This is a genomic window from Corynebacterium sp. HMSC066C02 (assembly GCF_001814945.1).
Lineage (GTDB): Bacteria > Actinomycetota > Actinomycetes > Mycobacteriales > Mycobacteriaceae > Corynebacterium > Corynebacterium aurimucosum.
Genome location: NZ_KV818440.1, coordinates 1 through 41938, shown reverse-complemented (window position 1 = coordinate 41938; position 41938 = coordinate 1). Strand labels below are relative to the sequence as shown.

Below are 41938 nucleotides of genomic sequence, written 5' to 3'. Positions count from 1 at the left end.
CCGACACCAAACAAAACAAACAACTCAATACAACCCTTCAGGGCCCTAGACAACACCATGTCTAGGGCCCTAAAGGCGTTTTCCAACCCTCATGAAACCAAGCCGCACCATCTGTGGGTTAACGGCCAGAGGATTCTAAAAGTACAGACCCGAAAGTACAGACCCACTGGTCGCAGCCAAGTACGGGCCCGGGTCTCCTGATCAGTCACGCTGCAGGTCTGTACTTCCACGTCTGCACTTTTGTGTTGCGGACCTTTATCACGCTCACGAACTAGAATGATGTCCGTGTACACACTTCGTCCTGAGGGGTCGTTGAGGAGCTAGCGATGAGGTTTCCACAATCGCCGAGTCTTTTTAGGCATTCTTATAACCCAGTCTTCCTCAGCGATCTGAAGTCCGTACCCTATTGCAGAGAGAACGATAGTCCCTCCCCCTATAACCTTTGTCCCGTTTTCGAGTCCGAGGCACGAGTTCCTCAGATGCGCGCTATTCGCGATGGGCTGGTCTTTTTCGGGGCGATAGCCTTGATAGCAAGTTTTATCTTGTTCTTTGGCTTGCTCTTGAATAGCATGCAGGTTCCAGGGCTATTGGCGCTTCTCCTTGGCGGGTTGTTGCTTTACCTCTTTTTCCTCGTGGCCCGGCATATGCTGTTGGCCTTTAGGATTAATAAGGCTTGGAAGAAAGGCTGGATCGACTTTTATCCAGTCCTCCTCGGCAGCTTTTTCTACGACAGCAAGAGCGGAAATACTGGAAAGAAGGGTCATTTTTATACCGCAAAAGCTGTTGTCGTGGCGCCGAGCGGCGAATCCCGGATGCTCAAGGTGTTGGTGGAAGGTCTGAGCCCAGACCGAATGATTGAGGAAGGCGCAGTCTTGGCGCGGGACCGGAAGGGTCTTCGGCTTGACGCGATTCACAATAATGGCTGGACATTCTGGGCTGTCGTCCGCAGCAAGCCATTGGAGCACGGAAGCGTGGAACATGGACTCTCCGCTGCCCAGGTGGCTGCTGGCTTGGACCGCGTGCGGCATGATTGGTCACTGGAGAGGCTGGATGCTTTTTGGTTTTCCTGAGTCTTAGACGTCAAACGGTGGTTGCGGCCCGTTTCGCCTACCAGCCAGTGTATTGCCGGTTTTGCGAAGCTGACCTGTAGACTGGTTCGGTACATACGGACGCGTCTACCGCAGAAAGTGCATGGATTTAATGTCTGAATCTAACTCCCGCGACCACGGGCGTGGCCGCGAAGGTTTCTCGGAAAGCAACCGGGGAAACAGCCGCTCTGGTGGCCGGAAGTTTGAAAAGCGTGGCGGCGCATCGGGGCGTCGTCAAGAGCGTCGCGGTGATCGTCGAGGCGGCCGCGATGGTGCTAACCCTCGCCGCAATAATCCTAAGAGGCACGGTCGTGATAAGAACAAGGCCTCTCATCCGCAACGTTCGGGCTACCGTGAGGAGCGTATCAACCGCCGCATGACGGATCCGGACCTGCCTTCTGATATCGATATCACTGATCTCGATCCTTCGGTTCTGCAGGACCTCTCCTCGCTATCGAAGGAGAACTCTGAAGCTGTGGCTAAGCACCTCATCATGGCGGCAACCTGGCTTGATGATGATCCACAGCTGTCGCTTCGCCATGCGCGCGCAGCGAAGGATCGTGCCGGTCGTGTCTCGGTTGCTCGAGAGATGAACGGTATCGCCGCTTATCGTGCAGGTGAGTGGAAGGAAGCTCTCGCAGAGCTGCGCGCTGCACGCCGTATTTCTGGTGGTCCAGGTCTGATGGCGGTGATGGCTGACTGCGAGCGCGGACTTGGGCGCCCAGAGAAGGCTGTCGAGCTGTGGCGTAGCGAGGAGGCTAAGGAACTCGCCCCGGAGGACGCTATCGAATTGGCCATTGTCGCTGCAGGCGCGCGGCTGGACATGGACCAAGCAGACTCCGCTGTGGTCACGATTCAACGTGCGCAGCCCACGAAGGACGCCAAGGGTGTCTCCGCGTGCCGTCTTGCTTATGCCTATGCGAATGCGTTGCTGGAGGCCGGCCGTAAGGATGAGGCACGGGAATGGTTCCAGCACGCGATCGACATTGATGAAGGAGACTGGACCGACGCCGCAGAGCGTCTGGCCGAGTGTAAACAATGAGTATTCTCAAAACCCACGATTCACTGTTGCTGGATCTTGACGGAACTGTGTGGGAAGGCGGACAGGCCCTTCAATGCGTCGTTGACGTTATTAACTCCTGTGGCATTCCCGCGGTGTATGTGACGAACAATGCGTCGCGTAGCCCCCAGACCGTGGCAGACATGCTCGGTGAGATCGGGCTGGACGCTGATGCCAATCGCGTTGTCACCTCAGCCCAAGCTGTAATAAAAATCGCGCGCGAAGATCTGCCCGCGGGCGCGAAGGTCCTTGTTATTGGCGCAGACTCCTTCCGCGCGCTCGCGCGGGACGCAGGTTTCATCGTCGTCGACAGCGCCGATGATCGGCCTGCCGCCGTGCTGCAGGGCATGGATAAGTCTGTGGGGTGGGAGCAGCTCTCTGAAGGTGCGCTCGCCATCAATCAAGGTGCCAAATACTATGCCTCGAACCTGGATACGTCGCTGCCGACGGAGCGCGGAATGGCTGTGGGTAATGGCTCGCTCGTCGCGGCCGTTGTTTCGACCACCGGTGTTGAACCTATTTCTGCAGGCAAACCGGAGCCCGCTATGTTTACGCAGGCGGCCAAGCTGGTGGGGTCGACCAAACCCCTGGCTGTCGGTGACCGTCTAGACACCGATATCGTCGGCGGCAACAATGCGGCCATGGATACCTTCCACGTGCTGACAGGCGTGTCTCGTGAGCTGGCGCTCATTGAAGCAACACCGGAGGAGCGTCCGAATTTCATTGGTGCCGGATTCCACGAGCTTTCCTTGTCGGAAGCGCAAGCGCGTCCGGGCGCCCAGGGCGGGTTTAGAGCACGTTTTGACGGCTATGACATTGTCCTCCAAGGTGGCGATGAGAAGTCAACTTCGGTCGAGGCACTGCGTACCGTTTTGGAAGTAGCCTGGGCAGGCTCTGAGCCTCCGCGCTACATTCAGCCGCGGAGTGAAGCCGCGGAGAGGGTAGTATCCACATGGCAGTAAAACCCCATGACCCGCGCGCAGTGTTGGCTCCAGAGACCCTCAATGCGTCCATCACCGAGATTCTCACCGAGCCGGCAGAGACTCTTAAGGAAGAGCTAGCCCAGCTGGACCGCGCTCATACCGTGTTGCGCGATGCGCTCCAAGATAATTAGTGCGAATCGCCGAGGAATCTAGGGGAAAGAGGACCTAATCATGCCACCGCAACGTCGCCGTCTCGACGCAGAGTTGGTACGCCGCAAGATCGCGCGCTCACGAGAACAAGCCGTTGAGATGATCAAGGCTGGTCGGGTGACGGTTGGGGGCTTCAAGGCTACGAAACCCGCGACAGTGGTCGAGCCTGAGGTGTCGATTAAGGTCGAAGCCAGCGAGGGTGATGATTGGGCGTCGCGTGGTGCGCACAAGCTCCTCGGTGCGCTCGCGGCTTTCGACGTGGACCTCAAGGGCAAGCGTGTCTTGGACGCGGGGGCGTCCACCGGCGGTTTTACTGATGTCTGTTTGCACCACGGTGCCGCAGAAGTGCTTTCTGTTGACGTGGGCTATGGACAGCTATTGTGGCGCTTGCAGAATGATGAGCGCGTTACTGTGCTTGACCGCACCAATATTCGCAACCTGACTCTTGAACAGACGAATGGGCCTTGCGACGCTATGGTGGGTGACCTTTCGTTCATCTCCCTAAAGCTGGTACTTCCGGCAATCGCAGAATGCATGGCTGATGGCGCATGGTTATTACCCATGGTCAAGCCTCAGTTTGAAGTAGGAAAGGACCGGATTGGGGCGGGCGGAGTAGTGCGCTCGCCTGAGCTTCGCGCGGAAGTGACTAAGGACGTGGCTGTCTTCGCCCAAGAGCTCGGGTTGAGCGTCAAAGGCGTGGCGGCATCCCCACTACCTGGACCAAGCGGCAATGTTGAATACTTCCTGTGGTTGGTCAAGGATGGCTTGTCCACCCCGCAAGATAAGCTGGATGTACTCATCGACACGGCAATCAAGGAAGGACCCCAGTGAGCAGGACTAGTGCCGCGGAGGGCGCCACTCGCCGCGAAATTCTTCTTGTCCCGCACGCTAGCCGCGAGGACAACCTCGCTGCCACACACCGTGCAGCAGAGCTGCTGCAGGAGGCTGGCATCAAGGTACGCGTTTGCGGAGCGGACACCGTTCTCCCTGGGCTGCAGCACGTGCGGCATACCCCGGCGGCAGCCGAAGGCTGTGAGTTAGTCCTCGTGCTCGGTGGTGATGGCACGTTCTTGCGCGCTGCCGACATGGCACGCGCAGTAGACGTCCCCGTCCTAGGCATCAATCTGGGGCACGTGGGCTTCCTCGCAGAATGGGAAGCGGAGTCCCTAGACCGTGCGCTTGTGCGCGTCATCGAGCAGTCCTATGACGTCGAAGACCGCTTGACCATCGACGTGAGCGTCTTTGATTCGGAAGGCGAGCTGCGGGAGCGTAGTTGGGCGCTCAATGAGGCCTCCATTGAGAACCTCAACCGCTCGGGGGTCCTCGATGCCATCCTCGAGGTAGATGGGCGCCCAGTCTCAGCTTTTGGGTGTGATGGTGTTCTTATCTCCACTCCGACGGGGTCTACGGCCTATGCCTTTTCAGCGGGTGGTCCCGTCTTGTGGCCCTCTCTCGATGCCATCCTGGTGGTTCCGAACAATGCGCATGCACTGTTTACTAAACCACTCGTAGTTTCTCCGGATTCGCAGGTGGCGGTCGAATCGGCCTCGGCTACGACTCCGGCCGTGGTAATCCTCGATGGTTTCCGTGAGATTTCTATGCCGCCGGGTTCGCGCGTGGAAATCGTGCGTGGTGAAAGGCCCGTGCGCTGGGTTCGCTTGGACCAGCAGCCCTTCACCGACCGCCTCGTGTCCAAGCTCCGCCTTCCCGTGGAAGGCTGGCGCGGACCGCGGCATTAACTGCCTTAGCGCGTTTTCAGGAAGGAAGATACCGCACTGTGCTCGTAGATATCAGCATCTCTGACCTCGGCGTTATCGAAAGCTCCGCTGCGGAGCTTTCGCAGGGTCTTACCGTGCTTACCGGTGAAACTGGCGCCGGTAAGACCATGGTTGTGACTGGACTACGCCTGCTGGCTGGCGGTCGCGCTGATGCCTCACGCGTGCGCGATGGGGCCGCGAAGGCGGCTGTGGAAGGTCATTTTTCCTCCGATTCACTGGCTGTGGCGGCGTTGGTCGAGGACGCAGGGGGAGAGCCGGATGAAAACGGTGAGTATATCGCCTCCCGCACGGTGTCTGCGGCGGGACGTTCACGCGCGTACCTGGGTGGGCGTTCGGTACCGGCGGCGACATTGGGGGAATTCGCTTCCCACCTCATCACTGTGCATGGACAAAATGACCAGCTGCGCTTGCTGTCGGCTGATCAACAGTTGGCCGCCATCGATCGCTTCGAGCCTTCCATCGAGAAGTTCCGTACTGCGTATACCGAGGCTTTTAGGAAGTGGCGCGCATTGGCCAAGGACTACCAGCACCGGATGGAGTCCCGTCGTGAGATGGCCCAAGAGGTGGACCGCTTGCAGTTTGCCATCAAGGAGATTTCTGATCTCGAGCCGGAGCCTGGTGAGGATGCTGAGCTCGTGACCCTGATTAAGCGTTTGCAGGACGTCGATGCTTTGCGTGAAGGCGCAGCTACTGCTCTGAGCGCTGTGGACGGTGGAGAAGGTTTTGGTGATGAGGACACTGCTGTCAATCTTGTCGGCGCAGCTGAATCGGCACTAAATGGGGCGAGCGATGCCGAGCTGACCCGGCTGGGAGAGCGGTTGGGTGAAGTCACCGCGCAGCTGACCGATATCGCTGCCGAGCTCACCACGTATTTAAGCGATCTGCCCGCGGATCCCAACCTCCTTGAGGAATCTCTGCAACGTCAGCAGGAGCTTAAGCTCCTCACGCGCAAGTATGCCGCTGACATCGATGGAGTTTTGGCCTGGCGGGACGCCGCTGAAGCGAAACTTGCGACCTTAGATACCTCCACCGAGGCCCTCGAAGCCTTGAAGAAGGACGTAATGGAGGCCGAAAAGACGATGGTGGCCAAGGCAGAAGCACTCACTGCTGCCCGTACTAAGGCAGCGAAGAAACTGGGCACCCAGGTCTCCGAAGAGATCCACGGCTTGGCCATGCCCAACTCCACCTTGACGGTCGCCGTAAAGAAGGCCAAATATTCCAAAACTGGCGCGGATGAGGTTGAGTTCCAACTCAACGGCAAGCCGCTAGCTTCCGCGGCCTCGGGAGGTGAGCTTTCCCGCGTCATGCTGGCTATGGAGGTGGTCCTGGCCAGTGGCGACGGCACCACGCTGGTCTTCGATGAGGTGGATGCCGGCGTCGGAGGGCGTGCGGCGGTGGAAATTGGGCGTCGCCTAGCACGGCTTTCGACTACCAACCAGGTCATCTGCGTTACCCACCTGCCCCAGGTAGCTGCCTATGCAGATTCGCACCTGCATGTGTCCAAAGAGAAGTTCACGTCAGGCGTGGCGGATTTGACCCCTGAGGAGCGCGTCGAGGAGCTCGCTCGTATGCTCGCTGGTCTCGATGACACCGAGACCGGTCGCGCGCACGCTCAGGAGCTTTTCGATAGAGCTCAAGCAGAAGTGGAGACTTTCCGCGCGCCTTCCACACATTGAGCGCCTAACAGGGGAAACTGTCAGGCATGAGTCTGTTTTCCCGTAACACCGATCTGCCTGGAGAACACGGCGCGCTGCGTGATTGCACCCCGGGTGGCAAGGGCATGAAGAAGTTTAGCGCCGGTGACTTCGCCGTCATCAACGCCGCCAATATTTCCCGCCAAGAGGCCCAGACCCTCGTGGACATGAAGCCGGCCGCCGTTATCAACGTCGCCGAGTTTTCCACTGGTTCTATCCCGAACTATGGCCCGCATATGCTTCTCGACGCCGATGTCACCCTCGTTGAAGGCGTCGGTCAAGACTTCGTGAGTAACTTCAAGGATGGAAAGAAGGCTCGACTTACTGAGGACGGAGCGATTTATTCTGGCGATACCCAGTTGTCCTCCGGAACGGTAGTTACTCGTGACCGGGCGGAGAAGAATTTCGCTTCTGCTCAACAGGAACTCATCGATCACATGGAGGCATATTTCGGCAACTCCATCGAGTTCATTCACTCCGAGGGGCCGCTGCTCATCGACGGCCTAGGCGTACCCGATGCGGGTTCCGACATGGCTGGCCGTAAAGTACTCGTGGTCTCGCCCTCCGAGGAACACCGTAAGAAGCTAACACTTCTGCGTAATTTCATCCGCGAGTATGAACCCATCATCATCGGCGTGGATTCTGCAGCCGATACGTTGGTAGAGCTGGGATATCAACCCCACTTCATCGTAGGAAACCCCTCCGAAGTTAGCTCGGAAACCCTGCGCAGCGGTGCCCAGGTTATTCTCCCCGCCGAGCCAGACGGGACGGCTGAAGGACTCGAGCGCATTCAAGATTTGGGGATTGGCGCGATGACCTTCCCGGCAGCTACGGACTCAGCCACCGATCTTGCTCTCCTGCTCGCGGACTACCACGAAGCGCAGATGATTGTGCAGGTAGGGGGAGCTCTCGACCTCGATGACATCTTCGCCAATGAGCCGAATGCTACGCCGGCAGCCTTGCTGTGCCACATGAAGGCAGGAACGCGCCTCGTGGACGCGGACGCTGTTATTAACCTCTATACTGCGCCGAATTCCGGCGCTATGGGGTGGCTGTGGGCGCTGCTCGGCATTCTCGTGGCGCTTGCTGTGGTTATTCTGATCGTCGGCTTGGGTGGCGATGAATCCTTCCTCCAGAACTTGATCGATACCTGGAATAACTTCGCACTGAGCGTGCAGGGGTGGTTCAAGTGATGATGTCTCCTAAATCCCTCGTCGTTGCCGGGCTCGGTTTCGGCGCAGCACTAGGCATTGCACTTGGCACATTGGTGATTGCCCCCAACATGGATTCTGCCCCTGGCCCCGGCGGTGAATCCACAGATGAGGTGCGGGAAAAGTACAGCGAGCTGGTACTGGACAATAAAATTGCAGAGGCTCAGCTGGACTCTGCGGATTCCGTCATGGGCGAACTCGGCCGTTTCGTAGTCGATGGAACCCTAGTCCAGCGCCCAGTCATGGTGCTGAGCATGCCCGATGCTGATGATGCCGATGTTAAGGCCGTGAAGGATCTGCTGGGCTCGGCGGATTCCACCGATGCCGGAAGCATCAAGCTGACCGATAAATTCCTTGCCCAAGATTCGGCAGACAAGCTCCTGTCCCTCGTCACCTCTACCTTGCCGGCCGGCGCGAAGCTCGACAAAAAGAAAGTCGACGCCGGTACTCATTCCGGCCAAGCTCTCGCCGCGGGCCTGCTGATGGATGCTAAAACAACCCAGCCTCTTGCCAGCGTTGAGGACCGGGCCACCTTGCTTCGTGCCTTGCGCGATGCCGGCTATATCGACTACAAAGACGGGACTATTCTTCCAGCCCAAGCAGTCGTTGTCGTGGGCGGCGGCTTGGTCCCAGGGGATGATGAGGACAGCCCTGCCAAGAAGTACGCTATCGATACCACCGTCAAATTCCTCGAAGGTTTTGATTCCGTAGACACCGCTATGGTCTATGCCGGTCGCGTGCAATCTGCCGGCGATGATGGAGTATTGGATAAGCTGCGTGCCGCCAAGACAGGAATCAGCACTGTGGATTCTATTGATCACCCAGTGTCCCAGATGGCGACAGTCCTGGCGGTGAAGGAACAGCTGGATGGCGGTAAGGGCGTCTACGGTTCTGCGGCGAATGCTGAAGGCGCAGCTCCGGCACTGCCGAAGGACCTCTAGATGTCCCACGATTTTCGCACGGTAGGTAGCGAGATGCTTGTCGACGCCCCCATCATCGCCGTACGTCGCGATGACGTCATCATGCCAGGGGAGGTCGTAGCGCAACGCGAGATTGTAGAGCACCTCGGCGCTGTCGCCGTTGTGGCCTTGGATGAGAACAACCGGGTCGCCATGGTGCAGCAGTACCGCCATAGCGTCGCCAAGCGCCTGTGGGAGCTACCAGCCGGATTGCTCGACGTCAAGGATGAAGATGAGCTCAGCGGCGCGCAACGCGAACTCCAGGAGGAGGCCGGGTTGGCCGCCGAGGAATGGGCAGTGTTGACCGATCTGGTGACCTCCCCGGGCTTCTGTGAGGAAGCCGTGCGCGTCTTCTTAGCGCGTGGCCTGTCCCCCGTGGAGAAGCTCGCAGCCGAAGGCGATGAAGAAGCCGACATGGATTTCGCCTGGGTGCCCCTCGCAGAGGCCGTCGAGCGAATCCTCGCGGGGGAGATCGTGAACTCGATTGCGGTGGCGGGAATTCTCGCAGCTTATGCCTGCGTGCAAGAGGGACGCACAGCACGCTCGGTCGAAGCGCCCTTCGAGCTGCGCCCGCAATCCCTAGCGCAACGGCGCCCCGGACCGGATCTGAAGAAGCTGTGACGCAGTCAAGCCCCGCCGCAGCTGCTGGACAAGCGTGGTTGATGCACCTCATGGTGGAAAAAGGTGCCTCAAAGAATACGGTGAGCAACTACCGCCGAGATATCAATCGCTACGTTGATTGGCTCGCGGAATCCGGCATCACGGATCTGCGCCGGGTGACCCGCGCGCACGTGGAAAACTACCTTGTTTTTCTCCGAGAATCTTTGGCGCAGTCCTCTGCTAGCCGCGCACTGATTGTGGCGCGCGGCTTGCACAAGTTTGCGCTAGCGGAGGGGATGATTGAGGAGAATGTGGCTGCGGAAGTGACCCCGCCCAAGCGGGCGCAAGCGTTGCCAGAGACACTCAGCGTGCACGACGTCGAGGCTCTCCTCAACGCTATCCCCACCAATGAATCCGCAACACCCATTGATATTCGGGATCGCGCCCTTTTGGAAATGCTGTATGGAACGGGCGCCCGTATTTCCGAAGTGATTTCGCTGAGTGTGGATGATGTGACGGGTGAGGGACCGACGTCGGTGCGCGATATTCTCCTGCTGAGCGGCAAGGGCGATAAGCAGCGCCTGGTTCCGCTGGGCTCGCATGCGGTGAAAGCGGTAGAGAACTACCTGGTGCGTGCCCGACCGGTTTTGGCAACGGGGGCCTCCCACGCCTTATTCCTCAACACTCGGGGAAGGGCTTTGTCACGGCAAAGCGCCTGGGCCGCGATCAAGACCGCAGCGCAGCGCGCACACTTGAGCACTAAAATTTCTCCGCACACTTTGCGGCATTCCTTTGCTACCCACCTGCTAGAAGGCGGGGCGGATGTACGTACCGTGCAGGAGCTCTTGGGACATTCTTCCGTGACGACAACACAGATTTACACGCACGTGACCGCGGATTCGCTCCGCGAAGTATGGCGCACTGCGCACCCACGTGCCTAAAGGCACCTAGAATCATCACGACGTCTACCAATGAAAAGGATTCTTATGGCTTCAACCGCATCTTTCTCCCGAGCTTATCGCGGGATGGCTCTGGCCTTCGCGATCACCGTAGCCCCGCTGTCCGGTATCGTCGCCGGCCCCGTGAGCGGGAAGGGTGGAATAGCTGGGATTGGGTCAGAGGTTGCGCACGCGCAAGATGCCACCGTCCCGGTGCCGGCTGGTCAGACGACAACCGTCTCCTTGCCTGTGCCTGTCGATGTCAACGTGGCCTCCGATGGATGGAATGTGAGCGCTTCTGGTGGTACGGCAACGGTGACCGCGCCGGCAGCTGGAGGACAAATCAGTGTTCCGGTTACCTACCAGGGCGTGACCATGACTATCGTGCTCGTGGCAGATGCTGAGGTAACTGCCGAGGAACTCAATGACGCGGCTGAAAGTGGTGATCCGGACAGCCTCGGAGGGGGACAGCAGAACCCAGGTGGTGCGGATAGTCTTGGGGATAACGGAGATCCACAGGGTGTCACAGGCGGAGATGAAAAAGAAGGCGGAAATGATCCTGCCACCGGCGGCTCGGCACCTGCCACGGATGGCGGTGGAAAAGGCCAAGCGCGTCCTCCGCGCATGGGCCGCGGCTGGGAGGGTGTCGATGATTCCCACGCGGCTTATGTCAACCTGGAATCCACGATCGGCGGACAGACAATTACCGCCAAGCTTGGCTTCAAGCAGGCTCTAGATCTGTACAACCGCTTCAAGCATCTCGAGGATGACGGGGTCACGCTGCGCTACCTCAATGCGGAGGGCGAGTTTGTGGAAGGTGTGAAGCGCGAGATTGATAAAGGCTCGCGCACAATGACGTTGACCTATCCAGAAGGTACGGAGCCTGACAATCCTTTCATCATGCAGTTCTTTAATAAGGACACTCAATCCGCGGAGCTGGTAGTGACGCTTACGGATCCGACTCGTGAGAACGCTGGTGAGGTACCGCCGGAGCAGCAGCTCGATTCTGATGGCGCTAACGAGTCTGACAGCGAGGATCAGAATAGCTCGAAAGTGGGAGCTGGCGCTCTCGCAGCGGGCATTGTGGGCATCGGGATCATCGCTCTCATCGTCGGGTTTATCGTGAAGAGGCGCCGTTCGACATCGAAGGAAGAGCTTTCTTAATCTAGGCTGCAGGGTTTATTCTGTGGTTTGTGCTAGCTATAATCGCGGCGCGGGCACCCAAGGGGTACCCTATAATCACAAGGATGTAAGAATGTAGCGCCGGTCGGGGCTGCAGTGTCGAAGCGGAAAGGCCGCAGAGAGGCCGTAAGGTCAAGGAAGCAGGTGTGACTGTGAGCGACGAGGGACTGTTTGAGGCCTCAGAAGCACAGGTCGGGTTGACCGGCCGCCCACTGCGGGAGCTTCCGGAACCAGAGCCGTTGGAAAAGCATGGTCCCGCGACGATTATCTCCATGTGCAACCAGAAGGGTGGCGTGGGAAAGACCACGTCCACCATTAACATGGGCGCATGTTTGGCGGAGCTCGGGCGTAAAGTCCTCCTCGTTGACTTGGATCCTCAGGGTGCTCTTTCGGCTGGTCTGGGCCTGACTCACGACCAGATCCAGGACACCATCTATGACGTCATGCTTGACAGCGAGGTCTCGGTGCACTCGGCGATTGTGCATACCGGTGTGGCTGGGCTCGACCTTGTTCCAGCCAACATCGACTTGTCCGCCGCGGAGATCCAGATGGTCAACGAGGTAGGCCGCGAGCACACTCTGGCCCGCGCGCTGCGCCCTGTGCGCAAGGACTATGACTTCATCATCATTGACTGTCAGCCCTCCCTGGGCCTGCTGACCGTCAACGCCTTGGCCTGTTCGCAGGGCGTCATCATTCCTATGGAATGTGAGTTCTTCTCCCTGCGTGGTCTCGCCTTGTTGACCGATACTGTGGAGAAGGTGGCTGACCGAATCAATTTTGACCTCGAGATCATGGGCATTCTGGTCACCATGTTTGATCGCCGCACCCGTCACGCGCGCGAGGTCATGGACCGTGTGGTGGAGTACTTCGGTGACAAGGTTTTCGATACGGTGATTACCCGCACCGTGCGTTTCCCTGAAACATCTGTCGCCGGCGAGCCCATTACTACGTGGGCCCCGAGCTCCCAGGCGGCCAAGCAGTACCGCGACCTAGCTAAAGAGGTCATTGAGCGGGCTAACGGCTAGCCGCCTACTATGACCCAACCGGAGATCACCGGCTTTCGCATCGCGCTGGGCAACTTCGAGGGCCCTTTTGATCTGCTGCTCCAGCTGATTCAGGCAAAGAAGCTGGACGTTACGGAAGTGGCGCTGTCTGAAGTTACTGACGAGTTCGTGGCTTATACACGTGCACTGGGAGAAACTGCGGACTTGGATGAGACTACGGAGTTCCTCCTTATCGCCGCCACACTCCTGGACCTGAAGGCGGCGCGTTTGTTACCGCGCGGCGAGGTTGATGACGTGGAGGACCTAGAGCTTTTGGAGACCCGCGATCTTCTTTTCGCGCGTCTGCTTCAGTATAAGGCCTATAAACAAGTCGCCGACCAGTTCGCGCAGTGGCAACGTGCTGCCCGGCGGCGCTATCCGCGGGCGGTGGCCATGGAGGAACGCTTTAGTGATCTCCTCCCGCCGGTGAAGCTTGGGCACACTCCAGCGAGCTTCGCAGAGCTGGCCGCAGGTGTTTTCCGGCCTAAACCGCCGGAGGAGGTCGCGACGGGGCACATCCACCAAGTTGCCGTTTCCGTGCCGGAGCAGGCCGGAAAGATCCTCACTACGCTCAAGCTGCTGGGTACGGGGCAGTGGATGAGCTTCGATGCCTTAACGAGGGACTGTACTGTCTCTATGGAAATCGTCGGCCGCTTCCTGGCGTTGCTGGAGCTATATAAAGCCAAGGCGGTGGATGCTTCCCAGCCGGAATCTTTGGGGCCGCTCGAACTATCGTGGACTGGACTCGACGTAGATCCGGCCGTAGTCGCAGCAGCGAACTGGGATTAAGGTACGCTACCGAGACATGGACGACACGTCATCTCCGGCACCTAGCGAAGCGGCCACCTCCAGCGGACAGGGAGCTTTGCCCCTCATCCCGCAGCTGCGCTCACGCCTCGAGTCGATACTCCTCGTCGTCGACTCGCCTGCAAGCGTGGAAGAGCTGGCCCGCGTGTTGGACGCGGAGCCCACTGTTGTCAGCGATACCTTGCGGGCTGTGGAACGAGAACTGGCCGAGCGTGGTTCCGGAATCGACCTGCGTGAGACACCTGAGGGGTGGCGCTTCTATACGCGTAAAGAGAACGCAGATGCCGTCGAGCAGTTTGTTCTCGATGGCACCCAAACCAAACTCTCCCGCGCCGCCCTGGAAACCTTGGCGGTCATTGCATACCGCCAGCCGGTAACCCGAGCTCAAGTCGCAGGTGTTCGCGGCGTTAACGTTGATGGAGTTGTCCGGACGCTCTTGTTGCGTGGACTTATTCGGGAGATAGAAAGCCCTGAGCCCTCTGTGGGACATGCGCACCAGTATGAAACCACTGAGCTTTTCCTCGAGCTACTCGGCATTGATTCTCTTGAGCGCCTTCCGGATCTTGCTCCGCTGTTGCCAGACATCGAGCAGATCGAGGAGGACTACTCATAAGGGCATACTCTGCGGTAAGATTGCGGCCGGACAGAGGCGTGTTTTCGCGCCCAGCAAATTGAAGAACTATTGAGAGGACACACTCCCGTGACTCCACCCGCTCGCCGCGACGGCACACCGGAAAAGAAAAAGCGTGACAGCGACATGATCGTCTCGAACGCTAAGCCGGCTCGCCACCAGCATGTAAAGAAGAAGGCCACCGCAGATTCCGTCGCGCGAGACCTAGGCGCGGATTGGCTGGTAGGCGCCAACAGCAAGAAGAATTCCCAGAATCAGGGCGAACGCCTCCAAAAGGTGTTGGCCAAGGCCGGCGTTGCTTCGCGCCGCCACGCTGAGATCCTGATCGATGAGGGCCGAGTCGAAGTTAACGGCCAGGTCATCATCAAGCAGGGCACCCGTGTGAACCCCAACAAGGACGTCATCCGAGTTGATGGCACCCGCATCAACGTCAACGAAGAGACACAGTACTTCGTGCTCAACAAGCCCCGCGGGATGCAGTCCACCATGTCGGATGACATGGGCCGGCCTTGTGTGGGTGATGTCGTGGCTGACCGCGTCGTGGCAGGTCAACGCCTATTCCACGTCGGGCGTCTCGATGCTGACACCGAGGGCCTACTTTTACTGACTAATGATGGCGAGCTTGCTAACCGCCTCATGCACCCTAAGTACGAGGTTTCTAAGACTTACCTGGCTACCGTGCTGGGGGAGGCCGATAAGAAGTTGGTTCGCCAACTGCGTGAGGGCATCGAATTGGAAGATGGCCTGGCACAGGCTGACTATGTGCAAATCGTGGACAAGAACCAGGGCTATTCGCTGGTGCGTGTCGAATTGCACGAGGGGCGCAAGCACATCGTTCGCCGCATGCTGAAGGAAGCCGGCTACCCAGTTCAGCGCCTCGTGCGCACCAAGCTTCACACAGTACAGCTGGGCGATATGAAGCCTGGCTCCCTGCGTGCTCTTAACTCCAATGAATTGACCAGCCTGTACAAGGCGGTGGGGATGTAATGATTTCAAATATGCCCGATCAAGGCCTCATCTTGGCTGTTGACGGCCCCTCTGGGACCGGTAAGTCCACGACGTGCCGTGCGCTGGCCAAGCGGCTTGAGGCGAAGTATGTCGACACTGGGGCCATGTACCGCGTAGCTACTCTGGCTGTACTGCGCGCAGGGGTGGACCCGGCAGATACTGAAGCGGTGATTGCCGCGACTGCAGACCTTCCCCTTGAGGTCTCCGATGACCCTGATTCCACCCAGGTTATCTTCGATGGTGAAGACGTTTCCCGCGTTATCCGTGAGGATGAGGTCACCCGCAATGTCTCGGCGGTATCGGCAATCCCGGAAGTACGTCAGAACCTTGTTGAACTGCAACGGAAGCTGTCGGCACAGGCCCACCGCGCGATTGTGGAAGGACGTGACATCGGCACTGTCGTTCTCGCGGATGCCCCCGCGAAGGCGTATATGACGGCCAGTGCCGAGGTCCGCGCGCAGCGCCGCCACGACCAGAACCTCGCCGCCGGCATTGAATCGGATTTTGACACCGTGCTTGCCGACGTCGAACGGCGCGACGCCGCAGATTCCTCCCGCGCCACCTCGCCGTTGCGCCCGGCTGAGGACGCGGTGCTCGTCGATACGTCCGAGATGACCCGTGAGGAAGTCCTCGACGCACTCATCGCCGTCGTGAAAGAATCTGCTGCAAAGGAGGCCTCGAATGACTAATGAACCGCAGAATCCGGACCTGAATCCCGAGCAGCAGCCGGAAGAATTCGAGACGGAGTTTCATTACCCGGTAGGCAAGCTCGAGGAAGAGGTCGTGCACGATCCGCACGGCGGCTGGGCGCAAAAAGATTTCGATTCCGAGGACTTCGATTATGAGTTTGACGAGTCAGAATTCGATGATTCGGAATTCGGCGAGGCTGATTTCGGTGAGCAAGACGAACCGACCGAAGGTGATGCCCCACTGAGCGAGGAGGAATGGGCAGCACTATCGCATGCCTTCGGAGTAGGCGAGGAGCACACTGAGGAAAACCTCTGCACTGTGGCCGTGGTCGGCCGCCCGAACGTGGGCAAGTCTTCCCTGGTGAACCGATTCCTTGGCCGCCGTGAAGCAGTGGTGGAGGACCATCCTGGTGTGACCCGTGACCGTGTGTCCTACGTGGCGGACTGGAATGGCCAGCGCTTCTTCGTTCAGGACACCGGTGGTTGGGATCCGAATGTCAAGGGCATCCACGCTGCCATCGCCCGCCAAGCAGAGCAGGCTATGGAGACCGCCGATGTCATCGTGTTCGTGGTGGACACCAAGGTGGGCATCACGGAAACCGATGCTGTGATGGCTCGAAAGCTGCAGCGCTCCGAAGTTCCGGTCATTCTCGTCTCGAACAAGTTTGATTCGGAGACGATGTACGCAGATATGGCCGAGTTCTACGCGCTGGGCTTGGGAGATCCGTGGCCGGTATCCGCCCAGCACGGCCGGGGTGGCGCCGACGTCTTGGATGAGATTCTGCGTTTGTTCCCCGAGGAACCGCGCCATTCTTCGATTACTTCTGGGCCCCGCCGCGTAGCGCTGGTGGGCAAGCCAAATGTGGGTAAGTCCTCGCTTCTGAATAAGCTGACGGCGGAGGAGCGCTCCGTCGTGGACAATGCTGCCGGCACGACTGTCGACCCGGTCGACTCCTTGGTGCAGCTGGATCAGCGGCTATGGAAGTTCATCGACACTGCGGGCCTGCGCAAGAAGGTCAAGAATGCGCAGGGGCACGAGTATTACGCTTCGCTGCGCACGCGCGGCGTGATCGACGCGGCCGAGGTGTGCATCATGCTTATCGATGCCTCCCAGGAAGTCTCCGAGCAAGACCAACGCGTTCTCAATATGATTTTGGAAGCCGGTAAGGCTCTGGTTATTGCCTTCAATAAGTGGGACCTTGTGGATGAGGATCGCCGCTACTACTTGGAGCGCGAGATCGATGAGAACCTGCGGCACCTGCCGTGGGTGACCCGCGTGAATATCTCGGCGGAGACCGGCCGCGCCCTGCAGAAGCTGGAACCCGCCATGATCGAGGCTCTCGAGAGCTGGGATCAGCGCGTGTCGACTGGTCAGCTCAACAACTGGATGCGCGAGGCAATCGCCGCCAACCCGCCGCCGATGAACAATAACCGCCTCCCGCGCGTGCTGTTCGCTACCCAGGCATCCACGCAGCCGCCGACCATCGTGTTGTTTACCACCGGCTTCCTGGATGCGGGCTACCGCCGTTACTTGGAGCGCAAGTTCCGCGAGCGCTTCGGATTCCATGGCTCGCCTGTGCGCATCGCGGTGCGCGTGCGCGAGCGCCGTCAACGCCGATGAGATGTCTGGTTAGTTGACTTTCTGATTGCTGTTGGGGCGGTGCGGCCCTCTTAACAGTACGGCGGTTACGCTGGCATTATACCCAATGAACCTGGTCATCCAGATGATTATGCTGGTGGCCGGCGCCATCATTTTGCTGAGCTGCAAGGTGGAACCGGCGAAGATCGCCTCAACTCCTGTCTTTAAAGCTGGTATGACCGCAGTGTTCTCAGTCTTCGGCGTGGCCTGGATGGCAGACACCTTCTTCCAAGCCCACATCGATGCCCTGGAATCCAACCTTGGCAGCGTCGTCGAAGCCGCTCCATGGGCCTACGCTGTCGTCTTGGTTATCGTGTCTAAGCTGGTCAATTCCCAGGCTGCGGCACTCGTAGCTATTGCTCCCATCGGGCTCCAGCTAGGCATTGACCCAGCGGTCATCGTGGGCTTCTACGGTGCTGCTTACGGCTACTTCATTCTGCCGACGTACCCCTCCGATTTGGCCTGCATTGGCTTCGACCGAACCGGTACGACACACATCGGCAAATTCGTTATCAACCACTCGTTCATCATCCCCGGCGCCATCTCTGTCGTTACCTCCTGCGTAGTCGGTTCTGTGCTCGCGCAGATCCTGCTCTAAGTCCCTCCTAAATCCAGCCATTAGCTTCGGCTCGCCGTGCAGCTTCGAAGCGATTTGCTGCCCGCGTCTTCGCCATAATTGCGGAGACGTGGTTGCGCACGGTCCCGCCGCTGAGGTGAAGCTGTGAAGCGATGTCGGCGGAGCCGAGCCCACGCAGCAGCAGGCGACAGACCTCTACTTCTCTTTCGCTCAAAGGATTGTCGGGGGAGAAGAGAATATCTTGAGCAAGCTGCGAATCGATGACTCGCATACCGGAATGGACTCGGCGGATGGCATCAGCGAGTTCGTCGGGCGGGGTGTCTTTGACCAGAAAGCCATCGACACCTGCCTGGAGCGCACGCTTGACGTAACCAGAGCGCCCGAATGTGGTGACGATAAGGCTGCGGCAGCCAGTATCTGCGATAGTTTGTGCCGCATCGATGCCGTTCATACCGGGCATTTCAATATCCAGTAGAGCCACGTCAACGCTGTGCTTAGCGACGAGTGCAGCGACCTCTGTCCCGGAAGCGCAGTCCGCTACGACTTCTATGTCCGGTTCGGTGTTGAGCAGTGCAGTGAGCGCTCCGCGGACCAGTGACTGGTCTTCGGCGATAAGAACTCGGATCGAAACTGTCATGGCTGCTGAAACTCCTTTACCTCGGTGGTGTTTTCAAGAGTCAAGAGGACAGAGGTTAAGCCGTCGCTACGCCGGATTATGAGGTCGCCGCCCGCGTCGTCAGCACGGCGGCGAAGGCCAGCAAGGCCTGTGAGGCCGGCGGCAAGCGCCTGCTTAGCGTCCTCCGTGAAGCCGCCGCCGTTATCCGTTACTTGCAAGGAGTTTTCGTCTAGGGTTACCCAGCACTCCGTGGCACCAGAATGCCGCACCACATTGGTGGTGAGTTCCCGCAGTGCCCAGGAGAAAAGATCCTCATGTGACTGGGGCTGCGTAAATGTATCGGGAAGGTGGGTTGTGATTCCGGCAGTGTCCAAGATGCGGCGGGCCGCCTGGATCTCACCGGCAAAAGTGGGGTTCTTCATCCGTGTAACTGTCGAGCGGACCTCTGCAAGGGACAGCCTTGAAAGAGCGCTAATTTCCTCGAGCTCGGCGGCTGCTGTCGACGGATCATGGTCGATCAGGCGGCGGGCTACTTCTGACTTGAGATTAATAGCCGTGAGGGTATGACCGAGGAGATCGTGAATATCTGCGGCGATGTCTTCACGTTGTTGAGCTAAATCCAAGTCGTGGCGCAAGGCGGTTTCAGTGTCATCGCGCTGGGACAAAGTGCCCAGCGTCAAGATGAGCAGCGGCCACCCGAAGAGGATGAGTGCGAAATCGATAAAGCGCTGCTCCGCGTAAAACCAAAGAGGGATACCAACTACGGCACCGGTCAGGGCAATGATGGTGGACGCTGTTTTGAGCGGTTGTGTGAAGGACACTAAGGCCCCAAGGTAGGGCGCGAAGACCACAGCCCAGACACCGTGAGATGGAATAGCTAAAAGCGCTAGCAGTGCGAGGATGAGCCACCACGTAGCTACGCGACGCTGGTAGGACCACTCCTGTGGGTAGGAGTGCAACGTTCCGAAAGCAAGAGAATAGGCCACGCAGAAGACGACGGTGATTGCCACTGCCCAGAAACGCCGTCCTGCAGAAGTAGTGGGTTGGAAGAGGATTTGCAGCAGTACAGGAAGGAGAAATATCAGCCAGACTGCGGCGAAGGCGGCATCGCGGGCCTTGAAGCTGTGCATCATGCTCGGTCTTTGTCGCGGCTGCGAAGAAGTAAGCACGTCCCGACGAAAACCACTGTCCATACCGCGATACTAACCCATGCGTACCAGAGAGGATCTTTGATAAAAAGCTGATGGCCATTGATCATTTGAGCTCCTTCAGACAGCGGCCAACGAGCAAGAGCTTGTGCGCCGTACATGGGGGAGAAGCGTCCTACGTCAAGAAGGTTTTCCTTGAGCGGCATGAAGACGTTTCCGGCAAAGGCGAGGATGACGATGCTCGAGGAAGCAATGGACACACTGTTTTCCGATGGAATGAGCATGGCCCAAGCCATGCCGTAGAAGCCGAAGGGGATGGCGCAGGCTACGGTAGCAAGAAAAGCCAGCACCCACTGTTCCAGCTGCAAGTTGGCTTTGGTCAGCGCCCCAGTGCTGAAAACGGCGACGATAGGCAAGATAGCTCGAACCGCAATGTTGAGGAAGTGAGCGATTCCCAGCTGGACAGGCTGCAGGGGAGTAAGAGCCAATTGCCGGCCCCACCCCGCGCGGTTCTCTGCGATCATTGAGCCAGCAGCGCCTACAGCACCTGTGGCACCGGCATAGAGCGCCATGCCGATCATGACCATGGCAGCAACGTTTCCGCCGTTGAACTCAACGTCGCCATATTCTTGCATCGCGCCGAAGAGAATGTAGAAGATGATCGGTAGCCCAATACTAAAGAAGAGCGTTGGTAGGTCGCGGCGCAATCGCTTGAGGTCGTGACCGGCGTACCGTAGCGTGGCGGCAAGGTTGGGTGATGCCATGCGTGTGCTCATGGTGGTTGTCTCCTTAAAGATTGGCGGTAGTCGGGGATGCGTTGGAAAGCTCCAAGAAGGAATCCTCCAAGCTATGGCCAGCGATGGTGATATCGCGAGCTGCAGTTTTAGTGAGCAGGAAGCGGGCCACAGCGTCAGAGTCCCGTGTAGTGATGGTGAGGCCAGTTTTGGTGCGTTCTAGGCGGACAACTCCCGGAAGATCAGCACTCAAGAGGGAATCAGGCAGCCCATCGGGAAAGGTGGCGCGAATAATCCGGGTGGAGTTAGATTTGCGGATCTCCTCCGTGGAGCCGTCGGCTTGAACCTCGCCCTTGTTGAGCATGACGATGCGCTGGGCAAAAGAATCTGCTTCCTCAAGGTAATGAGTAGTAAGGACGATGGTCCGGCCGGATTCAGCCTCGTGGTGCATGGCCTCCCAGAAGTGACGCCGAGCCGCGGCATCCATGCCGGCCGTGGGTTCGTCGAGAAGCAACAGCTCCGGATCCCCCAACAGCGCTAAGCCGAACCTCACACGCTGTTGCTCGCCGCCGGAGCATTTCCCCACCCGGCGCGAGAGAATATCGCCTAAGTTCGCGCGCTCAATAATGTCCTTTAATGGGCGGTGGGATGGGAAAGCCGCGCCAAGGAGCTCGAGGGTTTCCTTCACCGTGATATCTGGGAGTAAGCCGCCGGATTGCATGACCGCGCCGATGCGTCCAGTCTTCGCTGCTTCCTTTGGCGAGGTGCCGAGCACGTTAATTGTCCCTGAAGTTGGACTCGTGAGCCCAAGGATGAGGTCAATGAGCGTGGTCTTGCCAGCGCCATTCGTACCCAGCAAACCGACGACTTCACCCCGTTGAATGGTGAGGGAGACATCGTGAAGCGCTGGAACAGGTTCTCGGGAGGATGCGTTGAAGACTTTGCCGACGCCCCTGACATCTACGGCCGGCGGGAGTGTAGGTGTTGTGCTCATATCTTCACGCTATGGCTGTGAAGTATTTGCAGCGTAGAAGATGTGTCACCAATCAGTGATGACAGTTGTCATGGCTGCCGAAGGCCCGCTCCTGGCCATGGCGGAACTACTCGCCATGGCGGCCCAACAAGAATGCATCCGTACGGTACGGGATGCTCAGCGCTTGTCCGGGGCTAAACCCCATGTGCTCGTAGAGGTACCAGTTGAGGTTGTGCGTCATGCGTTCATGGATTTTCGCTCCATTGCGAAGCCAGTATGAGCGAGTATGCATGAGTGCATGCAGTTCTTCGGGGCACAGCTCGTGTTCCCACGTTAAGCGAAGCTCTTCACGGAGCGTCCACGGATCGCTCAAAGCGGGATAGAAACCGGGACGGTGGATATCACCTGAATGCATGATGCGGGAGAGCCGGAGGATCCATGGGTCAGCGTGAACGTCTAGTGTATTCCACACCAAAAGCACTTTTCCCCCTGGGCGGAGCACTCGGTCAAATTCCGCACAAGCTCGATCGACATCGACCCAGTGCCAGGTTTGAGCACAGGTGATGGCGTCGAGGGAGGCGGTATCCGCAGCTGTGTTCTCAGCGGTGGCGCGCCAGCAGGGAATCCCCAGGCGTGCCAATACTCGTGCCATATCAGGGGAAGGATCGCTGGCGTAGACGACAGGATTGTGCAGTGACTCGGTCAGTTTGCCGGTTCCTGCCCCAACGTCGAGGACGGTGTGTGCAGAGGAAATAAGTTGCGATACTTCCGGCGGATATCCAGGACGAGCATCGTGGTAGACGTCGGCTCCTTGTTGGAAAGCTCGGCCAGAATGCACCCGCTGTTGAGCAGTGCCGAAGTTAGGAGATTCTTTTCCGGATGCGTGCCGGTAGCTGGGGTAATGCTCGGGTAGCGGGTGCGGAGAGGGTACGCCCAAGGAATCGGATGGGTCGGAAGGCAAAGAGCTCATGATGCTCTCAAACTTACCGTGGTGCTGCAGGTTCGTGGATGTTGGTGGGATGTTTTAAGGTGGACGAGGATATTTTCCGATAATGAATGTGGCGAGGGGAATGATGGGCGAAGATTCCGCAACGCGGCTGCGCCGGTTGCGTGCGCTCGCTGGGTCTGTCGCCGTCGCGGCAACTGTCATGGCGTTGGCGTCGTGCAGCTCGCCTGAAGAGGAAGCACCTACGTCAACCTCCCCAGCAGAGTGGACAAATGATCTCGGTATCCCACTAGCTCCTATGCTGGTCGGCCCGGAGCCTGGACACACGAAGAAAGTTCGGTTGGCCTCTGGTCGGAGCTTCCTTCTCCATGTGCCTGAAAACTACACGCCTGAGCGTTCCTGGCCGGTGCTGCTGTCTTTCCACGGGTATACAGATTCTCCGGAGAATATGGAGCAGTACACCCAATTCAATGCCGCTCACGCCATTGTTGCCTACCCAGCGGGGGAGAAGGCCGCGTGGGCACCAGCCCCCTACGCTGCTACTAGCGCTGAAGAAGACCTAGAATTCGTTCGCTCTCTCGTGGATAGTCTGCGTTCTACTTATGAGGTGGACGATAACGCCATCTATGCCGCAGGTCTGTCCAACGGCGGGGGGTTCGCAGCCTTCCTGGCCTGCCGGATGCCGGGCACCTTTCGATCTGTAGCGACAGTTTCGGCGGCATATTACGAAGGAATCCATACGAATTGTTTGGATAAACCTGTCGGCCGTTTGGATATCCACGGTACAAAAGATCCCGTAGTTAATTACGAAGGCGGAGTGCGCCACGATACTGCCTATTCTTCAGTAGCAGAGGTGCTTGGGCAGGATCAGCGGCGCAATGACTGTCGAGGGGACGTCGATTCCGTGCGCCTGACAAACGGTGCCACCAGAGAGACCTGGACTGCCTGTGAAGCACCGCTACAGCACATCCGCATCGAAGGCGGATCTCACGTATGGCCGGGCGGAAACAATGACACGAAAATCGAAGTCGGACAAGGATTCGCCACCGATGCAGTACTGGATTTCTTTGGCATCCCCGGGCGCCCAGAAGGCACCGAAGAGCACGGCGTGGCCTAGGGGCGTTACTGCGCGGTTTTGCTAGTCCAGGATGAAGTGGTCAAAGGGCACATCGAGTGAGCGAACTCGTGCGAGACAGATATCTGCAACCGTGTCGAAGCCTGCTTGGCGCGCCGCACTGGAGGCCTCTGTGGGGGCGGGAATCTGCACCAAATGGAAAGAGCGATGGCCACCGTCCTCGCGGTTGAGCTCGACGACGGCTTGAGCGGTTGTCCCCGAGCCAGCGAAAAAATCAAGGACTACCGCGTCTGGCCCACCGGCGATGGCAATGAGGTGCTTGAGAAGCCGTACGGGTTTAGGGAAGTCGAAGACACCTGTGATGCCGAGAGCTTCTTCGGCATCGCGACGGCCTGTGCGTGTGACTCCGAATCGCTGCCCATCCAGGATGGAACGAGGTCGTGCACCCTTCTTTTCATAGTTTTTGGTGTAGACAAAACCACGCCTGAACACCAATTCTTCGTAGTGTTCAGCAACCTTGTCCTTGCCCCATCGCCAGCGAGCTACCTTTGATTTTCCTTCTGGTTGATGGGGCCAGTACTCGCGGCCGTCGGGGGCGACGATGGGGAAGTCCAGACTGGGTAGGTAGCCCAAAGTTTTAGAGTCCAATCGGACTAAGGAGTAGTTGCCCTTCTCGTCACTGTGGTTGTAGCGGGTCGAGGTCTGCGCCTCTACATCCACATTGAACCCAGGATTTGCTGGGGACTTGGCGTAACACAAGATGTATTCATGTTCTAGTACGGCATACTTCGAGTCATTCTTGCCAGTCCCGCCCTTCTTCCAAATGAGTTGGCCAGCAAAGCAATCTTCACCAAAAACTTCATTCAGAAGGAGGCGTAGATGGGCCGATTCTGATTCGCCGATTGACACGAGGATGAAGCCTGCGTCAGCAAGCACCTCACGCGCCAGGATTAAGCGCGGCAGCATCATGGAAAGCCATTCTGCATGCCACTGCCCAAAATGCTCTGAGCGCATATCGCGGCGCTGTCGGAAGTTGTCACGATAGACAAAGTCTTTACCAGTGTTGTACGGCGGATCGATGTAGATGATGTCCGCGCGCATACCCCGCTCAATAAAGTCATTCAGTGCAGCTAGATTATCTGCCACGCTAACACTGTTAGGGGAAGAACCCCGGCCGCTGATGAGCTTTCGCTTGCTCACAGAGTCTTCTTTGGCCAGCGCAGCAGCTTGTTCCTTGCCCGGCCATACAAGCCCAAAAACCGACCCCACATCGGTGGAAGCGCGCTCTACGGGGGATGGTGCGGTGACGCGAGGGCGCGTGGGAGGAAGGCAATCAGGGGAGGAATGAGACGAAGACATCGTGGCGATTAGTGTGTTGGTTATAGAGATTAAGGACCAAGGGGGGCGTTGAACATCGGGCCCTTTACTCGTTTCCCGCGGCAAAGAGTGAAAAGAGCACAAAAGGATTGTGTCTTAGAGTACAGGCGTTCACAAATGAGAGGGTGATGGCACGTGCCAAGTTGTTGAACGAAAAGGGGTAGATGGTGGGGGTGGGGCATTATAGAGATACTTAAAACTCTTAGAATCTAGTTTTCCAAAACTGCCATGCGCTGTTGACAGCGTTAATTTATAAACGCTGTGGCGAAGAACTCAGGGCGTCGGTACGGTGGGGGTGTGTTGGCGCGCACGCCGAAGGCAGCGACCGTAGAACATCTGTTCGTTGCGTGGGGAGTCTAAGGAGGCTTCACGCAATAGTGAACACGGCTCTGGTGTAGGTGCCTTCGGGTGTTGGAAGCCAGCACTGTTAGAAACAGTAAAGCAAAGGAAGGACTGTAGAAATGGGTATTTTTGACAAGGCAAAGGATGCGCTGAACACCGATAAGGGTGAGCAGATTTCGGATAGCGCACTGGACAAGGGTGCAGACTTGGCTAAGGGAAAGCTGGGCGAGGACAAGGCAGATAAGATTGACTCTGTGCGTGACCAGCTTGATGAGCGTATCGGCAACCAGGGTGCTGAGGCTCCCGAGGGCGATGAGCAGAAGTAAAGACTAGCCGCCTCTCCGGCATGGTAGCCTTGGGTGACTAGGGCATGCCCAGTAGTCTAAAAAGTCCTGTCCACAAAGTGGGCAGGACTGTATAAGTTTTACACTAATGTATAGTTCAACCTTTTTGGTTCAGTTGCGGACTGATGCGGCCAGGAAGAAAACTGAGAATATTCTATAAAGTTTCCTATCTTGCGTTTATGGAATTAAAATTGACCTATTCCTGGGTAGGCTAATGACCGTGACTACTTCAGTAGATGTGGAACACGGTAACCGCCCCTCTCGGCAGCTACTTATTGAGCAAGCCGGCCGGGTCATTGCCAAGGCGGGTATTGATGAAGTCCGCCTGCGGGAGGTTGCAGATCAAGTCGATGTGCCTTTTGGGGAAGCACGGGCACTGTTTGCATCTGAGGCTGAGCTTGTTGAAGCTACTAAGCATTCGCTCAATGAAGCATTGACCTCAGTAGTTGATTTACATCTAGAACGCTTACCTGAAAACGCAACTGCAGTGGACAAGCTCCGGGCCACAGCTCTGTCGTATTTCTCTTTTGCGGTTGAGGATCCTTCCGCCTTCGCAGCATTTACTGCGGTCCACGCAACGCCGCAGGTGGGGCTGAAGGCGGAAGATTTTGTTGACCGAGGCGGGCGCGCCGAGACGTGCCCTATAATGCGGATGCTTTTTGAGCTGACTGAAGACGCTATAAGGGAATCTGGCGGCCGAGAGGTCGATGCAAAGGGGACTCTGCTTTCAGCGTTGTCTATCTTCTCGCATTTGCACGGCGTAACGCAGCTCGCTGCTGAAGGAATCTTGCGTTACCTTTCGCCAGCAGCCAAGAAGCAGACGTTTAGTGCTGTTATGGATACTCTCAGCGTTGGTCTTTACCCATTTTTTAGGGGTGAGCGAATTGAACGCACCATTCCTTATGGATTGGTGGGGGAGCAGCCGGAAGCGCTTTTGACAAAGGCTAAGGATCTTCCACGCACGACAGAAGAAGAGCAGCGTTCAGCGCTGCTTCGGGGTGCTGTCGAGGAGATTCTTGATCGTGGTGTAACCGGACTGTACATCGGCGGAGCTGCGAATCGAGCAGGCCTCAGCGTTCAAGAGGCTGAACACCTGTTTGAAAGTGATAAGGAACTAGCTAACTATCTTGAGCGCTATCTGGACAAGATCAACTATGAGTTCATTTACCGTCAGGTGGCTGCATTGCCTGAAGATGCTAGTGCCGTATCCAAGATTAAGGCCACAGGTTATGGGTATGTCTCACATGCCCTGTATGACCCACAAGGTTTCGATACGCTGATCAAGATTGCATCTGGGCCAATCGTCCCCATGTCATTCGAAGATAATTTCCTCCCGAATGCAAACAAAGCGGTCGAGCTCGAGCGCGACTTTAGCGAGTTTGGACGAGCTTTTGGCTTCATTATGTCTCTTGTGCGCGAGGTTATCGATGAGGTTGATGGACCACGCACCCCGTGGGTGCTTTTCACCCTAGTTATTTCGGTATGGGCGGGTGCTCATGGTCTTTCCATGTTGAGCACAAAGGGTCCATTGCGTGGTTATGACTCGGACTTCATTTTTGAAGTCCTCACGCAGTATATGGATATCGAATTTGGCGGTATCATGCGAAGCCTTAGCGGTATGGCAAACTAGTTTCACTCTCGTGACGGTGCAGCGTTCCTAGTTGGCCGCAACGCTTATCACGGCTAATCTCCACTTCCTTAAGGGGAAGCGGAGATTTTTCTTCTTAGTTCTTCCGTGTGAAGTTACTTTGTGGCGGGTGAGATATGCGTAGTTTCTAGGTGCATTTGTGTGGCCGGAGGAGGAGAAAGCCCGCCGGGGTGGGAAGACGCCGCTCCGATGCCGTCGTAGACCTAGAGCTCACCAGCCAGGCGCAGGCGCCGCATCTGGTTTTCGGTGAAGGTCCGTTCGGCCAGTGATTCGCCTGCACCGTCCTGCAGATGCACCACGACGTTAAGCCCGAGTTCCTCGAGGTCTTCTACGTCCTCGCGGTACATTGCCACCGAGCTAATGGTGCATTCCTCGGGGTTGATATCGGAGGCGAAGATCTCCTTGACTGCGTCGACGTTCGCGTGCTGGGCGGGCATAGCAAGCATGATCATGTCAATGTGGTGACTGTCCTTGACACGCTCCCAGAAGTCGACATCGGTGGCATCGCCTTCCACGACATTGAAGCCGCGCTCTTGGAGGTGGCGCACCCGGGCTGGATCATGCTCCACGCCTAAGACTTTCGCGCCATAGACCTCTGTGAGCTCCTTGTAACAGGAAAGTCCTAGGCGGCCGACCCCAAGGACCAAAGCATGGGCATCCCCCAGCTCGATCGGACGATCTTCCGGGTGAATCTTGTGCGGTGGGCGCGTAGGTAAGCGTTTGGCCACGTGCGTGGCCCGCGAGACGCTCTGTGGGTTGAAAATGGCGGAGATGACGAAGCTCAAGGACACTGCGAGAACCAATGAAAGTAGCCAGCGCTGATTCAGCCAGCCGTCTTCCACCCCGAGGGCAGCAATGATTAACGCGAATTCGGAATAATTGGCCAGGAGCAAAGACGCGAGGACGGAAGTACGGTTGCGCAGCCCTAGAGTCCACAGGATAGCCCAGTAGGCGATTCCCTGGACAGGCAAAAGCATTAGGAGCAGGCTGGCGTCAAGGAGGTGCTGCCACGTCGGGAGGCCCAGGAAGCCGATGTTGACGAAGAAGCCAACCAGCAGCAATTCTTTGAGTGTGAACAGTGAATGGCTGAGTTGTTCCGCCCCAGGGGAGCGAGAGAGAACCACGCCCATGATGAGAGCACCCAGACTGCCCGAGAGTCCGACCCATTCGAAAAGAGCATAACCAGGCAGAAGGGCCATCACGATGCCGAATAGTGCGCCCAGCTCACCGTGGCCGAGCTTGTACCAGCGGCGCGTTGTCAATGCCAGTAGCGGCACGATGAGTACAAGCAAGAGGGCAGTCAAGCTGGGCGGCTCCCCGCGGAGAATGCTCATGAAGGCAACAGCGATGATGTCCTGCATAATGAGTACGCCAATACAGATATTTCCGTACAGGGCTTGTTCATCGCCGCGGTCCTGCAGGATTTTTAAGACCACGATGGTGCTTGAGAAGCTCAGTACCAGGGCGATGTTGACAGCTACCGAAAAGCTCGTAGGTCCAAATACACCAAGAGCCCCGAGTGCTGTAATGAAGCCCGCTCCGAGCAGAGTCATCACGAGTACATGTGCGCTGGCTGTCAGCCACACAGCTTTATCAGTTAAGGCCCTGAGATCGAGGCGTAACCCGATTGCGAAAAGCATGAGAGTAACGCCAATGTCCGCGAATAGATTTAATGCTTCGACATGCTCGACTCCGCCGGCGTTGAGCGCAAAGCCAGCGGCGAGAAATCCAATAAGTGGAGGCAGGCGCACTGCCCACGCGATGAGGCCGCAACCAAACACCACAGCGAGGTAGGTCAACAACAATTCCATGAATTGTAATAGTGCCTCAACCCAGGTTATAGCCCTAGTTAGAAACGCTCTTTAGCCCATGAGGGGGAGAAACATAGGGGCAGCGCTGCTTGGCGACGACACATTAGGCACTTTGAAGTTCTGAGTTACGGTGGACTAGCCCGCTAGTCCATCTCGGGATGGGAAAGGAAAACGTGAGAAAAGGCTGGCCAGAATCGCTCTGACCAGCCGTAATACTGTCGGACTAACAGGATTTGAACCTGCGACCCCTACACCCCCAGTGTAGTGCGCTACCAAACTGCGCCATAGTCCGCCGTCGCACTATTTCGTGCAACTGCTACAGATTACACCAGCGGTATTCGCTTCGACAAATCCCAGCTCAACCTCTGTTTTAAAGGCTCTAAAACTCTCCGGTGGAATAGACCCACTGCCCGCCTTGGCGGCGAAAAGAGGAGCGCTCCCGTTGAGAGCCCTTGGCAGCTCCCTTATAGAAAGCCTCGAATTCAACGATGCCGGTCTGGTCCAAGGGGCCGCCCGCGACGGTGTCGATAATGTCGAGGCGATAAAAGCGAATGCCGGTTTCGGCGAGGTCGAGGCGCTCCGGGCGGGTTTCGGGGTCCCAGGTGCGCAGCAAATAATCCTCGTCGCCGGTGACGAAAGCGCTGAAACGCGAGCGCATCAGGGCCTCCGCTGAGGGGGCGGGTGTGCCGGTATGGTAGCGCGAGCAGCACTCGCCGAAGCTTAGGCCGGTACCGCAGGGGCAGCGGGCGCCAGGATCAAGTGGGTTAAGAACAACCATGGGCGGCTTATTCTGCAGTGGTTGCCACGGCGGTGGCGATGTCCACAGCGAGGAGGGAGTCGATGGTGGTGGAAGCGGCGGCGTCGGCAAGCGCGCGTTGTTGATCGGCACTCAGAGAGCCAGGAAGCGTCACCATACGTGTGAAACGAGATTCGGATTCTTGGCTAACCCTGACAGATACCGCTTCGAGCACCTTCGCGTCCATTTTCTGCGCCTTGCCCGCTTCTTTGATGGCCTGAGTGCTTGCCGCAGCCACAGCGGACATAAGAAGGCCTTCCGCGGTGAAACCTTGGCCTTTGCCGCCGTTCTTTTTCGTGCGGTCAGCGCTCACCGATCGGTCATTGTGGCGCACGACGACGCCCATCCTGGTTCCAACTGCCGGGATTGCAAGCGCTGAGTCCTCAGCAACTGGGGTGGGAATGCTCTCCGGAACAATGAACTGCTCCGCCCACGCCCCGATGAGGTCGGCGGCACGGGCTGCCGCGCCCTGCTTAGTCACCAGGTGATCGGCCTTATCCAAGGCGACGAGGGACTTGGGATAACGCGTGGTCCGGAAAATATTTTGCGCGTTATCAATGCCCACCGTTTGATCAATGGGGGAATGCAGCACCATGAGGGGCTTGCGCAGACGCGGAAGATAGTCCTCCGGGTTGGTCTCAGCAAGGTCTTCGAGGAAGAGACGCGAAATGGTCAGCGCCCGGCCTCCAAGGGTGACCTCGACTTCACCGTTGGCGTCGACCTCGCCGATCTTGTCGGCGTAGTGCAGCACGGAGTGTGCAGGATCGAAGGGGGCGCCGATGGTGGCCACGGCCTTGAGGGAGCGAATGTTGTTGGCCGCGGCCAGAGCGGCAGCCCCGCCCAGTGAATGGCCCATGAGTAGCTGCGGTGCGGAATAGTTCTGTGCTAGCCAGTCAGCGGCGGCCTGGATATCGGCAACATTCTGGCTGAAACATGTGTCCGCAAAATTTCCTTCGGATTGGCCTAGGCCAGGAAAATCAAAGCGCAGGGTAGCGATGCCAAAGTTAGTCAGCTGTTTGCTCACGCGGGCAGCGCCCGGGGTATGGCGCGAGCCGGCAAAGCAGTGCGCGAAGATGGCGAAGGCTTGCGGAGGGGAGTCAGGGAAGTCGATGGTTCCGGCCATCGTGGTACCGGTGCTGGAGGGGAGCGACACGTTCACGGATTGCATGACCATAAGGATATAAGGGCGAACGCACGCCTGCGAACCGGGGTTGACTAGAGTCGATAGAAGACCTGTATGACGCACAAGGATGGAGGAGTGCTCATGGGCGCATTCGATTGGTTCTGGAAGGCAATGGGCGCGCAGTCCGAACGCAACAACAAGAAGTCGAAAGCCGTTGTGACGGCCGCAGATTCCGCGGTAGAGGATATCGCGAACCTGTCGGATGCAGAGGTTGCCGCCACCGCACGGGAGTGCGTGAAGGACGGCAAGATCGCGGATAAATCCCGCTTCCTCGCAGCCCTAGCCGTGGCCAGCGAACGCAAGCTTGGCATGCGTCCCTTTACTGTCCAGTCCCAAGCTGTGCTGCGTCTTCTTGAAGGCGACGTTATCCAGATGGCCACTGGTGAGGGAAAGACGCTGGTGGGAGCCATGGCCGCGACGGGTTTTGCGCTGACCGGCAAGCGCGTGCACCTGGTGACAGTGAACAATTATCTAGCAGCGCGCGACGCTGAATGGATGCGCCCGCTCGTGGAGTTCTTTGGACTCACGGTGGCCCCGGTAACGGAGAAGCTCGGCCCGGAAGAACGCCGCGCGGCTTACTTATCCGACATCATCTATGCACCAGTCAATGAGCTCGGTTTCGATGTGCTACGGGATAACCAGATCACGTCCCGCGAGCAAACGGTGCAAGCGCGCGCGGATGTGGCGTTGGTGGATGAAGCGGATTCTGTGCTTGTCGACGAAGCCCTCGTCCCCCTCGTCCTCGCCGGAAATCGCCCCGGTGAGGAATCTACGGGCCACATCACCAACGTGGTTTCCCGGCTGCGAGAGGAGCAGGACTACGTTATTGCGGAGGATGGGCGCACGGTAGCGCTCACCGAGGAGGGCGCGGCACGTGTGGAGCACGAATTGGGACTCGACTCGCTCTACTCGGAGGAGAACATCGGCTCCGTGCTGGTCAAAGTTAACTTAGCGCTGCACGCTAAGGCACTGCTTATCCGCGATATTCACTACATCATCACGGACGGAAAATTGCAGCTTATCGACGCCTCCCGCGGCCGCGTAGCGGAACTGCAGCGCTGGCCGGATGGCCTCCAGGCCGCGGTGGAGGCCAAGGAAGGCCTAGAGGTGTCAGAAGGAGGGCGCATCCTCGACACCATTACGCTCCAGGAGCTCATGCGGCGCTATCCGCTAGTGTGCGGCATGACCGGAACCGCAGTGGAGGCAACAGACCAACTGCGTCAGTTCTATGACCTGCACGTCTCGGTCATCGACCGTAACAAGGAACTGCAGCGCTTCGACGAACCTGACCGCATTTATGCCTCCGTGGATGAAAAATCCCGTGCCATCGTCAATGAAATCGTGGCAATCAATAGCACTGGCCAGCCGGTACTCGTGGGTACCCACGATGTTGCTGAATCAGAAGACCTCGCCGAAGCCCTACGTGAACAGGGGATTACGGTCAACGTCCTCAACGCAAAAAATGATGAGGACGAGGCGCGCATCGTTGCGGAAGCAGGCGACGTGGGGCGAGTGACTGTGTCTACCCAGATGGCGGGCCGCGGCACCGATATCAAGCTGGGCGGCGCGGATGAGTCTGACCGTGAAGTCGTTGTTGAAAAGGGCGGTTTGGCAGTGCTCGGCACCTCGCGGCACCGCTCCTCCCGTTTGGATAACCAGTTGCGCGGGCGTGCAGGCCGCCAAGGAGATCCGGGCATGTCGCTCTTTTTCGTTTCCTTGGAGGATGACGTGGTCAAACAGGGCGGGGAAGATGAATCCTTGTCCGCGCGCCCCGATGCCGATGGGCTCATCGATTCCAAGCGCGTCCGGGACTTCATTGCACACTGCCAACGCGTGACGGAAGGGCAATTGCTGGAGATTCACGCGCAAACCTGGAAGTACAACCAGCTACTCGCGGACCAACGCATCATTATCGATGAGCGCCGTGCCAAGTTGCTCGACACTGATCAAGCCTGGCAGGAGTTGGCTGAACGGGCGCCCGAACGCGCAGCCGAGCTTGGCGACGTCCCCGCGGAAGCTCGTGAGCGGGCTGCCCGCGAGATTATGCTGTACCACCTAGATTTGGCGTGGGCCGACCACCTAGAGCTGATGGATGACGTTCGTGAATCCATCCACTTGCGCGCCATCGCCCGCGAGACGCCCATCGACGAATACCACCGCATCGCGGTGCGTGAATTTAAGGACTTGGCGCAGCGGGCAGTTGATGATGCTCTAGATACTTTTAAGACTGTGCTTATTGATTCTGAGGGTGCCCACCTCGAGGATCATGGGCTGTCTCGACCGAGCGCCACGTGGACTTATATGGTCTCTGATAACCCACTATCTGGGGGCGGAAATTCCGTGCTCAAGGGCATAGGAAACATTTTCCGCTAATGTAAATGCGCCAGAGGTGACTCGCGCGGACAGCGGAGTCGCTAATATGGAATGAGTCAACATCGATCCGACCCTTCGGAGGTAAAAATGACCGAGAATACCGGAACGCCGGAACCGCAGGCAGAGACTACTTCTGTCTTCCGCGCTGATCTTCTCAAGGAGATGGAAAACGGCACCGCGGCGGGTTCTGACGCCTCCGTTGCCGGCGCTGAGAACCTGGCAGAGGGCCAGGCGCTGCTCGTCGTAAAGCGCGGTCCCAACGCTGGCGCACGCTTCCTGCTGGATCAGCCGACCACTACCGCCGGACGCCACCCAGAAGCAGACATCTTCCTTGATGATGTCACGGTGTCCCGCCGCCATGCCGAGTTCCGCTCCAAAGACGGCCAATTTGAGGTTGTCGATGTCGGATCGCTCAACGGCACTTACGTCAACCGTGAGCCGCGCAATGCGCAGGTGCTGGAAGTAGGCGATGAAATCCAGATCGGTAAGTTCCGCCTGGTTTTTATTGCCCCTCAATAAAGCAGTTCTAGTTAGCAGGAACTAACGGGTGCGAGGGGAGTAGGTTTATTTCGCACCCTGCCCACGTTCCCGCTGTGTCCAAGTGAAACCGTGTAGAAAGCAGTAGTAGTCCTATCGTGAGTGCGCAGAAGTCCACCGCCGCTGCCGCAGCAGCGTCTTCCGTGGCCAAGAAGACCAAGCCTGCTAAGCAGAAGCCCATGTCTATTGGCGTAACGCTGAAGCACGTTCAGAAGCAATTTCCGGACGTGACGGTGTCGAAGATTCGCTTCTTGGAGTCTGAGGGGCTGATTACTCCGGAGCGCACCGCAAAGGGCTACCGTCGCTATTACCAAAAAGACTTGGACCGCCTGCGCTACATTCTGACTGCGCAGCGTGATCACTACACGCCGCTCAAGGTCATTCGGGAACAACTGGATGCGATGGACTCGGGGCAGGTGACCGCTATTGTCTCCTCCCAGGCTGAGGCCCTTATCAGCGCTGAGCAGCTACGTGCGCCGGTAGTTACCCGGCTTACCGACGCCGACGTGGCCGACCAAGCCGGAACAACGCAGGAAAACATCGCGAAACTGGTCTCGGTGGGCCTGATCAAGCCGGATCCGGCGGGCTTCTTCGACACGGATGACGTGTCCATTGTCTCCGCGGCCGTGGCGCTGGAGTCCTTTGGGCTCGAGGCTCGGCAGTTGAAATCGCTGCGCAATGCTGCCCGACGCCAGGCGGACATGATTTCGCAGGTGGCAACGCCGGTCGCGCATTCGAAGTCTGATACCGCCCCGCAACAGGCGGAGGAACTGTCACAGCAGATGGCGGCCCTGGTTTTATCGCTCCACGGGACGTTGGTCAAGACCGAGCTTCGCGACGAATTCCGGCCATAAAACCTGATGCCTGGCTCGCGATGGAATGTGGCCTAACCCATGCTTCGTGTCGCCTTCTTGTGCCACTCCGAGTATCTTTTCGCTGCCTAGCTGGCCCGAGAACCATGTGCAAGAAAAGTGTGTAAAAGTGGGTCCCATGACTACTGAAGTACTGAAATTTTTAGGAATCCATCCCGTCGGACCCGAAAACAATCTGTGCGCTCTTTTCTACTGGGAAGAGGCGGACCGGCACGTGCCAGTGTGGGTCTCACCGATTGATGGGGCGCGCGTGCTGCAAGTCCTCGAGCGCCATTTCAACGCGCGGCCAAGTACCTACGAGCTGCTCATCGCCTTCGCGGACCAGCTCGATGGCATCGAGCACATCTGCGTCTCCGAGTACCGCAAAGGCGTTTTCATGGTTGATCTTGTGGACGGAACCGGCGAAGAGCATGATGCCCGTCTGTCCGATGCACTCGTCCTGGCAGACCACTATGGGCTACCCATCCATTTTGAAAAGGATGTGCTCGACGAGGTGGCCATCTACATTAGCGACGAGGACCTTAAAGAGTATTACGACCTAGAGCGCGAGGCGGAATCCCCGGAAACCTTTCCAGAGAAGCGCATGCGCGACTTTCAAGAGCGAGCTGCTCAGCAGAAAACGCAGGAAGATGATGGCTTCGAGCAGATGATGCGTGATTCTGGCATATCGGAGGAGGACTTGCTCGGAGGAGAGGAAGGGGAGGACTAACTCCTTCACTGTGAGGAGCCTAGGTTCCGCGTGGTTCAATAGCGGACTTATGTTCTAAACCGACCTTTGATGGACAGAGCGGCGCCCTTACGGGCGCCGCTTTTCTCGTGCTGTCACTGAAATTTTTTAATGACACGCGTGTGACTAATGATGACAAAGTGAATCAAAAAGTCTAAAGTTTTACTAGAGGTTCACCGATGACGACCCTTGACGCCGTCGCTGACGTGTCCTTTAATAGAAAAATAGAACTCCCCTCAAGTATCACTGGAGTAATTACGTGAGCAGTAAGAATAATCGTACTGAGTCCAGCGCCCTGCCGCTCGACGAGATTGCCGCCAACACCTACGTTCAGGAATCTCTCTTCGATGTAGGGCCTGATGAGGAGCTGGGCTACCGCGTTCCCATCGCGTGTCAGGTAGCTGGAATCACCTATCGCCAGCTGGACTACTGGGCGCGCACCGACTTGGTTAAGCCCTCGATCCGTACTGCCCGCGGTTCCGGTTCCCAGCGCTTGTACTCCTTTAAAGACGTGCTGGTCCTGAAGATTGTCAAGCGCCTTCTGGATACCGGAATCTCCCTCCAGAACATCCGCCTCGCCGTGGAGTCTTTGCGCGACCGTGGTGTCAACGATCTTGCTGAGCTCACCTTGGTGTCGGACGGCACCACGGTCTACGAGTGCCGGTCTAACGACGAAGTTATCGACCTGCTGGCCGGCGGCCAAGGCGTGTTCGGCATCGCTGTGCCGGGTATTCTCAAGGAACTCTCTGGTACCATTACTTCCTTCCCAGCCGAGCGTGTTGTAGAGGAAGAAGACATCGACGTTGTCATTGGCCTCGACGAGCTGGCCGCTCGCCGCAAGCGCAAGACCTCCTAAAACGCCTACCACAGGAAGCCGCCGCCGCTCCTCCTCCTGCGCACTGCAGCTCACGTCAGTGCTGTTGAGGATGCGGCGGCTTTTCTTCTCTGCAGCCCTGCACCCACATGACGGTTTTACGTGCCCGCACACCGTCGCTTCAAGCAAGGCCGCGCATCCTCCAGGTGCGTACCCAAATTATTACGCCCCAGCGGCGCTCGCGATGCTTTCTTGTGCATTGGAAGGATTCGAGACAGTGGAATAATCGTCTGCGAGTTTTTCCAACTCTGTGTCCTTTTCGCCATCACCGATATGGACCACACTCAAACTAACGCCTTCACCGCGAGCGTTCTTGGCTGCCTCCGCAAAGCTTGCGTCATCCATATCCTGTTGGGTCCCAGTGGTAATCAGCACGACGCGAGTGTTTTCGCCACTACCAGCTGTTTGATCCGTGGCGTTATCGAGTGCCGCAACGACGGCGCTGCGTGTTTGTGGTACACCGCCGGTGCCGAACTGCCCCACGGCAAAGGCGACGTTCTCGGCGTCGCCGTAAGCAACATTTTGACGGAAGCCCACGATGGCTGTTGCGGAAATGGGGGAGGAATAGTTCCAGAGAGCCACTTGGCTTCCCTTCGCGCCGACCGCCGTTGCCGCCTCCGCCACGCCCTGAGTGACAGCATCGAAGTACGGCGCAAGGCTGTCGGATGTATCGAGCAGGAACAGCGTATTTGGCGCGACATCTTCAGGGGCCTTGTCTTCCGCGCTGGGCGCGGCCGAAGAAGGCTGCTCTGATTCTGAAGACGTTGCGGATTCCGGAGTCTTGGCAGCAGCGCTGGTGGGGGCTTCCTCAGTGGAAGTCGCAGCGGTTGTGTCCGCAGCCTCTGTTTCAGATTTTGAGGAATCTCCCTCTCGGAAAAGGAAGAAACCGCCGATGGCCAGCGCCAACACCGCCAGGACGGCCACGATGATGACCCACGGTGCAAATGCGTAGTTATTTTTTCCATCCGAGTGCCGAGCCATCTTTTTCCTTCCGCGCTGAGGTCTCGGGGCCGCGCAATGCGTCCCGACGGGTCACATCAATGGTCTCTCATTGTAGCGCTCAGCGCTGCTCTAATTTGGGAGACAAGCCGCGCGCGGAGTGGCTCGGAGGCGTCGGCAAGCGCGCGTTGGCGTCGCACGTACTCCGACTTTCCCTCGGGCGTTTCGATAGGAACGACACCAAAGCCCCATTCTCGACAATCGTAGGGAGAGGCCTCCATATCGAGCGTGCGTGCGGCGACGGCCAGACGGAAGGTGTCAAGAAACAACTCACCCGGCACCAGCGGCCCCAATTTCCACGCCCACTTATAGAGATCCATGCTCACATGGACGCACCCTGCTTGGTCGTTTTCCGGCTGGTCTTCGCGGTTGAGCACCGTGAGATTGAGCGGACGCGCGGGCTCCGTAAAGAAACGGAAGGCATCGTAATGGGTGCACTTGATGCGGTGCTTGTCGACGACCTCATTCGTCCCCTCCGCCCCTAACCGCAACGGCAGGTCATGGCGAGGAGCATCAGTGTGGTAGACCATGGCCCATTCATGCAGCCCAAAACAATCAAATTGGGTGGGGTTGCGTGTGGTCTTTTCCAGTAGGTCAAGGATGTAGCGCACGGTACCGCCGCGGCGCTCGAGGAAGGCCTCGGTGTCTACCGCAATTCCCTCAGCAGTGCGGTGGTAGTAGCGCCAGTCGCTGTGTGGAGCATCCCCTGCCAGGGTGATGCCTACCCCTGGGTGCCAACGCCGCAGATGCGAAGGGCGAACAGGGTAGTACTCGAAGAGAAAGTCGTAGACAGGGTGGTAGGAACCAGGGTGCCGAAAGCGCTTGAGGAACTCATCTGCTGATTCCTCATGCTTGCGCATTCGAGCTTGCCAGTCTGTGGTCTGCAGAATCATCGTTGACCTGCGTTGCCCCGTCGGCGGCGCGAGTTACGGTGGCGCTGGCCTTGGCTGCCCGCCCGCTGACGCGATGCCTGCTTCTTAGATGGTTGCTGGTGTGGTGGGCCGAGTGGTTCGCCCTTTGGCTTGCGTGCACCGGTCATCTGGGCAAGCTCAGGACTGCTGGCGGGGTTGGCGCGGTCGCTGATGTCGAGGTCGGTGTGTTTGACCCCAGCTTTCGCGATGAGTTTAGCCACCTCGTCGCGCTGTTCATCAGTGACGAGCGTGACAACGGTGCCTGAATCTCCACCGCGCGCCGTGCGGCCGGAACGGTGCAGGTAGGCCTTGTGTTCCGCGGGCGGGTCAACGTGGACGACGAGGGAAACGTCCGCGATGTCGATTCCCCGCGCGGCGATGTCGGTGGCGACGAGCACAGGAACGCTGCCGTCGGCGAAGCCCTCTATAGCCTTTGTCCGTGAGCCCTGGCCCTTATCGCCGTGGAGGGGCAGCGCATTGATACCGACTCTGCGGAGTTTTTTGGCCTGCCTGTCGACGCCGTGCTTAGTGCGCATGAACATGATGGTCTTGCCTTTGCGTGCACCTAGGCGCAGGACGACGTCGTTGCGCGCCTCACGCGTGCCGATGTATATCAGGTGGTGCTCCATCGTGTCCACGGCGGCCTCGACAGGCGCGGTGGAGTGAGTTACGGGCTCGTGCATGAACTGCTGGACCAGCTTGTTGACTTCACCGTCGAGGGTGGCGGAGAAGAGTAGGCGTTGGCCGTCTGGTGGGGTGAGCTTAAGTAGTTTGCGCACTTGGGGAAGAAATCCCATGTCCGCCATCTGGTCGGCCTCGTCGAGCGCAGTGATAGCGACGTGGTCGAAGAAAAGCTTGCCCTGGTCGATCAGATCCTGTGCTCGCCCCGGTGTAGCAACGAGCAGGTCGACCGGGCGCGCGAGTGAGCGAATGTGGTTGTTGATGTTGACGCCTCCGACTACCGCAAGCACACGCAGGCCGAGGGCAGCTGCTGGTTCTTCCAGGCGCTGCTGGATCTGGGTTGCCAACTCGCGTGTTGGTGCCAGAACGAGCCCACGTGGGTGCGCGGGGCGGGAAACACCAGATTTTGCCAGCCGGGACAACATAGGAAGACCGAACGTAAAGGTTTTCCCCGAACCGGTGGGGCCGCGGCCGAGGACGTCCTTGCCGGAGAGGGTGTCGGGGATCGCGGCTTCTTGGATAGGGAAGGGGGTCGTGATGCCCTGCTTATCTAGAACACGGACAACATCGCGGGGGAGGCCGAGATCGGCGAAAGTACTCATCGGATGGCAGTCTAATGCGCTGCACCGTCAGATCGAAAAGCTATGACGGGGAACGGGCCTCGCATCCTGCATTTTTCACAATATTGTGACGTGGTTCTCTGTTAGATTGATCGGCATGACGAACCCTTTCGCTAACCCGCAACAACCGCCCGGTGGATTTGGACAGAACCCACAGCAAGGCCACCCAGCGCACAACCAAGCAGCACCTGGATTTAACAATCAGAATCAAGGGCCTAACGCCAGCGGACCGGCAATGCCGCAGCCGCCGGAAAAGAAGTCGAGCTCGAAGAAGGTGCTGTGGATTGTACTGGCAGTAATCCTTGTACTCGCTATTATCGCAGCCGTCGCAATCTTTGCTGCGGTTTCCTTCTTCAAGGATGTCGCAGCCGACTTCGACGAAGCACCACGAAACGTCGCGGCTTCTGATGACACGTATTGGAATAGTACATACGACGCTGATGATGTCGACAGTATCCGAGCCTCCGAGGTATCTGCTCCGGTGCCCGAACCGCTTATTGGGCTTTCGGACGAGTGCTATGAGGACACGTCTTTCTTTGGGCAGTCGGACTATCTGGGCTTGGACGTGCAGTGGGTTCCGACGATCTCTTGTATTTATGGCCCGGACAGGGAGTTCGTGGCTCAGTACACAGAGAACGCGGATGCGATTCGCGATACAGAAAGCGTTGGGCTAAGCGATTCCGTTGAGGACTTTACTTCGGCCCGTGGCTCGCAGATTGCCGCCTTTGGGGAGGCAGAGGAGTACGTGATTGCGGAAGTTCTCGAGGATGGCGACGCGGTCATTGAGTACGTCATGGATGGTTATGACGACAACGGGGAGGAAGCTGATTTGAATGATCTAGCGACCTATCTTGTGGGTGCGGGCATCCTTGAGCTGACTCCGGGAGGCCCGCCGGTGGATGCCTAGCTTTTAGCGCCGCACGTCCCATCCATCCGCCGGCTGCACAGCCCGCGAGCGCGCATCTGTCATCCGCAGGCGGTGTGGATAGCCGGGATAGCGGGCAGTAAAGTTCTCGGCCGCCCCTGCTTCAGGTCAATTGCTTTCGAGAACTAGCTTGAAAGTGTTTCGCTGCGGTGGGGCATCGCACGGTCGACTTGTTGTCACACACCACGGGTATCCCGTTAATCTTTCGGTTGGCGGGTCTCGTTCTTTAAGGGCTTAAACCCGGCCTTACTGTCACTGCCGTTGCATCTGGGTGGCGGGTTTCTCCTTTAAGGGCTTAAGAGTCCCGGTACACCCCGCTGCATGTTGTGGCGCATTAGCCGTGGTCAGGGACCCCCGCGTGCCTTGTTGTGGTTTGTGGGTGGTATCTGAAGGATCGCCGGTGTGCCCGCGAACCTTCCCTCGGTTGGCGGGTAGCGGTGTTGTCGCTGGTGGTAAGCCGTTTCCTTTCAGTTGTTGCTGTGTGTGGTGGCTGGGGTTAACTGCTGTCGCGTGGTTCCTTTGGTGGCTGTCCTGCTTTTTCGGTGTTGAGTCTGGCTAGTGCTTCTTGGTATTCCGGCATTGCGTTATCGGTGCACCCCAGGGTGGGATGAAGCTGACCCCGGTGTTGAGTCGGTACATGTAGCCACGTCCGGTAGGCCTTGAAGGGTCATCGTCGTTGATGCCGTTGTGATAAGCGCACAGGAAAGTTAAGTTCTTAATGTTGGTGTAGCCACCTGCCTGCCACGGGATGAGGTGATGGACCTGGCAGTAATCCGCTGGCTTGTTACACCCTGGTCTTGAGCAGGTGTGGAATTCGGCGTGCAGGCTAAGGCGTTGGTTGAGGTTTGCCCCACGCTCTAAGCGCCAGGTGTTGATGGGCCCGTCGAGAGGGTGGACGATGGTGGCGTAGCCTATTTCGGCAAACTTGTGGGTGAGAAACTCTGCGCCTGTCATGCGCGCGCCGTTAGTCAGGTTGAGCTGGATTTCGTCCCCGTCGCCGTTGATGATTTGGTCGAGCTCATTCAGGGTGATGATGACTTGGGTGCGCACCGCGGGTGTGGATCCAGTGCTTTCTTTGAAGAAGATGTCATTGGCGGCTTGAAGAAGGTCGGTGGTGTTGGTGGATTCTAAGACGGCGCGCATGTTGGCAATCGTGGTGGCGTCATCGGTAATGGAGAGCGTGTTGGGGCCTTGTTCCCGGTAGGTGATGCGTACGCCTGGTTTGGCGGTTCTTTTAGCACGCAGTTCTTTAAGCCGTGCGGCGGCAACATGTGGGATGCGGTGTGCGGGTGTGGCAGCGAGTTTGATTCTTAAGTTCCAGGCATCCAGGGTCTTTTTGACTTTGGATGTATAAGACTCAATCAGTGTGAGGGTGCCGAGGCTGTGGCG

39 protein-coding genes, 1 tRNA gene and 2 pseudogenes are annotated in these 41938 nt (G+C 58.0%); 28 read left to right on the top strand and 14 right to left on the bottom strand.

Annotation, left to right across the window (positions count from 1 at the left end; translation table 11 throughout):
* The first annotated feature begins 479 nt into the window (after positions 1-479).
* The 19 genes and pseudogenes from HMPREF2996_RS03065 to HMPREF2996_RS02980 form a co-directional block, all read left to right on the top strand.
* A complete protein-coding gene (locus HMPREF2996_RS03065; RefSeq protein WP_246822979.1) occupies positions 480-1070 on the top strand; it encodes a hypothetical protein in 591 nt (196 codons plus the stop codon).
* Between the two features lie 130 nt (positions 1071-1200).
* The gene (locus HMPREF2996_RS03060; RefSeq protein ID WP_070730068.1) at positions 1201-2130 is read left to right on the top strand and encodes a tetratricopeptide repeat protein; all 930 of its coding nucleotides are present in this window, start codon (positions 1201-1203) and stop codon (positions 2128-2130) included.
* Positions 2127-3110, top strand: coding sequence for an HAD-IIA family hydrolase (locus tag HMPREF2996_RS03055; RefSeq protein ID WP_070730067.1), 984 nt, complete (start codon positions 2127-2129; stop codon positions 3108-3110). The genes HMPREF2996_RS03060 and HMPREF2996_RS03055 overlap by 4 nt, the downstream gene beginning before the upstream one ends.
* Positions 3101-3262, top strand: a complete 162-nt coding sequence (locus HMPREF2996_RS12810; protein ID WP_168166675.1) for a hypothetical protein — start codon at positions 3101-3103, stop codon at positions 3260-3262. The genes HMPREF2996_RS03055 and HMPREF2996_RS12810 overlap by 10 nt, the downstream gene beginning before the upstream one ends.
* Positions 3263-3302: 40 nt before the next feature.
* Positions 3303-4112 carry a TlyA family RNA methyltransferase gene (locus HMPREF2996_RS03050; protein WP_070730065.1) on the top strand — a complete coding sequence of 270 codons (810 nt, stop codon included), beginning with the start codon at positions 3303-3305 and terminating at the stop codon, positions 4110-4112.
* Positions 4109-5020, top strand: coding sequence for an NAD kinase (locus tag HMPREF2996_RS03045; RefSeq protein WP_070445071.1), 912 nt, complete (start codon positions 4109-4111; stop codon positions 5018-5020). Before HMPREF2996_RS03050 ends, HMPREF2996_RS03045 begins: the two co-directional genes overlap by 4 nt.
* A 38-nt stretch (positions 5021-5058) precedes the next feature.
* Positions 5059-6735 carry a DNA repair protein RecN gene (recN, locus tag HMPREF2996_RS03040; protein WP_070445074.1) on the top strand — a complete coding sequence of 559 codons (1677 nt, stop codon included), beginning with the start codon at positions 5059-5061 and terminating at the stop codon, positions 6733-6735.
* Between the two features lie 26 nt (positions 6736-6761).
* Positions 6762-7946, top strand: a complete 1185-nt coding sequence (steA, locus tag HMPREF2996_RS03035; RefSeq protein WP_070445078.1) for a putative cytokinetic ring protein SteA — start codon at positions 6762-6764, stop codon at positions 7944-7946.
* Positions 7946-8905 (top strand): copper transporter, encoded by a 960-nt coding sequence (locus tag HMPREF2996_RS03030; protein WP_070445081.1) that lies wholly within the window; start codon positions 7946-7948, stop codon positions 8903-8905. Before steA ends, HMPREF2996_RS03030 begins: the two co-directional genes overlap by 1 nt.
* Positions 8906-9544 carry an NUDIX domain-containing protein gene (locus HMPREF2996_RS03025; RefSeq protein ID WP_070445084.1) on the top strand — a complete coding sequence of 213 codons (639 nt, stop codon included), beginning with the start codon at positions 8906-8908 and terminating at the stop codon, positions 9542-9544.
* Positions 9545-9585: 41 nt separating this feature from the next.
* Complete coding sequence (gene xerD / locus HMPREF2996_RS03020) at positions 9586-10464, top strand: site-specific tyrosine recombinase XerD (protein ID WP_070730062.1); 879 nt, start codon at positions 9586-9588, stop codon at positions 10462-10464.
* Positions 10465-10509: 45 nt separating this feature from the next.
* Positions 10510-11625: a hypothetical protein gene (locus HMPREF2996_RS03015; RefSeq protein WP_070730060.1), complete on the top strand. Its 1116-nt coding sequence runs from the start codon at positions 10510-10512 to the stop codon at positions 11623-11625.
* 164 nt (positions 11626-11789) lie between these two features.
* Positions 11790-12668: a ParA family protein gene (locus tag HMPREF2996_RS03010; protein WP_201828169.1), complete on the top strand. Its 879-nt coding sequence runs from the start codon at positions 11790-11792 to the stop codon at positions 12666-12668.
* A 9-nt stretch (positions 12669-12677) separates the two neighbouring features.
* On the top strand, positions 12678-13475 hold the full coding sequence (locus HMPREF2996_RS03005) for a segregation and condensation protein A (protein ID WP_070730059.1): 798 nt from the start codon (positions 12678-12680) through the stop codon (positions 13473-13475).
* Positions 13476-13491: 16 nt separating this feature from the next.
* Positions 13492-14106 carry an SMC-Scp complex subunit ScpB gene (gene scpB / locus HMPREF2996_RS03000; protein WP_070711842.1) on the top strand — a complete coding sequence of 205 codons (615 nt, stop codon included), beginning with the start codon at positions 13492-13494 and terminating at the stop codon, positions 14104-14106.
* 87 nt (positions 14107-14193) lie between these two features.
* Complete coding sequence (locus HMPREF2996_RS02995; RefSeq protein WP_070730057.1) at positions 14194-15111, top strand: pseudouridine synthase; 918 nt, start codon at positions 14194-14196, stop codon at positions 15109-15111.
* The gene (cmk, locus tag HMPREF2996_RS02990) at positions 15111-15821 is read left to right on the top strand and encodes a (d)CMP kinase (RefSeq protein WP_070445103.1); all 711 of its coding nucleotides are present in this window, start codon (positions 15111-15113) and stop codon (positions 15819-15821) included. Before HMPREF2996_RS02995 ends, cmk begins: the two co-directional genes overlap by 1 nt.
* Positions 15814-17442, top strand: a complete 1629-nt coding sequence (der, locus tag HMPREF2996_RS02985; protein ID WP_070730055.1) for a ribosome biogenesis GTPase Der — start codon at positions 15814-15816, stop codon at positions 17440-17442. Before cmk ends, der begins: the two co-directional genes overlap by 8 nt.
* A gap of 85 nt (positions 17443-17527) precedes the next feature.
* Positions 17528-18058: pseudogene (locus HMPREF2996_RS02980) on the top strand (anaerobic C4-dicarboxylate transporter family protein); the annotation flags it as partial.
* Positions 18059-18065: 7 nt separating this feature from the next.
* Here the strand turns inward: HMPREF2996_RS02980 and HMPREF2996_RS02975 are convergent.
* The 5 genes from HMPREF2996_RS02975 to HMPREF2996_RS12415 form a co-directional block, all read right to left on the bottom strand.
* Positions 18066-18674 (bottom strand): response regulator transcription factor, encoded by a 609-nt coding sequence (locus HMPREF2996_RS02975; protein ID WP_070730053.1) that lies wholly within the window; start codon positions 18672-18674, stop codon positions 18066-18068.
* Positions 18671-19786: a sensor histidine kinase gene (locus HMPREF2996_RS02970; RefSeq protein WP_070730050.1), complete on the bottom strand. Its 1116-nt coding sequence runs from the start codon at positions 19784-19786 to the stop codon at positions 18671-18673. The genes HMPREF2996_RS02975 and HMPREF2996_RS02970 overlap by 4 nt, the downstream gene beginning before the upstream one ends.
* Positions 19783-20577 (bottom strand): ABC transporter permease, encoded by a 795-nt coding sequence (locus HMPREF2996_RS02965; RefSeq protein ID WP_070730049.1) that lies wholly within the window; start codon positions 20575-20577, stop codon positions 19783-19785. Before HMPREF2996_RS02965 ends, HMPREF2996_RS02970 begins: the two co-directional genes overlap by 4 nt.
* A 13-nt stretch (positions 20578-20590) precedes the next feature.
* Positions 20591-21529, bottom strand: coding sequence for an ABC transporter ATP-binding protein (locus HMPREF2996_RS02960; RefSeq protein WP_070730047.1), 939 nt, complete (start codon positions 21527-21529; stop codon positions 20591-20593).
* Between the two features lie 106 nt (positions 21530-21635).
* On the bottom strand, positions 21636-22478 hold the full coding sequence (locus HMPREF2996_RS12415; RefSeq protein ID WP_083313773.1) for a class I SAM-dependent methyltransferase: 843 nt from the start codon (positions 22476-22478) through the stop codon (positions 21636-21638).
* Positions 22479-22578: 100 nt separating this feature from the next.
* On the opposite strand from HMPREF2996_RS12415, the gene HMPREF2996_RS02950 reads away from it, so the two are divergent.
* The gene (locus HMPREF2996_RS02950; RefSeq protein WP_246822978.1) at positions 22579-23571 is read left to right on the top strand and encodes a CE1 family esterase; all 993 of its coding nucleotides are present in this window, start codon (positions 22579-22581) and stop codon (positions 23569-23571) included.
* A gap of 21 nt (positions 23572-23592) precedes the next feature.
* Here the strand turns inward: HMPREF2996_RS02950 and HMPREF2996_RS02945 are convergent, their stop codons facing one another.
* Positions 23593-24888 carry a site-specific DNA-methyltransferase gene (locus HMPREF2996_RS02945; RefSeq protein WP_371441121.1) on the bottom strand — a complete coding sequence of 432 codons (1296 nt, stop codon included), beginning with the start codon at positions 24886-24888 and terminating at the stop codon, positions 23593-23595.
* Between the two features lie 479 nt (positions 24889-25367).
* Between HMPREF2996_RS02945 and HMPREF2996_RS02940 the strand changes: the two genes are divergently transcribed.
* Both HMPREF2996_RS02940 and HMPREF2996_RS02935 read left to right on the top strand, forming a co-directional pair.
* Entirely contained in the window at positions 25368-25574 is a 207-nt protein-coding gene (locus HMPREF2996_RS02940; protein ID WP_070445127.1) for an antitoxin, read from the top strand.
* A 238-nt stretch (positions 25575-25812) separates the two neighbouring features.
* Complete coding sequence (locus HMPREF2996_RS02935) at positions 25813-27222, top strand: TetR/AcrR family transcriptional regulator (RefSeq protein WP_070730072.1); 1410 nt, start codon at positions 25813-25815, stop codon at positions 27220-27222.
* Positions 27223-27443: 221 nt separating this feature from the next.
* On the opposite strand, the gene HMPREF2996_RS02930 is transcribed toward HMPREF2996_RS02935, so the two are convergent.
* The 4 genes from HMPREF2996_RS02930 to HMPREF2996_RS02915 all read right to left on the bottom strand — a co-directional run bounded on the left by HMPREF2996_RS02930 (position 27444) and on the right by HMPREF2996_RS02915 (position 31015).
* Entirely contained in the window at positions 27444-29051 is a 1608-nt protein-coding gene (locus tag HMPREF2996_RS02930) for a cation:proton antiporter family protein (RefSeq protein WP_070445130.1), read from the bottom strand.
* A gap of 218 nt (positions 29052-29269) precedes the next feature.
* Positions 29270-29343 (bottom strand) — tRNA-Pro (locus tag HMPREF2996_RS02925).
* 87 nt (positions 29344-29430) lie between these two features.
* Complete coding sequence (locus HMPREF2996_RS02920; protein ID WP_070730043.1) at positions 29431-29829, bottom strand: YchJ family protein; 399 nt, start codon at positions 29827-29829, stop codon at positions 29431-29433.
* Between the two features lie 7 nt (positions 29830-29836).
* Positions 29837-31015, bottom strand: coding sequence for a bifunctional alpha/beta hydrolase/OsmC family protein (locus HMPREF2996_RS02915; RefSeq protein WP_210398890.1), 1179 nt, complete (start codon positions 31013-31015; stop codon positions 29837-29839).
* 96 nt (positions 31016-31111) lie between these two features.
* Between HMPREF2996_RS02915 and secA2 the strand changes: the two genes are divergently transcribed.
* The 5 genes from secA2 to HMPREF2996_RS02890 all read left to right on the top strand — a co-directional run bounded on the left by secA2 (position 31112) and on the right by HMPREF2996_RS02890 (position 36395).
* Entirely contained in the window at positions 31112-33403 is a 2292-nt protein-coding gene (gene secA2 / locus HMPREF2996_RS02910; protein WP_070644639.1) for an accessory Sec system translocase SecA2, read from the top strand.
* An 87-nt stretch (positions 33404-33490) separates the two neighbouring features.
* Entirely contained in the window at positions 33491-33922 is a 432-nt protein-coding gene (gene odhI / locus HMPREF2996_RS02905) for an oxoglutarate dehydrogenase inhibitor Odhl (RefSeq protein WP_070730039.1), read from the top strand.
* Positions 33923-34038: 116 nt separating this feature from the next.
* The gene (locus HMPREF2996_RS02900) at positions 34039-34794 is read left to right on the top strand and encodes a transcriptional regulator FtsR (protein WP_010186535.1); all 756 of its coding nucleotides are present in this window, start codon (positions 34039-34041) and stop codon (positions 34792-34794) included.
* A gap of 136 nt (positions 34795-34930) precedes the next feature.
* Positions 34931-35521, top strand: coding sequence for a bifunctional nuclease domain-containing protein (locus HMPREF2996_RS02895; RefSeq protein WP_070445145.1), 591 nt, complete (start codon positions 34931-34933; stop codon positions 35519-35521).
* Between the two features lie 313 nt (positions 35522-35834).
* Complete coding sequence (locus tag HMPREF2996_RS02890) at positions 35835-36395, top strand: MerR family transcriptional regulator (protein ID WP_168160900.1); 561 nt, start codon at positions 35835-35837, stop codon at positions 36393-36395.
* 180 nt (positions 36396-36575) lie between these two features.
* On the opposite strand, the gene HMPREF2996_RS02885 is transcribed toward HMPREF2996_RS02890, so the two are convergent.
* From HMPREF2996_RS02885 to HMPREF2996_RS02875, 3 genes are read right to left on the bottom strand one after another with little or no spacing between them, the layout of a single operon-like run.
* The gene (locus HMPREF2996_RS02885) at positions 36576-37394 is read right to left on the bottom strand and encodes a vWA domain-containing protein (protein ID WP_070730038.1); all 819 of its coding nucleotides are present in this window, start codon (positions 37392-37394) and stop codon (positions 36576-36578) included.
* 56 nt (positions 37395-37450) lie between these two features.
* The gene (locus HMPREF2996_RS02880; RefSeq protein WP_070730036.1) at positions 37451-38305 is read right to left on the bottom strand and encodes a 3-methyladenine DNA glycosylase; all 855 of its coding nucleotides are present in this window, start codon (positions 38303-38305) and stop codon (positions 37451-37453) included.
* Positions 38302-39606 carry a DEAD/DEAH box helicase gene (locus HMPREF2996_RS02875; RefSeq protein WP_070445159.1) on the bottom strand — a complete coding sequence of 435 codons (1305 nt, stop codon included), beginning with the start codon at positions 39604-39606 and terminating at the stop codon, positions 38302-38304. Before HMPREF2996_RS02875 ends, HMPREF2996_RS02880 begins: the two co-directional genes overlap by 4 nt.
* Positions 39607-39721: 115 nt before the next feature.
* Between HMPREF2996_RS02875 and HMPREF2996_RS02870 the strand changes: the two genes are divergently transcribed.
* On the top strand, positions 39722-40531 hold the full coding sequence (locus HMPREF2996_RS02870; RefSeq protein ID WP_246822977.1) for a hypothetical protein: 810 nt from the start codon (positions 39722-39724) through the stop codon (positions 40529-40531).
* Positions 40532-41045: 514 nt separating this feature from the next.
* On the opposite strand, the pseudogene HMPREF2996_RS02865 reads toward HMPREF2996_RS02870, so the two are convergent.
* Positions 41046-41938 (bottom strand): annotated as a pseudogene (locus HMPREF2996_RS02865) (HNH endonuclease signature motif containing protein); the annotation flags it as partial.

What these genes read in the sequence shown, in the direction of transcription:
- HMPREF2996_RS03065 (WP_246822979.1), top strand. Translation starts at nt 480, where the DNA reads ATGCGCGCTATTCGCGATGGGCTGGTCTTTTTCGGGGCGATAGCCTTG.
- HMPREF2996_RS03060 (WP_070730068.1), top strand. Translation starts at nt 1,201, where the DNA reads ATGTCTGAATCTAACTCCCGCGACCACGGGCGTGGCCGCGAAGGTTTC.
- HMPREF2996_RS03055 (WP_070730067.1), top strand. Translation starts at nt 2,127, where the DNA reads ATGAGTATTCTCAAAACCCACGATTCACTGTTGCTGGATCTTGACGGA.
- HMPREF2996_RS12810 (WP_168166675.1), top strand. Translation starts at nt 3,101, where the DNA reads ATGGCAGTAAAACCCCATGACCCGCGCGCAGTGTTGGCTCCAGAGACC.
- HMPREF2996_RS03050 (WP_070730065.1), top strand. Translation starts at nt 3,303, where the DNA reads ATGCCACCGCAACGTCGCCGTCTCGACGCAGAGTTGGTACGCCGCAAG.
- steA (WP_070445078.1), top strand. Translation starts at nt 6,762, where the DNA reads ATGAGTCTGTTTTCCCGTAACACCGATCTGCCTGGAGAACACGGCGCG.
- HMPREF2996_RS03030 (WP_070445081.1), top strand. Translation starts at nt 7,946, where the DNA reads ATGATGTCTCCTAAATCCCTCGTCGTTGCCGGGCTCGGTTTCGGCGCA.
- HMPREF2996_RS03025 (WP_070445084.1), top strand. Translation starts at nt 8,906, where the DNA reads ATGTCCCACGATTTTCGCACGGTAGGTAGCGAGATGCTTGTCGACGCC.
- xerD (WP_070730062.1), top strand. Translation starts at nt 9,586, where the DNA reads ATGCACCTCATGGTGGAAAAAGGTGCCTCAAAGAATACGGTGAGCAAC.
- HMPREF2996_RS03015 (WP_070730060.1), top strand. Translation starts at nt 10,510, where the DNA reads ATGGCTTCAACCGCATCTTTCTCCCGAGCTTATCGCGGGATGGCTCTG.
- HMPREF2996_RS03005 (WP_070730059.1), top strand. Translation starts at nt 12,678, where the DNA reads ATGACCCAACCGGAGATCACCGGCTTTCGCATCGCGCTGGGCAACTTC.
- scpB (WP_070711842.1), top strand. Translation starts at nt 13,492, where the DNA reads ATGGACGACACGTCATCTCCGGCACCTAGCGAAGCGGCCACCTCCAGC.
- cmk (WP_070445103.1), top strand. Translation starts at nt 15,111, where the DNA reads ATGATTTCAAATATGCCCGATCAAGGCCTCATCTTGGCTGTTGACGGC.
- der (WP_070730055.1), top strand. Translation starts at nt 15,814, where the DNA reads ATGACTAATGAACCGCAGAATCCGGACCTGAATCCCGAGCAGCAGCCG.
- HMPREF2996_RS02975 (WP_070730053.1), bottom strand. Translation starts at nt 18,674, where the DNA reads ATGACAGTTTCGATCCGAGTTCTTATCGCCGAAGACCAGTCACTGGTC.
- HMPREF2996_RS02970 (WP_070730050.1), bottom strand. Translation starts at nt 19,786, where the DNA reads ATGATGCACAGCTTCAAGGCCCGCGATGCCGCCTTCGCCGCAGTCTGG.
- HMPREF2996_RS02965 (WP_070730049.1), bottom strand. Translation starts at nt 20,577, where the DNA reads ATGAGCACACGCATGGCATCACCCAACCTTGCCGCCACGCTACGGTAC.
- HMPREF2996_RS02960 (WP_070730047.1), bottom strand. Translation starts at nt 21,529, where the DNA reads ATGAGCACAACACCTACACTCCCGCCGGCCGTAGATGTCAGGGGCGTC.
- HMPREF2996_RS12415 (WP_083313773.1), bottom strand. Translation starts at nt 22,478, where the DNA reads ATGAGCTCTTTGCCTTCCGACCCATCCGATTCCTTGGGCGTACCCTCT.
- HMPREF2996_RS02950 (WP_246822978.1), top strand. Translation starts at nt 22,579, where the DNA reads ATGATGGGCGAAGATTCCGCAACGCGGCTGCGCCGGTTGCGTGCGCTC.
- HMPREF2996_RS02945 (WP_371441121.1), bottom strand. Translation starts at nt 24,888, where the DNA reads ATGTCTTCGTCTCATTCCTCCCCTGATTGCCTTCCTCCCACGCGCCCT.
- HMPREF2996_RS02940 (WP_070445127.1), top strand. Translation starts at nt 25,368, where the DNA reads ATGGGTATTTTTGACAAGGCAAAGGATGCGCTGAACACCGATAAGGGT.
- HMPREF2996_RS02930 (WP_070445130.1), bottom strand. Translation starts at nt 29,051, where the DNA reads ATGGAATTGTTGTTGACCTACCTCGCTGTGGTGTTTGGTTGCGGCCTC.
- HMPREF2996_RS02920 (WP_070730043.1), bottom strand. Translation starts at nt 29,829, where the DNA reads ATGGTTGTTCTTAACCCACTTGATCCTGGCGCCCGCTGCCCCTGCGGT.
- HMPREF2996_RS02915 (WP_210398890.1), bottom strand. Translation starts at nt 31,015, where the DNA reads ATGCAATCCGTGAACGTGTCGCTCCCCTCCAGCACCGGTACCACGATG.
- secA2 (WP_070644639.1), top strand. Translation starts at nt 31,112, where the DNA reads ATGGGCGCATTCGATTGGTTCTGGAAGGCAATGGGCGCGCAGTCCGAA.
- odhI (WP_070730039.1), top strand. Translation starts at nt 33,491, where the DNA reads ATGACCGAGAATACCGGAACGCCGGAACCGCAGGCAGAGACTACTTCT.
- HMPREF2996_RS02895 (WP_070445145.1), top strand. Translation starts at nt 34,931, where the DNA reads ATGACTACTGAAGTACTGAAATTTTTAGGAATCCATCCCGTCGGACCC.
- HMPREF2996_RS02885 (WP_070730038.1), bottom strand. Translation starts at nt 37,394, where the DNA reads ATGGCTCGGCACTCGGATGGAAAAAATAACTACGCATTTGCACCGTGG.
- HMPREF2996_RS02880 (WP_070730036.1), bottom strand. Translation starts at nt 38,305, where the DNA reads ATGATTCTGCAGACCACAGACTGGCAAGCTCGAATGCGCAAGCATGAG.
- HMPREF2996_RS02875 (WP_070445159.1), bottom strand. Translation starts at nt 39,606, where the DNA reads ATGAGTACTTTCGCCGATCTCGGCCTCCCCCGCGATGTTGTCCGTGTT.
- HMPREF2996_RS02870 (WP_246822977.1), top strand. Translation starts at nt 39,722, where the DNA reads ATGACGAACCCTTTCGCTAACCCGCAACAACCGCCCGGTGGATTTGGA.